Source organism: Streptoalloteichus tenebrarius (assembly GCF_024171885.1).
GTDB classification, from domain to species: domain Bacteria; phylum Actinomycetota; class Actinomycetes; order Mycobacteriales; family Pseudonocardiaceae; genus Streptoalloteichus; species Streptoalloteichus tenebrarius.
Genome location: NZ_JAMTCP010000054.1, coordinates 1 through 41517, shown reverse-complemented (window position 1 = coordinate 41517; position 41517 = coordinate 1). Strand labels below are relative to the sequence as shown.

45 protein-coding genes and 1 tRNA gene are annotated in these 41517 nt (G+C 68.4%); 26 read left to right on the top strand and 20 right to left on the bottom strand.

Going from position 1 to position 41517, the window contains the following annotated elements; translation table 11 throughout:
- Positions 1 to 586: 586 nt before the first annotated feature.
- Complete coding sequence (gene dndA / locus LX15_RS28840; protein WP_253673743.1) at positions 587 to 1729, bottom strand: cysteine desulfurase DndA; 1143 nt, start codon at positions 1727 to 1729, stop codon at positions 587 to 589.
- Between the two features lie 78 nt (positions 1730 to 1807).
- Here dndA and dndB point away from each other — a divergent pair, with 78 nt between their 5' ends.
- From dndB to LX15_RS28810, 6 genes are all read left to right on the top strand, one after another.
- Positions 1808 to 2938 carry a DNA sulfur modification protein DndB gene (gene dndB, locus LX15_RS28835; RefSeq protein WP_253673741.1) on the top strand — a complete coding sequence of 377 codons (1131 nt, stop codon included), beginning with the start codon at positions 1808 to 1810 and terminating at the stop codon, positions 2936 to 2938.
- Entirely contained in the window at positions 2935 to 4428 is a 1494-nt protein-coding gene (gene dndC, locus LX15_RS28830; protein ID WP_253673739.1) for a DNA phosphorothioation system sulfurtransferase DndC, read from the top strand. Before dndB ends, dndC begins: the two co-directional genes overlap by 4 nt.
- Positions 4415 to 6406 (top strand): DNA sulfur modification protein DndD, encoded by a 1992-nt coding sequence (gene dndD / locus LX15_RS28825; protein ID WP_253673737.1) that lies wholly within the window; start codon positions 4415 to 4417, stop codon positions 6404 to 6406. Before dndC ends, dndD begins: the two co-directional genes overlap by 14 nt.
- A complete protein-coding gene (dndE, locus tag LX15_RS28820; protein WP_253673735.1) occupies positions 6396 to 6776 on the top strand; it encodes a DNA sulfur modification protein DndE in 381 nt (126 codons plus the stop codon). Before dndD ends, dndE begins: the two co-directional genes overlap by 11 nt.
- 989 nt (positions 6777 to 7765) lie before the next feature.
- Positions 7766 to 9499 carry an ATP-binding protein gene (locus LX15_RS28815; RefSeq protein WP_253673733.1) on the top strand — a complete coding sequence of 578 codons (1734 nt, stop codon included), beginning with the start codon at positions 7766 to 7768 and terminating at the stop codon, positions 9497 to 9499.
- 132 nt (positions 9500 to 9631) lie between these two features.
- A complete protein-coding gene (locus tag LX15_RS28810; RefSeq protein WP_253673724.1) occupies positions 9632 to 11797 on the top strand; it encodes a DNA sulfur modification protein DndB in 2166 nt (721 codons plus the stop codon).
- A gap of 106 nt (positions 11798 to 11903) precedes the next feature.
- Here LX15_RS28810 and LX15_RS28805 read toward each other — a convergent pair whose 3' ends face one another.
- Complete coding sequence (locus LX15_RS28805; RefSeq protein WP_253673722.1) at positions 11904 to 12278, bottom strand: DoxX family protein; 375 nt, start codon at positions 12276 to 12278, stop codon at positions 11904 to 11906.
- A gap of 273 nt (positions 12279 to 12551) precedes the next feature.
- Positions 12552 to 12848 carry a hypothetical protein gene (locus LX15_RS28800; protein WP_253673720.1) on the bottom strand — a complete coding sequence of 99 codons (297 nt, stop codon included), beginning with the start codon at positions 12846 to 12848 and terminating at the stop codon, positions 12552 to 12554.
- Between LX15_RS28800 and LX15_RS33720 the strand changes: the two genes are divergently transcribed.
- Positions 12735 to 13187, top strand: coding sequence for a helix-turn-helix domain-containing protein (locus LX15_RS33720; RefSeq protein WP_372502808.1), 453 nt, complete (start codon positions 12735 to 12737; stop codon positions 13185 to 13187). The genes LX15_RS28800 and LX15_RS33720 overlap by 114 nt on opposite strands.
- A complete protein-coding gene (locus tag LX15_RS28795) occupies positions 13159 to 13494 on the top strand; it encodes a hypothetical protein (RefSeq protein WP_372502807.1) in 336 nt (111 codons plus the stop codon). Before LX15_RS33720 ends, LX15_RS28795 begins: the two co-directional genes overlap by 29 nt.
- 120 nt (positions 13495 to 13614) lie before the next feature.
- On the opposite strand, the gene LX15_RS28790 is transcribed toward LX15_RS28795, so the two are convergent.
- From LX15_RS28790 to LX15_RS28780, 3 genes are all read right to left on the bottom strand, one after another.
- A complete protein-coding gene (locus tag LX15_RS28790; protein ID WP_253673715.1) occupies positions 13615 to 13947 on the bottom strand; it encodes an FKBP-type peptidyl-prolyl cis-trans isomerase in 333 nt (110 codons plus the stop codon).
- Between the two features lie 31 nt (positions 13948 to 13978).
- Positions 13979 to 14725, bottom strand: coding sequence for an N-acetyltransferase (locus tag LX15_RS28785; protein ID WP_253673713.1), 747 nt, complete (start codon positions 14723 to 14725; stop codon positions 13979 to 13981).
- Positions 14726 to 14975: 250 nt separating this feature from the next.
- Complete coding sequence (locus LX15_RS28780; protein ID WP_253673711.1) at positions 14976 to 15611, bottom strand: LysE family translocator; 636 nt, start codon at positions 15609 to 15611, stop codon at positions 14976 to 14978.
- Positions 15612 to 15740: 129 nt separating this feature from the next.
- On the opposite strand from LX15_RS28780, the gene LX15_RS28775 reads away from it, so the two are divergent.
- Positions 15741 to 16355: a GNAT family N-acetyltransferase gene (locus tag LX15_RS28775; RefSeq protein ID WP_253673709.1), complete on the top strand. Its 615-nt coding sequence runs from the start codon at positions 15741 to 15743 to the stop codon at positions 16353 to 16355.
- Between the two features lie 62 nt (positions 16356 to 16417).
- Here LX15_RS28775 and LX15_RS28770 read toward each other — a convergent pair whose 3' ends face one another.
- From LX15_RS28770 to LX15_RS28755, 4 genes are all read right to left on the bottom strand, one after another.
- Positions 16418 to 17164, bottom strand: a complete 747-nt coding sequence (locus LX15_RS28770; protein ID WP_253673707.1) for an amino acid ABC transporter ATP-binding protein — start codon at positions 17162 to 17164, stop codon at positions 16418 to 16420.
- Complete coding sequence (locus LX15_RS28765) at positions 17161 to 18012, bottom strand: amino acid ABC transporter permease (protein ID WP_253673705.1); 852 nt, start codon at positions 18010 to 18012, stop codon at positions 17161 to 17163. Before LX15_RS28765 ends, LX15_RS28770 begins: the two co-directional genes overlap by 4 nt.
- Positions 18009 to 18872: an ABC transporter substrate-binding protein gene (locus LX15_RS28760; protein ID WP_253673703.1), complete on the bottom strand. Its 864-nt coding sequence runs from the start codon at positions 18870 to 18872 to the stop codon at positions 18009 to 18011. Before LX15_RS28760 ends, LX15_RS28765 begins: the two co-directional genes overlap by 4 nt.
- A 72-nt stretch (positions 18873 to 18944) precedes the next feature.
- The gene (locus LX15_RS28755) at positions 18945 to 19277 is read right to left on the bottom strand and encodes a YnfA family protein (RefSeq protein WP_253673701.1); all 333 of its coding nucleotides are present in this window, start codon (positions 19275 to 19277) and stop codon (positions 18945 to 18947) included.
- 494 nt (positions 19278 to 19771) lie between these two features.
- Between LX15_RS28755 and LX15_RS28750 the strand changes: the two genes are divergently transcribed.
- Both LX15_RS28750 and LX15_RS28745 read left to right on the top strand, forming a co-directional pair.
- Positions 19772 to 20137 (top strand): S41 family peptidase, encoded by a 366-nt coding sequence (locus LX15_RS28750; protein ID WP_253673699.1) that lies wholly within the window; start codon positions 19772 to 19774, stop codon positions 20135 to 20137.
- A gap of 42 nt (positions 20138 to 20179) precedes the next feature.
- Positions 20180 to 21505 (top strand): MFS transporter, encoded by a 1326-nt coding sequence (locus LX15_RS28745; RefSeq protein WP_253673697.1) that lies wholly within the window; start codon positions 20180 to 20182, stop codon positions 21503 to 21505.
- A gap of 34 nt (positions 21506 to 21539) precedes the next feature.
- On the opposite strand, the gene LX15_RS28740 is transcribed toward LX15_RS28745, so the two are convergent.
- Positions 21540 to 22175 (bottom strand): 2'-5' RNA ligase family protein, encoded by a 636-nt coding sequence (locus LX15_RS28740; RefSeq protein WP_253673695.1) that lies wholly within the window; start codon positions 22173 to 22175, stop codon positions 21540 to 21542.
- Positions 22176 to 22333: 158 nt separating this feature from the next.
- Between LX15_RS28740 and LX15_RS28735 the strand changes: the two genes are divergently transcribed.
- Complete coding sequence (locus LX15_RS28735; protein WP_253673693.1) at positions 22334 to 23272, top strand: DUF3995 domain-containing protein; 939 nt, start codon at positions 22334 to 22336, stop codon at positions 23270 to 23272.
- Between the two features lie 455 nt (positions 23273 to 23727).
- Here LX15_RS28735 and LX15_RS28730 read toward each other — a convergent pair.
- Positions 23728 to 23801, bottom strand: a tRNA-Gly gene (locus LX15_RS28730).
- A gap of 124 nt (positions 23802 to 23925) precedes the next feature.
- On the opposite strand from LX15_RS28730, the gene dcd reads away from it, so the two are divergent.
- Positions 23926 to 24507: a dCTP deaminase gene (gene dcd / locus LX15_RS28725; protein ID WP_253673683.1), complete on the top strand. Its 582-nt coding sequence runs from the start codon at positions 23926 to 23928 to the stop codon at positions 24505 to 24507.
- A gap of 33 nt (positions 24508 to 24540) precedes the next feature.
- On the opposite strand, the gene LX15_RS28720 is transcribed toward dcd, so the two are convergent.
- Together LX15_RS28720 and LX15_RS28715 are read right to left on the bottom strand one after the other, a co-directional pair.
- A complete protein-coding gene (locus LX15_RS28720) occupies positions 24541 to 25539 on the bottom strand; it encodes a cation diffusion facilitator family transporter (protein WP_253673672.1) in 999 nt (332 codons plus the stop codon).
- 72 nt (positions 25540 to 25611) lie between these two features.
- Positions 25612 to 26085 carry a hypothetical protein gene (locus LX15_RS28715; protein WP_253673670.1) on the bottom strand — a complete coding sequence of 158 codons (474 nt, stop codon included), beginning with the start codon at positions 26083 to 26085 and terminating at the stop codon, positions 25612 to 25614.
- A 60-nt stretch (positions 26086 to 26145) separates the two neighbouring features.
- Between LX15_RS28715 and LX15_RS28710 the strand changes: the two genes are divergently transcribed.
- Entirely contained in the window at positions 26146 to 26736 is a 591-nt protein-coding gene (locus tag LX15_RS28710) for a TetR/AcrR family transcriptional regulator (RefSeq protein WP_253673668.1), read from the top strand.
- Here the strand turns inward: LX15_RS28710 and LX15_RS28705 are convergent.
- Positions 26720 to 27145, bottom strand: coding sequence for a TetR/AcrR family transcriptional regulator C-terminal domain-containing protein (locus tag LX15_RS28705; protein WP_301305434.1), 426 nt, complete (start codon positions 27143 to 27145; stop codon positions 26720 to 26722). The two genes, LX15_RS28710 and LX15_RS28705, sit on opposite strands and share 17 nt — an antisense overlap.
- 40 nt (positions 27146 to 27185) lie before the next feature.
- Positions 27186 to 27416: a TetR family transcriptional regulator gene (locus tag LX15_RS28700; RefSeq protein ID WP_253673663.1), complete on the bottom strand. Its 231-nt coding sequence runs from the start codon at positions 27414 to 27416 to the stop codon at positions 27186 to 27188.
- A 344-nt stretch (positions 27417 to 27760) separates the two neighbouring features.
- On the opposite strand from LX15_RS28700, the gene LX15_RS28695 reads away from it, so the two are divergent.
- On the top strand, positions 27761 to 28585 hold the full coding sequence (locus LX15_RS28695; RefSeq protein WP_253673661.1) for a DUF4097 family beta strand repeat-containing protein: 825 nt from the start codon (positions 27761 to 27763) through the stop codon (positions 28583 to 28585).
- Between the two features lie 60 nt (positions 28586 to 28645).
- Here the strand turns inward: LX15_RS28695 and LX15_RS28690 are convergent, their stop codons facing one another.
- Positions 28646 to 29143 (bottom strand): DUF4396 domain-containing protein, encoded by a 498-nt coding sequence (locus LX15_RS28690; RefSeq protein ID WP_253673659.1) that lies wholly within the window; start codon positions 29141 to 29143, stop codon positions 28646 to 28648.
- A gap of 178 nt (positions 29144 to 29321) precedes the next feature.
- On the opposite strand from LX15_RS28690, the gene LX15_RS28685 reads away from it, so the two are divergent.
- Positions 29322 to 30959 carry an ABC-F family ATP-binding cassette domain-containing protein gene (locus LX15_RS28685; protein ID WP_253673657.1) on the top strand — a complete coding sequence of 546 codons (1638 nt, stop codon included), beginning with the start codon at positions 29322 to 29324 and terminating at the stop codon, positions 30957 to 30959.
- Positions 30960 to 31719: 760 nt separating this feature from the next.
- On the opposite strand, the gene LX15_RS28680 is transcribed toward LX15_RS28685, so the two are convergent.
- Positions 31720 to 31947, bottom strand: coding sequence for an RNA-binding S4 domain-containing protein (locus LX15_RS28680; protein WP_253673654.1), 228 nt, complete (start codon positions 31945 to 31947; stop codon positions 31720 to 31722).
- A gap of 47 nt (positions 31948 to 31994) precedes the next feature.
- Positions 31995 to 32867, bottom strand: a complete 873-nt coding sequence (locus tag LX15_RS28675; RefSeq protein ID WP_253673652.1) for a S1 family peptidase — start codon at positions 32865 to 32867, stop codon at positions 31995 to 31997.
- Positions 32868 to 33194: 327 nt separating this feature from the next.
- On the opposite strand from LX15_RS28675, the gene dnaK reads away from it, so the two are divergent.
- Genes dnaK through LX15_RS28655 form a run of 4 tightly spaced genes read left to right on the top strand, consistent with a single transcriptional unit; the run spans position 33195 to position 37448 of the window.
- Positions 33195 to 35051, top strand: a complete 1857-nt coding sequence (gene dnaK / locus LX15_RS28670) for a molecular chaperone DnaK (protein WP_253673643.1) — start codon at positions 33195 to 33197, stop codon at positions 35049 to 35051.
- Positions 35048 to 35770, top strand: a complete 723-nt coding sequence (gene grpE / locus LX15_RS28665) for a nucleotide exchange factor GrpE (RefSeq protein ID WP_253673633.1) — start codon at positions 35048 to 35050, stop codon at positions 35768 to 35770. The genes dnaK and grpE overlap by 4 nt, the downstream gene beginning before the upstream one ends.
- Positions 35771 to 35797: 27 nt before the next feature.
- Positions 35798 to 36967, top strand: a complete 1170-nt coding sequence (gene dnaJ / locus LX15_RS28660) for a molecular chaperone DnaJ (RefSeq protein ID WP_253673631.1) — start codon at positions 35798 to 35800, stop codon at positions 36965 to 36967.
- Positions 36968 to 36971: 4 nt separating this feature from the next.
- Entirely contained in the window at positions 36972 to 37448 is a 477-nt protein-coding gene (locus tag LX15_RS28655) for a heat shock protein transcriptional repressor HspR (protein ID WP_253673629.1), read from the top strand.
- A 43-nt stretch (positions 37449 to 37491) separates the two neighbouring features.
- On the opposite strand, the gene LX15_RS28650 is transcribed toward LX15_RS28655, so the two are convergent.
- The gene (locus LX15_RS28650) at positions 37492 to 37779 is read right to left on the bottom strand and encodes a hypothetical protein (protein ID WP_253673625.1); all 288 of its coding nucleotides are present in this window, start codon (positions 37777 to 37779) and stop codon (positions 37492 to 37494) included.
- 147 nt (positions 37780 to 37926) lie between these two features.
- On the opposite strand from LX15_RS28650, the gene LX15_RS28645 reads away from it, so the two are divergent.
- The 6 genes from LX15_RS28645 to LX15_RS28620 all read left to right on the top strand — a co-directional run bounded on the left by LX15_RS28645 (position 37927) and on the right by LX15_RS28620 (position 41483).
- The gene (locus tag LX15_RS28645) at positions 37927 to 38802 is read left to right on the top strand and encodes a helix-turn-helix domain-containing protein (RefSeq protein WP_253673623.1); all 876 of its coding nucleotides are present in this window, start codon (positions 37927 to 37929) and stop codon (positions 38800 to 38802) included.
- A 2-nt stretch (positions 38803 to 38804) separates the two neighbouring features.
- Entirely contained in the window at positions 38805 to 39104 is a 300-nt protein-coding gene (locus LX15_RS28640; protein WP_253673747.1) for a DUF397 domain-containing protein, read from the top strand.
- Positions 39105 to 39165: 61 nt separating this feature from the next.
- Positions 39166 to 39540, top strand: a complete 375-nt coding sequence (locus LX15_RS28635) for a DUF397 domain-containing protein (protein WP_308213534.1) — start codon at positions 39166 to 39168, stop codon at positions 39538 to 39540.
- Positions 39541 to 39615: 75 nt separating this feature from the next.
- A complete protein-coding gene (locus LX15_RS28630) occupies positions 39616 to 40371 on the top strand; it encodes an ESX secretion-associated protein EspG (RefSeq protein WP_253673621.1) in 756 nt (251 codons plus the stop codon).
- 85 nt (positions 40372 to 40456) lie between these two features.
- Complete coding sequence (locus tag LX15_RS28625) at positions 40457 to 40852, top strand: hypothetical protein (RefSeq protein WP_253673619.1); 396 nt, start codon at positions 40457 to 40459, stop codon at positions 40850 to 40852.
- On the top strand, positions 40827 to 41483 hold the full coding sequence (locus LX15_RS28620; RefSeq protein ID WP_253673617.1) for a DUF3558 domain-containing protein: 657 nt from the start codon (positions 40827 to 40829) through the stop codon (positions 41481 to 41483). Before LX15_RS28625 ends, LX15_RS28620 begins: the two co-directional genes overlap by 26 nt.
- Positions 41484 to 41517 lie beyond the last annotated feature (34 nt).

Below are 41517 nucleotides of genomic sequence, written 5' to 3'. Positions count from 1 at the left end.
CGAGGTCGACCGCCTGCCCTCCGGCGCGATCGGCGAAACCGGTGTGGCTCTGGCACTGCCGCACCGGCCTCACCCGTACCGAGGTCGACCTGGCCTGGCAGGCGTTCCCGCGCCGCTTCGACATCGAGCACACCTTCCGCATGCTCAAGCAAACCCTCGGCTCCGACCACGCCGAAACTCCGCTCACCCGACGCGGCCGACCGCTGGACCTGGTGCTGATCACCGCTTACACCCAGCTCCGCCTCGCCCGCGAGCTCGTGGGCGATCCGCGCCGCCCCCGGGGAGAAACCCCGCCCGGCCCACCGGCTGAGCCCGTCGCGGATCCGCCGAGGGTTTCAGAACCTGTGTCCACAACTGGCCCGTCCCGCCCGTGTCCCGAAACCCTCACGACCCGGACCAGGACGCCCCGCAGGACAACCCAACCATCAGCCCGCGACACGTCATGACGTCCACACCGTCACCAGCACGAACAAGCAGAAAGGCATACGCGGCAAGAAGACCAAGTCCAGCAACCCACGACCACGCCGAACGGGTTAAAACTCAAGCTAGTCCGCCCTCGAGATAGCACCGCACCTATCCAGGGGCTCTAGGAATAGGGCCGAAGCTTGGCGATGCTGCGAGCGAGCTCCTCGACGTCCAAATCAGTGGCTTGAGAGGGGAACCAGGAGAAACGCAGGCCGTTCGAGGCCGCCTCCTCCGGCAGCCCCATAGCGCGGAGCACATGGCTGGGGGTGTACGAGGCGCTCGTGCAGGCAGATCCAGTAGCGACAGCAACCACATCCTTGAGTGCGACGAGGAGCGCCTCAGCATCGATGTCCTCGAAGGACAGGTTGATGATGTGTGGGACAACGTGTTCTTGGTCACCGTTGATGCGAAAGCGCGTAGAGGCCAGCCCGGCGAGGAGCCTGGAGCGAAGGTCTCGCGCAGCCTTCTCCCACTGAACGCGCTCGGCGTCGAAAATCCTCGCAGCCTCTGCAAGTCCCATGATCAGCGGAACCGGGAGCGTGCCGGGCCGCAATTTCCGCTCTTGCCCACCTCCAAACATGATCGGCTCAAGGGGGGGGCGCTCGTCGTCCATAGCTTCCCGACGACGCGTGACCAGCGCCCCTACACCCTTCGGCGCCCCGATCTTGTGGCCGCTGATGCTGATCAAGTCGATCGGCGCGGTGAGGTCCTCGGGCACTTTGCCGTACCCCTGAGCAGCGTCAACATGAAGGTACGTACCAGTCGACTGCAGCTCCCGCGCCAATTCGGCCACCGGTTGGATCACCCCAGTCTCGTTGTTCACGTGCATCAACGAGACCAGCAGTGTGTCCGGACGTAGCCGCTCCATCACGGCCTCGACAGTGAGACGGCCTGAAGGTCCAGGACTGAGGAACTCAACCTCGTACCCACGACCAGCCAGGTGCTGCAACGGTTCCAGGACCGCCTTATGCTCGATCGCTGAGGTGATAATGTGCCGGCGCCCACTGCGCTCACCGTACGGCGCGAGCCCAAGTAGAGCGATGTTGTTACTCTCCGTAGCGCCGCTGGTGAAGATCAGCTCGTCTGGCTCGGCATCCACCGTGCTAGCCAGGTACTCCCGAGCCCGCTCTACGGCACGTTTGGCCCGCGAACCGTACTCGTGTCGGCTGCCCGCGTTGCCGAACTCCGCGGTCATCCAGTGCAGGACGACGTCGGCTACCCGCTGGTCCACGCGGGTCGTCGCCGCCGCGTCGAGGTACGTCACCATCGAACCCTAACCGCCTTCAAGCGCTATTTCGAACGTCACGTACGTGATGTGCTTGACGTACGATAGCGTGATGGTGTGGGATCCCCCGTAGCCTCCCAGCCTGCGGACCCGGCGACATCTGCCGGGTTTGAGTACGTTTTCCCGGCCATCCGTGGCATCCAGGCGGGGCGCGAGTTCTACGTGTCCATGTGCCCACTGCGGCTCATCCCGAAGATCTTCCTCTTCGACGAGGACGAGCTCGCTCCAGAGGTACGTGCACAGAGGATCTTGAACAAGGGACGGCTGCCGGCGCTGACGCGCTACATCGTCGACAACCCCCAGGACTACGTCTTCAGCGCCCTGACCGCCTCGGTCGACGGCGACATCCAGTTCGAGAGCATCACGGACAGTGGCGTCGGGATGCGTGCCGGGCAGATCCGGATCTCGATGACCGCCCGCTTCCTGATCAACGACGGTCAACACCGGCGTGCTGCGATCGAGCAGGCCTTGAAGGAGAACCCCGACCTCGGGGAGGAGACCATCGCGGTGGTCTTTTTCCACGACGCCGGTCTTGCCCGCTGTCAGCAGATGTTCGCCGATCTGAACCGACACGCTGTCCGCCCGCCACGCTCCATCGGCGTCCTGTACGACCACCGGGACCACCTCGCTACCACGGTGCGACTGTTGGCTATGAAGGCTCCGGTGTTCAAGGGGTACGTGGAAATGGAGAGCAGCACGCTATCCCAGCGTTCGCGCAAGCTGTTCACCTTGAGTTCCGTGTACTTCGCCACACAGGCACTATTGAACGGCTTGGAAATTACCATGGAACAGTCCCGGGAGCTGGCCGAAGCCTACTGGTCATCGATCGATTCGGTGATCCCAGAGTGGGGACTAGTACGACGCCGGGAACTATCGGCATCAGATGTGAGGCGTGATTACCTACACAGTCACGGGATTGCACTGCACGCGTTGGGTCGTGTAGGCAACACTTTGCTTCGCAAATCGCTTTCACCTCGTGCCTGGGCGTCAACCCTTAAGCGCCTATCGTTTGTGGACTGGTCGCGCTCCAATACTGACTGGGAAGGTCGCGCATTGGTCGGCGGACGAGTGTCCAAGAGTCGTCACAACTTGACTCTGACGACGAACTATTTGCGTCAACACCTGAAGCTCGAACTAAGCGACGAAGAGCGACGCGCAGAAGAAGCGTACTTGCGAGGAGACTCATGAGCACCCCAAAGGCGTCACTATTTCAAGACAGGCCTCTGGCGGAGGTCGTAGCAGAGTTGGCGGAGGAGATCCGCGAACTCTACACGGCCGACGAGGTGCCTTGGGTAGTTGGATACAGTGGAGGCAAGGACTCCACCGCCGTACTGCAGCTAGTATGGCTAGCACTTAAGGATCTGCCGGCTGTCCAGCGCACTAAGCCAGTGCACGTCATTAGCACCGACACCCTCGTCGAGAACCCTGTGGTATCGGCCTGGGTGAGCCAGTCGCTGGACCGGATGGGCATAGCCGCTCAGGAACAGGGCCTACCTATTGAGTCGCACAAGTTGATTCCAGACATTAAAGACACGTTTTGGGTCAACCTAATCGGTCGCGGATATCCGGCCCCTCGCCCTAAGTTCCGCTGGTGCACTGAGCGCCTCAAGATCAAGCCATCAAATTCATTCATTCGGCGCGTTGTCCGTCGACACGGCGAGGCGATCCTGGTTCTCGGCATCCGTAAGGCCGAAAGCCAGGCGAGAGCTCGGGCTATGGCTCGCCACGAGAAACGGCGTGTCCGCGACCGCCTTTCTCCCAACGGCAATCTACCCAACTCTCTCGTTTACAGCCCTATTGAGGCATGGTCAACCGAAGAGGTATGGGCCTTCTTGATGCAGTACCCCAATCCGTGGGGACACAAGAATAAAGACTTGCTGACAATGTACCAAGGCGCTTCCGACGACTCCGAATGTCCGTTGGTTGTCGACAACACCACTCCATCTTGTGGGGACAGCCGATTCGGCTGCTGGACGTGCACCCTGGTTGAGCAAGACAAGTCGATGACCGCCATGATCCGCAATGACGACGAGAAGCAGTGGATGCGGCCGCTCCTCAAGCTCCGAAACGAACTTGATGACGTGAGCAAGGAGAGCCAAACCCGAGACTTCCGTCGGATGAACGGAAATGTTCAACTGTTCGGCGACCGACCAATTCCCGGCCCGTACAAGCAATCGGCGCGTGAAGATTGGCTGCGCAAGCTGCTCAATGCACAGTCCCAGGTACGCAAAAAGGCGCCCGAGCACGTTCGAGACATCGAACTTATCTCGATGGCCGAACTGCACGAAATCCGTCGCATTTGGGTTTTTGAGAAGCACGAGGTCGAAGACTCTTTGCCGCAGATCTACGAGGAGACGACCGGCGAACAGTTCCCCGGCCCCGCGCTGGACGAGCAACTCGTTCTCGGAGCTGAGGAGATTGGACTGCTCAAAGAGGCGTGCGAGGATGACCCCATTCATTTTTCGATGACTCGTGAGCTCCTCGCGATCGAGCGCAAGTATCGCACGATGAGCCGGAGAGCTGGCCTGTTCGAGGCACTGGAAAAGGCGATCAAGAAGGGCTACTACGAGGACGCGGAAGACGCTCTGCAGTTCGCAAAGAAGCTGCAGTCGCTACGAGACAGCTCCCCCACACAATTGAAGCTGGACGAAGAGACCGCCACCAATGCACCTTCATAACCTGACGCTGCAGGACTTTGGCGCGTACCAGGGTACGCAAACCCTAGACCTACGGGTTAAGCCGAAGCGCCCGATCGTCTTGATCGGCGGCTTGAATGGCTGCGGAAAGACGACTCTGCTCGATGCTATTCAGCTTGCTTTGTACGGACCGAGAGCACGCTGCAGCGGACGGGGCAACCGTTCCTACGAAAGCTACTTGCGGGAGAGCATCAACCGAGCGGCCGATCCTGGCCGCGGCGCAGGCCTGCGGCTAGAGTTCTCGATTACCGCTGAAGGTAGCGCCCGTACTTACGAGGTGGCGCGTAACTGGCATGTAAACGGTAAACATGTACGCGAGAAGCTCGAAGTATATATAGACAGCAAGTATGACGAGACAATCAGTGAGACATGGGCTGAACATATTGAGGATATTCTCCCACTGGAGGTGGCCTCACTCTTTTTCTTCGACGGCGAGAAAGTTGAGCAGCTTGCCGACCCAGATCGCGCGGCTGGTGTCATTGAGGCCGCTGTTCAGTCTCTTCTCGGGGTAAGAGCAGTCGAGCAGCTGCGGACAGACCTGCTCGCTCTTCAGCGACGCCAGCGGCTATCGCAGGGGGACCAGGACGCCATCGAACAGATTCGCGTGCTAGAGGCAAAGGCACAGGCCGTTGCACAAGAGGTGGCCGAGCACACTCAGAACCATGAGCACGCCACCTCGCTCCTAGACGACGCCCGCGCTCGGCTTAGCAAGGCAGAGCGGCGCTTCCGGCGTGCGGGGGGCCGGCTCTACGAGCAGCGGCATGCTCTTGAGGCGACAAGACAGGCCGCCGCTAAGCGCTTGGAGGAAACGCAAAAAGCTCTTCGAGAGCTAGCTGTAGGAGCAATGCCACTCGCGCTGCTGCGCGAGCAGCTCATCGCATTGCGCAAGCAGGCAGTGCGGGAGCAGGAGGCGAGTGAGGCCCAGCAGGTCCTCAGCACACTCCAGACACGCGACGCGTGGTTGATCAGGCAATTGTCGGACAGCGTGCCCGCTGAGGTCCGTAGCGAGCTGAAGAAGAAGCTGGCTGCCGACCGGAAATCGCGTGGTTCCAAGGCCGAGCTGGACGTCGACCTCTCCTTGCCCCGCGACTTGGCACAGAAGCTGGCGACGTTGGAAGGGACGTTGTCAGCAGACACCATGCGCACAAAGGAGCTCCTCCAGGCTGCCCAAGAGGCTGCTCACGAACTCGAGCAGGCTGAGCGGCAGCTTGCGGCTGTTCCCGATGAGCAGCGCGTCAGAGCTCTAGTCGAAGAGCGCCAGCAGGCGATGGAAGCTGTCGCCGTAGCTCAGGATGCGGTTAACCGTCATGCAGGCCTGGTACAGGAGGCGGAGACTCGCCGCTCTCGTGCAGAGGTCGACCTCGAGCGAGTGCGACAAAGGTGGGCGAACACGCGTATTCGTGAGGAGGAGCTCCAGCGCGTCATCACCTACGCAGAAAAAGCTCGCGGCACCCTGGAACGGTTCGGCCACGCGCTCTTGCGGAAGCACATCAGCAGCCTCGAGGTGGCGGTGCTGCGTAGCTTCCAGGCACTGATGCGTAAGCGCGGATTGATCACCGACCTCCGAATCGACATCGACAAGTTCACTCTTGCGCTGACTAACCAAGACGGCGAGCCCATCGATCCCAGTCGGCTCAGTGCAGGCGAGCGGCAACTGCTGGCGATCTCACTGTTGTGGGGACTCGCCAAGGTCGCGGGTAACCGGGTGCCCACAGTGATCGATACCCCTCTGGGACGCCTAGATAGCCGGCACCGTCAGCACTTGGTGGACCGCTACTTCCCTCATGCTGGGCGGCAGGTCCTCCTCCTGTCGACCGACGAAGAGATCGACAAGCGCCTGCTAGAGCGGTTGAAGCCATCCATTGCTCACAGTTATGTCCTCACGCACGACGACACGACCTTCACCACACGTGTCGAGCCCGGATACTGGTGGACGGAGGGTGAACGTCATGCCGTCTGAGATCAGGGTGCGGCTGTCCCAGGCCGCCAAGGACCAGCTGGCTTGGCTCAAGCGCCATACAGGGCTGAAGCAGTGGAACGAGTTGTGCCGGTGGGCGCTTGCGATGTCCCTACGCGACCCCTCCACTCCGCTCGTTCGTGACATCAGTACCAACTCCAACGTAGAGATCGACTGGAAGACCTTCGCTGGCCCGTATGGCGATATCTACCTCTCTCTGCTCAAGCAAAGGTGTCTGGCTGATGGCGAGGAACTCACCGACGCGGCTGTGAGCAAGACGCTGCACATCCACCTACACCGCGGCATTGGCTTCCTCGCTGGACACCAGGACCTTCGCTCCATCCAGGACCTTCTCGCCACCGCAGTGGCGTAGGCCACCACACACTCAGCCACGGGCCCGTCCCCTCGTGCATCACGAGGAGGCGGGCCCTTCGAGTGCTTCGGGGCTGGGAGGGTGGGGAGAAGCACTGGGCAAGCTGCTTCCCGTGCTCGGCGCAACATCCTCGTGGCCCACCCGATCTTCATAGGTGAGGGCGCTGAGCGGATCGAGTCCTCTAGGCTGCTCCAGCGAAGCTCAGCGTGCTCGCTCGGTTCGACCTAGTACGCTGCGGCAACAACTCAATAGCCCCGCTTCACTTCGGACGTGTGCCACCGCATGGGGCACACCACCAGACACTCGGAGCGACATGATTAGTCCCATCGTCGTAGGGGCAGTCAAGGCCTTGCAGAAGCAGGCCTTGGCCACCCGCGACACGTACGAGCTTGACCGCATCGACCGCGCCCTTGACGAGCTTCTCCGCAACCCGTCCGACGCCTCTACCCCTGCGAGGTGCCGGATCCGGTCGGCGATGGGACATGCCTATGAGGCACTGGAGAACCGCCGGAAGATCGCTCCCTTTGTCTCACTAGACCACGAGCACGTGGATCCCGGACACACGGACGCGCACTATCTCGTCGTAGACATACTTGCATGGCTATGGAAAGAGCCCCAGCTGCCTGCTGGGGAGCGTGTCCTCCTCGCGGACCTTGCCTGCGGGCACGACGCCGCCTCCATGGCCGACCGACATGGAGTACCGCTACCTCGGATGCGTGAGCGCATCAGCCGCGCTCGCCGTCACGCAAGGTCGCTGTGGCGAGCTACAGAGATGGGCTCCTAAGGCGAGTGCCTCTGCCGCGCCCAATCTGCTTCAAGTGTGGTGCCTACATCAGTGGAGGCCTACTGCTCTGTGACAACAGACTGATCAACATAGCAAAGAAGCGAGGCCGCCAGTTTTTAGTGCTCACCACGCCCCTGTTTCATCACCATAAACCAACCCGTGCATTCCGCCTTCTCTCCATAACCTACTATCGAAGGACGCGATGATGGCAAACGCTCCTCTGTTCCTCTCGCCAGACGACCATCGGGCCGATCTCATCCAGGTGGACCGTGCTCTTGACTCCATGCGCGACGCGGGCTTCGACCTCACCGCAGCTATCGGTGAGCCGCTGGACAACTCCATCGAAGCTGATGCCACGCTAATGCGGGTACAACCCATCTTCGGGCGCGGAAAGAAAACAATCGACAGGATCATCATCGCCGACAACGGTGTTGGCATCGAACCTACCCAGATGCATCATGTACTCTCGATGGGCTACAGCAGCCGTTACGGGCAGCGCCAAGGGCTGGGGCGGTTTGGTGTTGGTCTCAAGCTCGCGGGCCTCAGCCTCGGCGAGCGCATCGAGATCTACAGCAAGCGCACTGGAGATCCAAAAATCTACTATAGCTACATCGACCTTCAGGAAATCCGTGAAGGTAACCAGCGTTTCATCACCACCACTGAGGCTAGCGATTGGCCAGGGGAAGCAGTAAAGCTGATGACTGGGCGGGACCGCCGTCCCTTCTCATCGGGAACGGTTGTAATATTCGGAAAGATCGACCGCCTGGCTAGTGGCGGTACTTACGGGACGTCACTAGAGCAGAAGATATCCGAACTCCGCAAGTTCATCGCTCGCGCCTACCGCACCTATATTGACACCGGTCGAGTGATTGAGCTTGACGGGAAGATTACGACCCTCCACGACCCTCTCTTCCTACGGGACAACCCGCGCATTATCTCGCGGTACAAGCCCCTCGACCCACGTGGCGAACTTATCGAGGAGACCGATCTCGAGATCGATGGCCACACCGTACATGTCACGGTTGCTATCGTCCCAAAGGAGTTTCGTCCATGGCGGCGCGCCGGCGGCGAGGTAGACTTCAAAGGTCAAGATATCAGCGAATTTCAGATCAACGCTGAAAACACAGCCAAAATTAGCATCTTGCGCAATGGGCGCGAAATTTATTACGACATCGTCCCGCGCCTCCTAGAAGGAGGTCGCAGCGACAAAGTTTTGCGCTACGTCGCCATCGAAGTCAGCTTTCCAGCAGAGCTAGACGAGTACTTCCAGGTTCGTAATGTTAAACGGGGTGCAGAACCAGTCAGCAAGCTACGATCCCAGCTTCGAGAATGGCTGAAGGCGCCCGTGAAGCAGGCACTGCGGCAGGTGCGCGCACTGTGGGAAGAGGAGGAAACCAAAAAGCGGTTCGAGAATGGTGAGCACAGCGAGAGCATGGATACCGCGTCCCGGGTTATGCCAGCGCTGCCCAATGGACCTGCAGGCCGAGGAGCGACCCCAGAATTGGAAGAGATGGTGGTCCAGCAGGCTGCCATGGACATGGGGCTCGACCCTGACACTGATGCTACCAAGATTGCGCACCTGCGTGAACAGATTAACTCCAAGCCAGTCACGTTGCTAGACGCGCAGTGGCCAGGCAAAGAATTTTTGGTTATTCACCATTTGAACGGAAAGTCCGTAATCAAGTTCAATCACCGCCATGCTTTTTTCCAAAAGGTGTACGCACCACTAAAGAAGGTTGCCGACGAAGGCGCGCAAGGTATGGAACCTGAAGAGCTTAGTGACCTCGCACGACGAGCAGAGGCTGCAATTGATCTACTGTTTATGGGTTATGCGCGGGCCGAAGGAATGTACGAGGACCCTGAGCAATTTGACAACCTCCGTACTTACTGGGGCATGTTCACAGAGGCTTTGCTGCGCGAAGAATTTAAGGACCAGTGACGCAGAAATATTTTTCCTCTCTAGCCGTAGAGACCGAATAGGGTGTCGCGCGATACAAGCTCTACTTGTACTCTATGCATCATGCAAGACAGTTAGAAGGGACACAAAGAGGTGTATGGTTCGGGCTCTAAGATGACGTTTCGCGACTACGTACAAGGCACGTGGGGAAGTTTCGACACCCCCGCTGGGAGGGTCGACTACATCATGACAAAGGCGAGGCTTGGAGGGGACGCCGACGCGCCTGAGCGCCAGCTCACCAAAAGCTTGGCTCCAGTCCGCGAGGTTATGGATTCTGGTGATCTCGACTTCAATCAACTGCTGCAACGTGATCTCGACGATCACCGCGTAGCGGTTAACCTGATCCCTTATCTACTCAAACCTCAAGCGACCGGGCCAGCATTTTTCCCTCCAATTATGGCAGTGCTTCTACCCTTTAAAAACAAGCGTCCCACCTCCTTCCCCATGTTGGATACGTCCAAGCAGGTGGAACACGACGACGCCCTGTGGCAGGAGGAGCGAGCTGGCAACGCCTTCCGTGTCCACCGACTCCTAGGCGTGGATGGGGAGCTTCACGGGGCCAACGTAGGAAAGTTGTGGTGGAACCAGTCGGAAGCGAGCCTGGTCGTCCTTGATGGGCAACACCGTGCGATGGCGCTACTGGCCGTTGAACGCACTCTTTCGCGTACTTGGCAAGGCAATGGGGAACAATTTCGCCCCTTCTATGAGCATCAGGTCGAACGTCTTCTTAATGAGTACCAGGTATCCGAAGTGGACCTGGCCAAAATTGAAGTGCCTGTGACTGTATGCTGGTTTCCATGTGAGACAGGAGAATCTTCACGGCCGCACGAGTCTGCGCGAAAGCTGTTTGTCGATGTCAATAAGGAGGCCCGACCGCCGAGCGAATCACGCATTATTCTCCTGTCGGATGGCGAGCTTGTCAACGTGCTGACTCGGAGCCTGCTCAGCGCTCTGCGTGGCCGTAACGGAGCTCACCTTCCCTTGTACGGGGTAGAGTACGACAACCCCGAGATCAACACGAGCAGGCCCGCCCGCTGGTCGGTTATGACCAATATCCATCTGCTCAAGATGGCCGTGAACCGTTGCATCTTTGGCCCTCCTAAATACCTCATCAATCTTGCCCAGCCTATTAGCGGAAGGGAGAAGGCAGAGGAACGCGATGAGTTCATGCGCACGCAGCTTGACCTCGCCAGCCTTTTGCCGGACTATCTGGACGATGCCGGCTATCCCTACGATCGAGATGCCATCGGAGACCGAAACTTTCCCTTGGGGCGCGCCGAGGCGATAGCCGGACGGTTTATGGAAACCTGGGGGCTGGCCATCCTTACCCTTTTGTCTCAAACCGCTCCTTATGCGGCGCACGCGGAGGGACTTGCGCGTTTCAAGGAAAGCTGGCACACCGCCAATACCCACGCCGCCCTCGCCCATGACGCCCTGTTTGGAGGGGTCGGCATCTACTGGACTCTTCGCGATAGCTACGACCATTATCAAGATGCCATCCGTAGACTGAACGGACCGAAGCCACCCAAGTCAGATGTAATTCGCGCTTGGGAAACTCTGAAAGAAAAGGAAAGTGAGTTCGATGAATATCGGGCCCACGCATACGTTGGCTCAACTCGCCGTGACGTCGTGAAGCGATGCAAGGCAGCCTTCGGTGTCTTTAACACTCATGCCTGCCAGCTCGGACTCATTATGACGCTGGCCTCACTATGGGAGATGCGTAAGAACCAACCTGGCGGTGCCGACATCAAGGACCTTCCTGCTTTCTCCGCGGCATTGGTCGCCGGGTGGAACACCTTCTTTAAGTCAGGCGGCAGTCGAGCGCGCGACCGCAGGTACGCCTTCACCAGAGACTGCAGCCATCCGATCAACCAGATCAGTAACATGGACACCCCTAACGCGGTGTACTTCCGTTACTTCTGGATGCAAGCCCTCGCCACATCCTCAGCCTGGCGGCACTTGGACTCATGGCTGCCGAACCGAGACGCCTTTGACGCTGGGCTCAGTGCGGCCCGACACATGTACCTCGACCTTTGCATCAAGCAGAAACTCAAGGCTCTGGAGAGCAGCGATCCTCTGCTAGGCCCTGAGCGTCGGATCGCGCGAGCAAAGAAGCTGGCGACCGCTGAACTTCAAAAGGCGCTTCACCATTGGTTTGATGTTCTTCCCCAGGAGTTCGAGGCCTGGCTGGCCAGCGAGGTTTCGAGGGGCAATCAGGTTGAACTGGACCTAGCCAACGAGGTGCCTGCGCCCGAGGCCACGGATGCCAGCAACCGCTGAAGTTCAGGCGGTCTGAGCCCAGGTTAGGCACGGCCCCTGGGCTCAGGCCGCGCTGCGGTCCGGGCGGCAGGCCGCCGACCTCGCCCGCCGGGTCGCAGTGGTGTGATCACGAGGTGGCGGTGAGGGCGACGGCGATCGCCCAGGCGAGGTAGCCGAGGTTGACCACGAGGCGGGCGGCGACGCCGGCCGGGCGGTCGAGGAGGCGGGGGCGGGACGGGTGAGCGTGCCGCAGGGCGTCCAGGTGCGACACCAGGTAGCTCGTGATCAGCGCGACGGCGGCCCAGCCGCCCCACGCGCGGGAGGACGGACAGGCGAGCAGGCCGGCGGTGACGATCTCGGCGACGCCGCTGGCGGCGACGAGCAGGCCCGGCGCCGGCAGCCAGGAGGGCACCAGCGTGCGGAAGTAGCCGGGAGCGAGGAAATGCGCGACGCCGACGACAGCCAGGAAGAACGCGAGCGCGAGAGCCGTGGCGGTGACCATGACGGGATCGTCTGGTCCGCGCGCGGCTGGTGTCTTGAACAGAACGATCGCCGTCTGACCCTGGCCGTCGGTCACGGCATGACCGTGTTCCGGGAGTCGGGGCCGGCGGAGGTGCCGGCACACAGCCACCCCGTGTGGAAGCTCGTGCTTCCCGAGCGCGGTCCCGGCCTGGTGGTCCCTCCGGGGCTGGTGCACTCGTGCGCGGCGGCGTCGGCCTTCACGGCGGTGTTCGTCGACCCGTGGCTGGTGACCAGGCGAGAAACCCCGAAGACATCACGTCTTGATCAGCGCGCCGTGCGCAGGCTGCTCGACGCCCTGGGGGAGGAGACGGACCTGGCGGCCCTGCGGGCCGAACTGGCTGGCGTCCTCGGCCCCGTCCCCGCGGTCGATGCACGCGTGGCACACGTCCTCGCGCGCTGCGCGCACGTCGACCGGTTGGACGCGCTCGCGGCGGAGGTGGCCCTCTCCCCGCCGAGGCTGCGCGCCCTGGTCCGCGAGGCGGCCGGCGCGCCGCTCAGCCGTCTGCGGCAGTGGCAACGCCTCCGGACGGCGGTCCGGGTGCTGCCGCACGGCTCCACAGCCGACGCGGCGACCACAGCGGGCTTCGCTGACCAGGCACATCTGACCCGGACGGCACGTCGCCTCGCCGGGCGCACCCCTGGCTCGCTGCGTTCACGACCAGTACGTACGCCCTCACCCCAAAGTGGTGCGCTCCCCACACCAGCAGTGCCAGGCTCGGCTCATGCAGGTCGTGGTCCAGAGAATCCAGACGACGTGGACCCGGCGATCGCGCGGCGGCAGCGAGGCAGCCGTCCGCGTCGCGGCGCCCACGGCGTTCGAGTTACCCCCGACCCCACCACCGTTCCTCCACGACATCATCATGCGGGAGGAGGACGACTTCACCCCTGAGTCGGTGGTCGGCGCCCTCGGCGACGCCGGCGTCCGCCTCAGGGAGAAGGACGGGAAACTCCTCGTCCAGGCGCTGATCCCACCCGTGTTCGCCGTTCCGCCCCGCCCCCGTCGCCCACCGGCCCTCCGTCTGGAACTCGGGCAGTGGCTCCGCTGGCAGCTCAACTACCGGACCAGCGACGAGAGGGAGACGGAGGGCTGGTCCTACCACCTCCACACCTTCAACGTCGCCTATGGGCCGGTCGCCGCCGACGTCTTCCTGGGCACCCCCACCCACCTCGTGGACGAGCGGGGACACCTGCGCTGAGCCGGAGCGGCGGACAGGTCCCCGACAGAGGACCCGGCGTCGCCAGGGGAGCGCCGGGAAGAAGCAAGGGCGGGCCCTCCCGTTCGGAAGGCCCGCCCCGCTGACGTGCGCCGACGCTGGTCAGGCCACGTCCAACAGCTCCACCTCGAACAGGAGGGTGGCGTTGGGCGGGATCACGCCGGGGAAGCCGCGCTCGCCGTAGGCCAGGTGGCCCGGGATCGTCAGCTTGCGGACCCCGCCGACCTTCATCCCGGCCACGCCGAGGTCCCAGCCCTGGATGACCATCCCGGCCCCGAGCGGGAACGAGAAGCCCTCACCGCGGTCACGCGAGGAGTCGAACTTGGTGCCGTCGGTGAGGGTGCCCACGTAGTGCACGGTGACGGTGTTGCCGGGCCGGGCCTCGGCGCCGCCGCCGACGCGGACGTCCTCGATCCCCAACTGCTGCTCAGTCATGATTTCCTACCTGGTTGGCGGTCGAACCACCTCAGGCTAGGCGATGGCGCAGCCACACGTTCGGCTCGACGTACACGGCGTGGTCGTGCTCGACCGAGACGTGCACCGGCGTCAGCGCCTCGGGGACCTCGACCTCCCCGCTGCGGTCGAAGGGCAGGCCGGTCCACTCCCGCCACTGCGCGAGGCTGCCGGCGATGGCCATGGACGCCGGGCAGACGCGGACGATCTCCGCGCCCAGCCGCACGTGCACCCGCAGCCACGGGTCGTGCGGCAGCCCGTCGGGACGGACCCGCCGGACGTACTCGGCCAGGGGGACCCGGGGTTCGAGGTGCTTGTGGTTGGGCCGCAGGGGCACGACCAGGTCGCTCAGCCCGAGCCGGGCGACGTTGTCGCGCAGCGCGGTGGCGACCAGCGAGGACAACCCCTTGCCCTGGTAGCGGGGGTCGAGCACGATCTCCAACGCCGAGGCGGCCGTCGGGGCGAGGCCCTCCTCGGCGTCGCCGAGGGCCGCGGCGAGGATCGCGTCCCACCCGCCGGGCGGCAGGCTGTCGGGGTCGCCGTCCCACGCGAACGGGACGGCGTGCCCGCGCCCGACGACCCGGTCCCCGCCCTCGGCGTCCCCCTCGACCAGGAGCACCTGGTACTCCGGGAAGCGGGCGACGAGCACGTCGAACAGCGTCGACATGGGGCCTTCCACCATGAACGGCGGCCAGCTTGTCTCCAGCTCCCACATGCCCTGTTCGAGGTCGGGTCGGTCGGCGAGCGTGACGAGGTCCACCGCGCCAGTCTCAACGCACACAACCAGGTGACCAAGGTGTTTTCTCACCGGAAAGAGTGGAACCTGATCAGGTGTGCCGGGATGGCCTATTCGCACCGTCCGCCATGACAAGCCACGAAAGCGCGGAAATTTCACTTCCCCATCAGTCACCCGGTGGGAGAAAGAAGTAGTTGGCGGAATCCCGGCCGCGGGCGGAACCGCCCTCCGGGACGCGGCCGGGCCCGGGACGTGGCCGGCACCCGGTCCCGGCTCAGGCCGCCGCCCGGCCCAGCGTGATCATCCGGACGCCCAGTCCCACCAGGAACAGGCCGCTGATCTGGTCGATCCTGGCCCGCACCACCGGTCGGGACAGGAACCGCCGCACCGCGGCCACCACGGTGACCAGCACGACGTACCACAGCGAGCTGATCGACATCTGGACCCCGGCCAGGATCGCGGTGGCGTGCAGGACGTTCTCCTGCGCGGGGATGAACTGCGGGAGCAGGGCCAGATACAGCGCCGCCGCCTTCGGGTTGGAGAGGTTGGCCAGGACGCCGGCGCGGTAGGCGGCGAGCCGGCCACCCGTGCGGGTCGGCGCCGTCGCCGGCAGGTCGCCCTCGTGCCGGCGGGACCTGCGCAGCGACTGGACGCCCAGCCAGCACAGGTACACCGCGCCGACCACCTTCAGCGCGACGAAGGCGATCTCGGAGGTCCTGAGCAGCGCCGTGAGGCCGAGCACGGACGCCACCGCCCAGAACAGCAGGCCCGTCGTGTTGCCGGCGATCGTGGCCAGCCCGGCCCCGCGCCCGGCGCGCAGCGACTGGTCGATGATCACCGCGACCGACGGACCAGGGACGACCGCGATCGCGAGACAGGTCAGCAGGAACGGGAGGGTCACCAGGTCCATCGGACCGTCCTATGTCGCCGTCCCCGCGCGGACCAGTCGTTTGTGGTGGAGGAGTCACCGCGCGCCCCGCCGGAGTCCGCCGGAATGCCGGAGTGACAATGGGCTTGTCGCGGGCCGTAGGTTGGGCGGGTGATCGATGCCCTCACCAACGTCCGTCGTGCCACCGCCGACGACCTCCCCGCGATCGCGGACACCCTGGCCGACGCCTTCGACGGGTACAACTGGACGGCCTGGACCGTGGCCGCCGACGACCACCGGCGACGGGTGCGCGCGATCCAACTGCTGTACGTCGAGAAACTCGGGCTCCCGTTCGGCAGGGTGTGGGTGGCGCAGGGCGGTTCGGCCGTCTCGGTGTGGATGCCGCCGGACGCCGAGGTGCCCGAGCACGTGTGGGCCGAGCTGGCCCCGAGGATCGAGGAGTTGCAGGGCGACCGGGCCTCGCACGCCGCCGCCGCGGACGTGCTGTGCGAGCCGTACAAGCCGAGCGAGCCGCACTGGTGGCTGGCGACCGTGGGCGTGCGTTCCGAGCTCCAGGGCAGGGGGCTGGGCGCGGCGGTGCTGCGCGCCGGCCTCGTCGAGGTGGACCGGAGCGGGAGCCCCGCGTTCCTGGAGACGTCCGACGAGCGCAACGTGCGCCTCTACCGCCGTCTCGGGTTCGAGGTGACCGCCGAACTCGACATCCCGGGCGGTGGGCCGCACACGTGGTTCATGCGTCGCGAGCCGGGGACCACGCACCGCGCCTGACCTCGCCCCGCCGGACCCGACCGCGTCCGTCCCCCCGCGGAGCGGGGGCGCCGCCGGACCGCTCAGAGCCGCCCGGCGGCGATGACGCGGCGCAGGAACGCCTGGGTGCGTGGGTGTTCCGGCGCGCCGAGCACCTGCTCGGGCGGGCCGGACTCCAGGATCACCCCGTCGGCGAGGAAGCAGACGCGGTCGGCCACCTGCCGGGCGAACCCCATCTCGTGGGTGGCCATCAGGATGGTGCGGCCCTGCGCCGCGAGGTCCCGCACGAGGGTCAGCACCTCGCCCACCAGTTCCGGGTCGAGCGCGCTGGTGATCTCGTCGAACAGCAGCAGCCGCGGCTCGTAGGCCAGCGCCCTGACGATGGCGACGCGTTGTTGCTGTCCGCCGGAGAGCTGGTCGGGGTAGGCGTCCGCGCGGTCACCGAGCCCCACCCGGTCGAGCAGGTCACGGGCCCGCTCCTCGGCGTCCGCCCGCTCCACGCCGTGCACGACCCGGGGCGCGAGGGTCACGTTGTCGAGCACCGACATGTGCGGGAAGAGGTTGTAGGACTGGAAGACGATGCCCATGCGTCGGCGCGCCGCGTCGGCGTCCGCCCTGGGGTCCGAGACGTCCACCCCGTCGAGGAACACCTGGCCGTCGTCCAACTCCTCCAGGAGGTTCACGCAGCGCAGCAGCGTCGACTTGCCGGACCCCGACGCCCCGATGAGCGCGACCACCTCGTGCTCGGCCACGTCGAGGTCGACGCCGCGCAGGACCGCGCCGCCGCCGTAGTCGCGGACCAGGCCACGCACCTGGAGAACGGGGGTCACGGCGCTCCTCCACGTCGACGCGTCGCCCGGGAGGCCGCCCAGTCCGCGAGGCGGGCCGAGGGCACGGCCATGGCGACGAACAACAGGCCGGCCAGGACGTACGGGGTGAAGTCGTACAGCCGGGCGGACTCGATCTGGGCGGCGCGGACCGCGTCCACCGCGCCGAGGACGGAGATCAGGCCGCAGTCCTTCTGGAGCGCGACGAAGTCGTTGAGCAGCGGCGGGAGGACGCGGCGGACCGCCTGCGGCAGGATCACGATGCGCATCGCCTGCCCGTGGGTCAGGCCGAGGGAGCGGGCCGCCGCGCGTTGCGAGGGGTGGACCGACTCGATGCCGGCGCGCAGGACCTCGGAGACGTAGGCGGAGTAGACGAGCACCAACGCGACGCAGCCGAGGACGACCGGGTCGGTGGGGACCCCGGTCAGCCGCAGGCCGGGCAGCCCGAAGCCCACCAGGTACAGGCAGATGATCAGCGGGAGCCCGCGGAACAGGTCGACGTACCCGGTCGCCAGGGCGCGCAGCGGGAACCACACCGGCCCTCGCAGCGAGCGCAGCGCCGCGAGGCCCAGCCCCAGCAGCAGGATCAGGACCTCGCAGACGACGAGGACGCGGAGGTTGAGCCACAGGCCGTCGAGCACGCCGGGCAACGCGCGGAGCGCGGCGTCGACGTCGAGGAAGGACTCGCGGACCCGGGGCCATCCCGGGGACGACGTGAGCGCGAGCCACGCCGCGACGGCGAAGACCACAGTGGACAGAAATGCGACCAGTGTGGACCGTCTCGCCCTCGACCGCCGGTAGGCGACGCGCTCCCGTTGGAGGGCGCTGGGCTGGTGGAGGTCGGCGCTCACGTCAGCTCGGGGGCCTTCGCCGCGTCGGCCAACCACTGACGCTCCAAAGTGGACAGTGTTCCGTCCGCGCGCAGCGCGTCGACGGCGGAGGAGACGCACCGGGTGAGCGGACTCCCCTTGTCCAGCACCATGCCGAACCGCTCCGGCCGGTCCCCGCTGGGCGGGAGCTGGCCGACGATCACCGTGTCCCTCAGCTCCGAGGAGGTGATGAACAACGCCGTGGGCAGGTCGACGACCAACGCCTGGATCTGGCCGTTGCCCAGGGCGAGCTTCGCCTCCTCGTTGGTGTTGTAGACCGAGGGCTGCGCGTTCGGGCGGATCTGGTCCTTGATCGCCTGGTAACTGGTGGTGCCGACCTGCGCGCCGAGCCGGAGCCGGGCGAGGTCGGACACCGACCGGGCCGAGGCCACCGGCGAGTCCTTCGGCGCGATGACCGCCTGACGCACGTCGTAGTAGGGGGAGGAGAAGTCGACCGCGCGCTGCCGTTCCTCCGTGACGGAGAACTGGTTGAGGTCGGCGTCGAACTGCTTCGGGCCGGGCTGGATCGCCGCCCCGAACGGCACCCTGGTCCAGCCGACCTCGCCGCGCTGGTAGCCGAGCTTCTCGGCCACCGCGTAGGCGACGGCCGCCTCGAAGCCGCGACCGTTCGTCGGGTCGTCGCCCTCGAACCAGGGCGCGTAGGCGGGCTGGTCGGTGGCGAAGGTGATCCTGCCCGGCTCCCTGGTCCGCAACCGGTCCTTGGCGCAGTCGCCGGCTCCGGCCACCGCCGGGCCGGACGGGGTGGGCTGGGCCTGGTCGGCCGGCGCGCACGCGGCGGCGAGCAGCGCCGTCGCGGCGAGGAGGAGGGCGGGGACGCGCATAGCGGCATCCTGACCGATCACCGCGTCGACTTCCCAGGTCCTGACGCCCTGCTCCCACCATGTGGGAGGACGTCAGCTCCGGGGCGCGTACATGATCAGGCCGACGCCAAGGAGGCAGACGGCCGCGCCGACCAGGTCCCACCGGTCGGGCCGGAAGCCGTCGACCAGCACTCCCCACAGCAGCGACCCGGCCACGAACACCCCGCCGTAGGCGGCGAGGACACGACCGAAGTTCGGGTCGGGCTGGAAGGTGGCGACGAAGCCGTACCCGGCGAGGGCGAGCACGCCGAGGCCGACCCACAGCAGCCCCCGGTGCTCGCGCACGCCCTGCCAGACCAGCCACGCGCCGCCGATCTCGGCGACGGCGGCCAACGCGAACAACAGCACGGAGCGGAGGACCGTCACGGGCCGAGGCTAATCCGGGGCGACGTGCGCGTCCGGTTCCCCGCGCCGAGACCCGAGGCCACACGGCTGCCGCCCCGGAGGACGTCATTCACCGAAAGCGGTGGTTGTCGCCCCAGCGGTCCCCAAGGCGCCGCCATGCCCGCCGCCGAACTCATCCCCGTGATCGCCGAGCACCTCACCGAGTCCCACGTCGTCCTACGGCTTCCCCGACACGACCGGCGCCGTGGTCCGCGACCTGCGCGCGCGACACGAGCGCGGTGAGCTGATCGGGGACGGCCCCGACCTCACGGCGGCGATCACCCGGCACATGCGGGCCGTGAGCGGCGACCAGCACCTCAGGTTGTCCCCAGCGCGACCGCTGCCGGAGACCGGGCGGTTGCCCGACGCGCTCAGCGCGCGGCAGGAGGTGGAGCTGGGCACCGGCGGGGTACGGCGCGTGGAGCGGCTGCCGGGCAACATCGGCTACCTCGACCTGCGGAACTTCTTCGCGCCCGGTGAGGGCGGGCCGTTCGTCGTCGCCGCGATGGCCCTGCTCGCGGACACCGACGCCCTGGTCATCGACCTCCGGCTCGACGGCGGCGGGCATCCCGGCACGGGTCGCGCTGCTGTCCAGCTTCCTCACCTTCTCCGCCACCGAGGAGTTCACCTACGACCGCCAGCGCAGGAAGCGGGCCGCGGTCGTCGGCGAACGCACACGCGGCGGGGCACCCACTCCCGACATCGAGGTCCCCGCGGACGAGGCGCTGGGCACCGCGTGCCGGCTGGCCTGGGAGCACGTCCTCACCCTCGCCACCCCTGACGCCGACGGCCCGCACGCGGCCCTGGCCGAGGAGGACCGGCAGGCGTTGCACCGGCCCTAAACCGTTCGACCGACGGGGCGACGCGCCGCACCATGTCTCGACGTGAGCGACGAGCGCCCCGCGCGACGGGGCTGGCTGGCCGGGCTCGCCCGGGTGCTGCCGGACCTGTCGGCGTGGCGGGCCTCCCGGGACTTCCGGCTGCTGGTCGCGTCCGGGAGCATCACGATGCTCGGCAGCTTCGTCACGCTCGTCGCGGTGCCGGTGCAGATCAAGCAGCTCACGGACTCGTTCGTGGCCGTCGGCCTGGTCGGCGCGGTCGAGGCCGTGCCCATGGTGCTGTGCGGGCTGTACGGCGGAGCGCTCGCCGACGCCGTCGACCGTCGTCGTCTGGTCGTGGCGTGTGAGTTCGGCCTGCTGTCGTGCAGCGCCACGCTGTTGGTGAACGCGCTGCTGCCGAGCCCGATGGTCTGGCCGTTGTACCTGGTCGCGGCGGTGGCCGCCGGGGTCGACAGCCTCCAGCGGCCCAGCCTGGAGGCGCTGATCCCCCGGTACGTGCCGCACGCGATGCTCCCCGGCGCCGCGTCGCTGAGCGCGCTGCGGTGGCAGGTGGGCGCGATCGCGGGTCCCGCGGTGGGTGGTGTCCTGGTGAGCGCGTGGGGTCCCGCAACGGCCTACGGGGTGGACGTCCTGTCGTTCGCGTTGTCGGCGCTGCTGCTGTTCCGGTTGCGCCCGGCGCCGGCCGCCGAGGACGCGGAGCCGGCCGGCCTTGCCTCGATCACGGCGGGGCTGCGCTACGCGGCCCGCCGGCCCGACCTGCTGGGCACCTACCTGGTGGACGTCGTCGCGATGCTGGTGGCGATGCCGCAGGCGTTGTTCCCGTTCCTGGCCGACCGGCTGGGGGCTCCGTGGGCGATGGGGATGCTGTACTCGGCGATCGCGGTCGGCTCCCTGCTCGGCTCGGTGACCTCGGGCTGGACGTCCCGGGTCCACCGGCACGGCATGGCGGTGGCCGTCGCGGCGGCCGGGTGGGGCGCGGGCATCGCGCTGGCGGGCGTGGTGGACAACCTGGGGCTGGTCCTGGTGTGCCTGATGGCCGCCGGCGCGGCCGACATGATCAGCGGCCTGTTCCGGAGCGTCATCTGGAACCAGTCGATCCCGGACCAGCTCCGGGGTCGGCTGGCCGGGATCGAGCTGCTCTCGTACATGATCGGCCCGATGGTGGGCAACGCCAGGGCCGGCCTGACGGCACAGCTCTTCGGGCTGCGGACGGCGATCGCCGGGGGCGGGCTCGCCTGCGTGGCGGCGGTCGCGGGTGTCACGGCCCTCCTGCCGTCGCTGCGGCGCTACGACGACCGGACGAACGAGCACGTGGTCGCGGAACGGGAGCGACGCGCGGCGCTCGCGGAGTCCGAGCGGTCGTCACCGTGACAGAACGCGCCGGATAGAGGCGGCCGGGAACCCGTCAGCTCCACGAAACCGTGGCGAGCTTCTGCCATTCGTACATCTGGTGGTCGCGATGGAGGACGAGCAGCGACACCGAGTCGACGGGCACCCTCAGCGGCGGCGTGTCGAGGTCCGACACCAACGCCCTGGCGAAGACCGGGTTCACGTCGGTGTTCGCGTAGGCCATGCTGACGTGCGGCGCGCCCTCCGGCGGCGTCGGCACCCGCTCAGCCCCCAGCACCTCGGCGACGGCGTCCCGCACGACGGCGCGCAGCGGGTCGAGGGCGTCGGCCGGTGACACCGGCAGCACGACGGCCTCCTCCGTGATCGCCACCCCGGACAGGGTGAACGTGACCGGGTCGGCCCCGGCCAGCGCCTGCCGCACGCGGTCGGCGACCTGGTTCGCCTCGTCCTCGCCGACCTCGTCGGTGAAACCCACGTCCTGCACGGTGAGGTGCAGGGACTCCAGGGGCACGAGGTCGAACCCCTCCAACGCGAACATCCCCGCCTGGTAGCGGCTCACCAGCCGGTGCACCTCGGGCCGTTCGGCGAAGGTGATGCGCCAGGTGTAGCAGCGGCGGCCGTAGGTCCAGCCCGGCCGCCACCACCAGTGGCTGCGGATCCTGTCGACGCGCCCGTCCCACTCGGTGGCCATGCCCCGATCGTGCCCGGCTTCCGGGGTGGCGTCACCTCTCCTGTGTCGGAGCCCAACCGGGACCTCGTCACAGGGAGGCGCTCTTCTCCCCCGTGCGGGGGAGTCGGATCGGCCGCGCGAGGGGCGATCACGAGGGTGAGGCCGCCAATACTCGGCTCATGTCGACGAGTCGCCGCCCCAGTTGGCCCGCCTACCTGGTCGCGGTCGACCTCCTGGTGTACGCGGGCGCGAAGGCGTACATGGCCGCCGAGGGGCGGCTGGGTCTGCCGGGAGGCCCCCGCGTCCCACCCGAGTCCTACCAGCAGTACGACCACGTGTGGGCCCGTCAGCTCGGCCTCGCCGGCATGGGGGTGCTCGCCGCCGTGCTGGCGCTGGCGACGGTCCGGCCGTGGGGTGCGCGCATCCCACGCTGGATGGTCATGGCGGCGCTCGGCGTGCAGTTCGTGTTCTCGGCGATGGGCGCCTCCGTGATCGTCCACAACGCCCTTCTCGGCCCGGAACCGCTGGACTGGTCCCAGGCCCTGGCGACCCTCCACTCGGTCGGCGGGCTCGCGCTCTGGATCGCGATGGTGTGGGCCTACCTCGGCCGGAGCCGGGCGGAGGACTTCGACCGGCCGCTCCCGTGGACCTGGCCCGCCTACGCCACGTGCGCCTTCACCGTCGTCTACGGGTCGCTGAAGTTCTACTGGGCGGTGGGCGGCACCGCGTTGCTCCGGGAGGCGCCACTGCCACCGGCGGCGATCCAGGCACTGCTCCACCGCGAGAGCTGGGCGGTGTGGGGCGGGCTCTGGGCGACCGTCGGCCTGGCCGTCGTGGGGGTGGTGGTCACCCTGGCGATGGCGCGCCCCTGGGGGCGACGGTTTCCGCGCTGGCTGCTGGCCACCCCAGCCTTCCTGGTGTGCGCCGCCATGGTGCTCCGCGGGGGTGTGACGGCCGTGGGCGACGTCCAGTGGCTGCTCAGCGTGGGTGAGGGAGTGCCGGCCAGGACCGCCCGTTGGGATCTCGCCGTCTGGGCTCCGTTCTTCCTCGTCTGGGGTGTGTTGTGGGGTCTGGCCGGATGGTTCGTCCTCACCCGCCGCCCCAGGGCGTCTCTCTGAGATTCCCTTCGGGTCCTCCCGCCCCTTCGACATCGTCTGTCGCTTGTGGACTCTGGCGCGGTTTGGCCCGCACCGCTCGTCGTGTTCTCCCGTCCCCATCAGGAGAAGCGGTCCTTTCTTGAACACTCGAAGACCCGTGCCTCGGTGCCGGATGGCCTCCACCTCGCGCTGGTGACGGGCAGCGCGCTTCCGGACCGTTGGGTGTTCGTCGTGTCCCTCGCTCCCGACCCGCGCCGAGTGGTCGCCGGTACCGCTGGGGCGCGGGGACGAAGGGAGGGACGGGAGAAGGACCGGACGCTCTGGTGAACTGGTCACGGGCCGAGATCGCCCGCGAGCGGCGAAGGCACTCTGATGACGAAGATCCAGGGACGACGAAGGCCCAGGGACGACGAAGCCCCAGGGACGACGAAGGCCCAGGTCGCCGGGGAACCGGTCTGACCTGGGCCTTCGCGTGATGGAGCGGGCGACGGGAATCGAACCCGCGTCTACAGCTTGGGAAGCTGTCGTTCTACCATTGAACTACGCCCGCAAGGCGTTGCCGAGCTTACAGGAGAAGCGGGGCGTCTGTGCAAGCCGGGGGTGCCCACGGCGTGTCGTGTCGCGCGTCACCTCGGCGGTCGGGAGCACTCCTCCCCGTGACCTACCCTGTTTTGGTGCTGCTCAGCGACACTGATCTCCGCAAGGAAGTCGAGGCCGGCCGGCTCGGCCTCGACCCGTTCGAGCCGTCGATGCTCCAGCCGTCGAGCATCGACGTGCGGCTCGACCGGTTCTTCCGGGTGTTCGACAACACCAAGTACACCCACATCGACCCGTCGCTCCAGCAGGACGAGCTGACGTCGATGGTCGAGAAGGAGGGCGACGAGCCCTTCGTGCTGCACCCTGGCGAGTTCGTGCTGGGCTCGACCTTCGAGGTCGTCACCCTGCCCGACGACCTGGCCGGCCGGCTGGAGGGCAAGTCCTCGCTGGGCCGCCTCGGCCTGCTCACGCACTCCACCGCCGGGTTCATCGACCCCGGCTTCTCCGGCCACATCACGCTGGAGCTGTCCAACGTCGCGAACCTGCCGATCACCCTCTGGCCGGGGATGAAGATCGGCCAGCTCTGCCTGTTCCGGCTCACCAGCCCGGCGGAACACCCGTACGGCTCGGAGGCCGCCGGCTCCCGCTACCAGCACCAGCGCGGCCCGACGCCGTCGCGGGCGTACCTGAACTTCCACCGCACCGACACGCGGCGCTGAACGCCGTCACGGCCGGCACGACCGCCGCGGTCGTCACGGCTGCCGCCGCGTGATCTCCCCGTAGCGGGCGAGCACCCTGGCCCTCAGGTGCGGGTCGGCGCGCGGCACGGGCTCCAGGAAGATCTCGTCCAGCTCGGCGAACTCGTCCCTGAGCGCGGTCGCGAGCCGCACGCAGGTCCGCTCCAGCTCCGCGACGCCGAGGGAGTCGTCGAAGTCCACCCGGGCACAGAGCAGCACCCGGTCGGTCCCGGTGACCATGGTCAGCAGGTCGACGACCGCCTCCACCTCGCGCTGGCGGGTCAACCAGTCGTACACCCGGCGCACCAGCCTCGGGTCGGCCTGGCGGCCGATGAGCAGGCCCTTGTTCGTCCGGCCGAGCGTGTAGGCGACCACGACGAGCAGGACGCCGATGGCCAGCGAGGCCACCCCGTCCCACACGGCGGAGCCGGTGAGGTCGTGCAGGCCGAGGCCGGCGAAGGCGAGCAGCAGGCCGACCAGCGCGGCGCTGTCCTCCAGCAGGACGGTCTTGACCGTGGGGTCGTCCGACAGCCGCAGGTAGTGCGGGACGCCGCGCTTCTCGGCCCGTGCCTCCCGCCGCACCTGGCGCACCGCCTGGGTCCACGACACCAGCTCCAGGGCGAAGGCCAACGCGAGGACGACGTAGCCGACGAGGGGCCGCACCTGCTCCTGTCCCTCGCCGGCGAGCGTGCGGACGCCCTCGACGAAGGCGAAGACCGCGCCCGAGGCGAAGATCGAGACGGCGGCCATGAGGGACCAGAAGTACCGCTCCTTGCCGTAGCCGAAGGGGTGGCGGCGGTCGGCGGGCCGCGCGGACCTGCGGAGCGCGGTGAGCAGCAGGCCCTCGGTGAACGTGTCGGCCACCGAGTGCGCGGCCTCGGCGAGCAGCGCGGCCGATCCGGTGATCGCGCCGGCCACCGCCTTCATCACGGCGATCCCCAGGTTGACCATCAGCGCGAGGACGACGGTGAGCGTGCTCTCGCCGCCCTCGTGCTGGTTCCGTCGCTCGGCCACCACTCGATCACCGTACGTCTGACGGCCGGCGCGGGCAGCCCGAGCGGAACCGGGTGCGCCGGCCGGCTCCGACTACAGCTCGACGTGGGAGACGTCGACGGCGACCGGCCGCCGCCAGCGGAGCACCGCCCACTCCGGCCGGGCGCTGAGCGAGTCGAACCACCCCGCCATGTCCCGCTCCTCCGCCCCGCCCCTGAACCACCACTCCTCGTGCTCGGGGAGGTCCGCGAGGTCGGGGGTGTCGGCGAACCAGAGGGTGCAGCGGAACTCGACGTGCCGCTCGGTGCCGCCGCCGGGCCGCCGCACCCCGAACCTGCGGGCCAGGACCAGCGCGACGGCCGGGTGGCCGGCGTGCTCCCCGCGCGCCACGGCGTAGCGGAGGCCGTCGCTGCTCGGGCTCACCGGCGACTCGAAGCGCACGTCGGCGAAGGTCTGGAACAGGCGCAACGCCGTGTCGGCCCTGAGCCGGTCGACGGTCAGCCCGCGCGCGGCGAGCAGGTGGTGGAAGGTCGTCGACGCGATGTGGAACGGCGGTTGGTCCGACACGTGACCATCGTGCCCAGAAACCGCGGGCGTGGCCCGGCGGTCGGCGACGGGGGTGGGACCATGGCGGGAGTGGGCGTGCGGAGCGAGCAGGGCCGGGTCGACGGCCGGAGGGCCAAGGGGGAACGCCGGCGGCGGGAGATCATCGAGGCCACGCTGCGGGTGATCGAGCGCGAGGGCGTGTCCGCGGTGACCCACCGGGTCGTGGCCAGGGAGGCCGGCGTGCCCACCACGGCCACCACCTACTACTTCGCGGGTCTGCACGATCTGCTCGTCGCCGCGCTCACCACCGCGGCGGAGGACTACGCGGCCCAGGTCAACGAGCTGGCGAGCACGACCCGGTTGACCAGGGAGAACGACGTGGAGGTGCTGGCCGGCCTGCTGGCGGAGGCGACGGGGCCGCGCAGGGAACGCACGATCGCCGAGTACGAGCTGCACCTGCTGGCGGCGCGCCGCCCGACGCTGCGGCCGGCGGCGCGTCGGTGGGTGGAGGTCATGGCGGAGATCTGCCGGGCGCTCCCCCTGAGCGAGGTCGCCTTCCGCGCGCTGGTGGCGGCGGTGGACGGCCTCCTGGTCCAGGCGTTGGTCGCCGACACGCCGCCCACGGCGGAGGACTTCCGGCCGGTGTTGGAGTACCTCATCCGCCCCGAGTGAGCTTCCCCTGGGACGCGGGCGGCGCGCTCGTCGCGGCGAGCCCGGCGACCAACGCGCGGAGCGCGAACTCGAAGCGGCGCTCGGCGTCGGCTCCGGCGCCCGCCCGGGTGGCCTCGGCGAGGTGCGGGAACTCGGCGGGATCGAGCCCACCGAGCCCACCAAGCCCACCAAGCCCGCCGAGCACGTCCGCCATGTCCGGCTCGTCCGCCTCCGCGCCCGGCGGTCGCCCCGCGTCGGCCAGCGCCTGGCCGACCACCGGACAGACGACGGCGTTGACGGCGCTCACCGCCGTCTTCAGGTCGAGGCCGGCCGCGCGGAGCACTCCCACGCCCCGCTCCACGGCACGCAGGGTGTCCACTGTGGACACCGGCCGGGTCGCGGTCATCGGAAGCAGCGCCGGGTGGGCCAGCAGGGTGCGCCGGCAGCCGCGGGCGAAGGCGGTGAGCCAGTCAGACCATCAGCCGTCCTCGCCCTCCCCCCGGCGGGACGCTGAGGTGGAGGACCCACTCGACCAGCCCGTCGAGCAGGGCGCTCCTGTTCAGGACGTGGTGATAGAGGGACATGCCCTCGACACCACGGCGTGCGCCCGGCCGCCGCATGCTGAGCACGTCGAGGCCGTGTTCGTCGACCAGTTCCAGCGCGGCCCGCAGGACGCACTGGGTGCCGATGCCGCCGTTCAACGACCTCGGGGACGAGCCGAGGGCGCTGAACGCCGGTCTCCAGATCGGCAGGACCGCGCTGGGCGCGGGCGCGCCGGCGGACTGGTCCCCCGCCCTCTGACTCGCCGCCGGGTATTACGCGCTGTGGACCGCCGGCCACCTGCCGTCGTGGTGGGTGCCCGACCTGCCGCACACGATCCTCGGCGTGATGTCCGTGATCGTCCTGTTTGTCACGTGGGGAGCGACGTCCGGATGAGAGGGGGATGGGGAATACCCCACCACTGACCTCGGGGTAGACCCTGATGTGCCAGCGCCGCGCGGTCTCTAACGTTGTGGGCCGAGCATGGGGTGACAGGGGGAGAGCGGTGCGGCGGACAGCCTTGTTCGTGGTCGTGGCGGCCGTGGGGGCGGGCCTGCTGTCTAGCTGCGGCTGGGAGCGGTTCGACAAGTTCGAGGACGACGCGCGGGTGACCGAGAAGATCACCCGCGTGCGCATCGAGGACGGCAGCGGCGAGGTCCGGCTCAGGGCCGGCGACACCACGTCGGTGCACCGGCGGGTGTCCCACCGCGAGAGCCAGGCCCGACCGGGCCCGACGCACCGCGTCGAGGGGGACACCCTCGTGCTCGGCCGGGACTGCGGCTCCTTCTGCGGCCTGGACTACGACGTGGTCGTGCCCAGGGACGTCACGGTGAGCGGCGGCGACGGCTCCGGGGACATCGAGATCGTCGGCCTGGCCGGGGCCACGATCGGGGTGGGCTCCGGGGACGTCACCGTCCGCGACGTGTCGGGGCCGGTGAGCGTGGACGCCAACTCGGGCGAGGTGGTCGTGGAACGCGCGGGCGCCTCGGTGCGGGTCAGGGGCGGTTCCGGTGACGTGCGCCTGGACGGCGTCGCGGGGTCGGTGGACGTGGACGCCGAATCCGGCAAGCTCGTCGGCCGGGGGTTGCGGGGGGAGACCACCGCCCGCATGGGCTCCGGCGACATCGACCTCACACTCTCCGAGCAGAAGACGGTGCACGCCAGGGCGAGCAGCGGCGCCGTGCGGATCAGGGTGCCGCAGGGCCGGTACCGGGTGAACACGACGACCAGCAGCGGCAGCCGCACGGTCACCGTCACCGAGGACCCGGCGTCGAACGTCACGCTGGAGGCCACCACCACCAGCGGAAACATCGAGATCACCTCGGTGTGACGGGGTGGGCGGCCCGCCGCCGGGGGACGACGGGCCGCCCACCTCCCGGTCTCCCGCCGCTCAGTGGTGCTGGTGGCCGGCGTGGTGGTACTGGTGCACCACGGCGTGGCCCCGGCCCCTGGCGATCAGCCAGCGGTTCACCGGCACGGTGAGCACGAAGGCGATCACCAGCGAGCCGGCGAGGCTCGCCCAGAACAGCCACCGCGTGAGCCCCGCGTCCATCGCGCCGGGGATCAGCAGCATGACCAGGTTGTCGACCACCTCCATGACCGCGATCGAGACCGTGTCGCTGGCCAGCGCGACCGGCAGGGCCGCGGCGAGGGTCAGGCCCGAGCGCAGGACGGGGCGCAGGGTCAGCGAGTAGCCGAAGACGAAGGCCAGGACGACCGACAGCACGATCGTCGCGAGGTTCGACAGGCCGAGCGCGGTGCCGACGACCATGCCCAGGACCTCGCCGATGGCGCATCCGGTGAGGCAGTGCAGCGTGGCCGCGACCGCGCCGCGGGTCAGGCCCCTCGGGTTCGGGGCCGAGGTGTGGTGGTGGTCGTGACTGGCCATCGTGTCGCCTCCTCCAGCGGTGTCGCTCGCCCACTACATACCCCCGGGGGGTACCTGGACAACGTGGCCTTCGTCATACCCCTCGGGGGTACCCGCGCGCGGGGCGGCCCACACCGGGCGGCGCGCGCCCGGCACCAGCGGAGGAGCCGGCCCCGGCGGCACTAGCATCGGATTCCTCATGAGCGCCACACTCGTCGCGAAGGACCTCGCCGCCGGGCACGGCGACCGCGTCCTGTTCTCCTCGCTGGACCTCGTCGTCGCGCCCGGGGACGTCATCGGCCTGGTCGGCGTCAACGGGGCGGGGAAGTCGACCCTGCTGCGCGTGCTCGCCGGCCTGGTGGCGCCCGAGCGGGGCAGCGTCCGCCTCAGTCCGCCGACCGCGACCGTCGGCCACCTCCCCCAGGAGCGGGAACGCCGGCAGGGCGAGACCGTGCGCCAGTTCCTCGCCCGCCGCACCGGCGTGGCCGCGGCGCAGGCCGACCTCGACGCCGCGACCGAGGCGCTGACCGAGGGACGCCCCGGCGCGGACGACGCCTACGCCGCCGCGCTGGACCGGTGGCTCGCGCTGGGCGGCGCGGACCTGGACGAGCGGGCCGAGGAGGTCCTCGCCGACCTCGGCCTCGCCGTGGACCCCCAGCAGCCGATGACCGCGTTGTCCGGCGGCCAGGCGGCGCGGGCGGGGATGGCCTCCCTGCTGCTCAGCCGCTACGACGTCTTCCTGCTCGACGAGCCGACCAACGACCTCGACCTCGACGGGCTGGAGCGCCTCGAACGGTTCGTCTCGGGGCTGCGCGCCGGCACCGTGCTGGTCAGCCACGACCGCGAGTTCCTCACCAGGACCGTGACCAGCGTGGTCGAGCTGGACCTCGCCCAGCAGCAGGTGCGCGCCTACGGCGGCGGGTACGAGGCGTACCTCCAGGAGCGCGAGGTGGCCCGGCGGCACGCCCGCGAGGAGTACGAGGAGTACGCCAACACCCGCGCGTCGCTGGAGGCGCGGGCCCGCGCCCAGCGCGCCTGGATGGAGAAGGGCGTCAAGAACGCGCGGCGCAAGGCCGGCGACAACGACAAGGCCGGGCGGAAGTTCCGCAGCGAGGCGACCGAGAAGCAGGCGGCCAAGGCCCGCCAGACCGAGCGGCTGATCGAACGCCTCGACGTCGTCGAGGAGCCCCGCAAGGAGTGGGAGCTGCGGATGCGGATCGCCTCGGCGCCCCGCTCCGGCGCGGTGGTCGCCGCGCTGCGCGGCGCGGTGGTCCGCCGGGGCGACTTCACCCTCGGCCCCGTCGACCTCCAGATCGACTGGGCCGACCGCGTGACGATCACCGGCGCGAACGGCTCCGGCAAGTCGACGCTGCTCGCGGCGCTGTTGGGCCGGGCCGAGCTGGACGAGGGGCACGCGTCGCTCGGCTCGGGCGTGCTCGTGGGCGAGGTGGACCAGGCGCGGGCGCTCTTCGTGGGTGACCGGCCGCTGCTGGAGGCCTTCGGCGCGGAGGTGCCCGAGTGGACGCCGGCCGACGTCCGCACCCTGTTGGCGAAGTTCGGGCTGGGCGCGGCCCACGTGCTGCGGCCGGCCGGCACGCTCTCGCCGGGCGAGCGGACGCGGGCGGCGCTGGCGTTGCTCCAGGCGCGCGGCGTGAACCTCCTCGTGCTGGACGAGCCGACCAACCACCTCGACCTGCCGGCGATCGAGCAGTTGGAATCCGCGCTCGACGCGTACACCGGCACGTTGCTGCTGGTCACGCACGACCGGCGGATGATGGAGGCGGTCAGGACGACCCGGAGGATCGAGGTCGACGCCGGGCGCGTGGCCGACCGCTGAACCGGCCGGCCCGGCACGGACGGGACGCCGTGCCCGCGCCCGACCCCAGGTAGGACTGGGTGGTCTTGTCGTATCGGCTGGCCAGGCTGCGCCACTGCTTGAAGCGGTTGGTGCGGCGTTGCATGGTGTCGGGGCGGCGCAGGTGTTCGCGGATCGCGCGGGTGTCGTGGGTCTTGTCGGCGAGCACCCGGTCTGGGCGGGTGTGGATGCGTCCAGACCGGGTGTGGCAGGGGGTCGGCCGTTAGATCGGTGAAGCGCGGCGCGGTGTCGGCCTGGCCCGGGGTGAGCACGAGGGGCAGTGGTCGGCCGTGTTCGTCGCGGGCCGGGTGCGCCTGGGTGCTCAGCCCTGACGCGGGGGCTGGCCGAGCGCTTCACGGGCCGACGCGAGGGCCGACGCAGCCCACCCTTTCGTCGTGCCGGTGGTGTGTTGGTGCGCCCGCACCACGGTGTCCACGCTGGTGGTCCGCTCCACCCTGCCGGTGGCGTTGTCGCGAACCCGCCGCGTGCTTCCGGTGACCGCGCTCAGCCTGCCGTCAGCTTGCCCACGTGGGAAGCGGTCGTCGACCGACTGTCATGGCCCCGAGTGTTCGGGCAGGTCCCGTCGCGGGGCGCTGGTCCGCAGCTTCCTGTTGATCGTCAGCCGGTGGTCCCGCCATGGGCGACCACGGCGTGAACCGCTGGGCGGCACGGCTCGATCCGTGCTCATGCTGTTCGGTCAGCTCACCACGACGCACCCAAGATCAATGACCAGGCACACGGCCTAGCCCGTGACGGGCGTGACGAGGCGGGCCTTCTCGCCGCCGACCGCCACCACGTCGCCGTTCTGGAGCTGCCGGCCCCTGCGGGTCTCCCCTCGCCCGTTGACGGTCACCTCCCCGGCCTCCAGCAGGGCCCTGGCGTGGCCGCCGTCCTCGGCGAGCCCGGAGAGCTTGAGGAACTGCCCGAGCCGGATGCTGTCGTCGGAGATCTCCACGTTCCGGATGTGCACGCGAGCATCGTCCCCGTCCGCCCCCGGCCGCGCCCAATCGCCGCCGCTCACCCCGTCCTGAGCCGGAGGCCGGCGAGGTCGGGCAGGACGTCGGTGGCCAGCGGCTCGGCGACCGCGAGGTCGGCGCCCCCGGTGCGTGACGGGCAGCGGCCGTCGGGGCCGGTGAGCCCGCCGTGGGTGATCCCGACCGCCCTGGTCCCGCTCAGGACCGGCCCGCCGCTGTCCCCTGGCTCGGTGCACGCGTCGTGGGCGAACACCCCGAGGACGCGGCCGGCCGCGCCGGGCGCCTGGCTGCGGACCCTGGTCCTGACGGCGGTGACGCGTCCGCAGGTCCACCCCGTCGTCCGGCCCGACTTGCACACGGGAGCGCCCACGACCGGCTCGGCGACGCCGTCCACCCGGACGACGCCTCCCCTGTGGTCCACGACGCCCGCACGGAACCCGGGGAGGTCGAGGAGGGGTCGCACGACCGCGTAGTCGTCGCCCTGACCGCCCCGGTCGAGGTCGTCCGTGACGACCCGCTCGAACTCGGCGACCGCGAGCCCCCCGGAGAACACCCGTTCCCCAGGTCGCCCGCAATGCCCGCTGGTGAGCAGGCGGGTGGTCCCGTCCCCCGCTACCAGCACGAAGCCGGCGGTGCACCGCCCAAGCTGGTCGTCACGGGCCGTCGCGATCGGCTCCCCGGCCCGCAGGAACGGGGGCACGAACGAGGGCACGGTCGGCTCACCCGCCCCGACGTCGGCGCCAGGCCTGCGACGTGCCCCGACCTCCGCCTGCGCCAGGTACTCCCCGAGGGAGAGGCCCAGGTCGCGACGCACCGCCTCGACCATGCCCGGGGGGAGCGCCGAGTCGGCCGGCGGGGGCGAGACCGTGGCGGCGAGGAGACACACCACGGGGACAAGCCAGGACCAGCGCACCACGTCCTCGCGAGGGCTTCCCAGGGTCGGGGTGCCGCCACGCTAGCGAGCGGTGGTCCTCACCTGGTCCAGCGACTCCGCCGTCCCGCTCGCCGGCCGCTCTGAGCAGGGCTCCGCCTCGGCGTCGACGAACTCGTGCCGAACTCGGCGGAGCTGCCGGGAACACGGGGCGCGACTCGCTCGTTGGGCAGTGCGAAAGGTTGAGCGCGGAAGACTCAAGTCGGGTTTGACGACGGGAGCCGGACGCGCCCAGACTTGAGCTGAAGCCACTCAAGGTCAGCACGAGGGCCACAGCTCACGTGCACCAACCGAGCAGTTGGAGGAAGATCCATGGCGCGAGCGGTCGGCATCGACCTGGGGACGACCAACTCCGTCGTCGCCGTCCTCGAGGGCGGTGAGCCGACGGTGATCGCCAACTCGGAGGGTTCGCGGACGACGCCCTCGATCGTCGCCTTCGCCAAGAACGGCGAGATCCTGGTGGGCCAGCCGGCCAAGAACCAGGCGGTGACCAACGTCGACCGCACCATCCGGTCGGTCAAGCGGCACATGGGCACCGACTGGAAGACCGAGATCGACGGCAAGAAGTACACGCCGCAGGAGATCAGCGCCCGGGTGCTGATGAAGCTCAAGCGGGACGCCGAGGCGTACCTGGGCGAGGAGATCACCGACGCGGTGATCACCGTGCCGGCGTACTTCGAGGACGCCCAGCGGCAGGCCACCAAGGAGGCCGGCCAGATCGCCGGCCTGAACGTGCTGCGCATCGTCAACGAGCCCACCTCCGCCGCCCTGGCCTACGGCCTGGACAAGGGCGAGAAGGAGCAGACCATCCTGGTCTTCGACCTCGGTGGCGGCACGTTCGACGTCTCCCTGCTGGAGCTGGGCGACGGCGTGGTCGAGGTGCGGGCCACCAGCGGTGACAACCACCTCGGCGGCGACGACTGGGACCAGCGGATCGTCGACTGGCTGGTCGAGAAGTTCAAGGGCTCGCACGGCATCGACCTGACCAGGGACAAGATGGCGATGCAGCGCATCCGCGAGGCCGCGGAGAAGGCGAAGATCGAGCTGTCCAGCTCGTCCACCGCCACCATCAACCTGCCCTACATCACGGTCGACGCGGACAAGAACCCGCTGTTCCTGGACGAGACCCTGTCCAGGGCCGAGTTCCAGCGGATCACCGCCGACCTGCTCGACCGGTGCCGCGCCCCGTTCCACAACGTGATCAAGGACGCCGGCATCAGCGTGGGCGACATCGACCACGTGGTGCTCGTCGGCGGCTCCACCCGGATGCCGGCCGTCAGCGACCTGGTGCGCGAGCTGACCGGCGGCAAGGAGCCCAACAAGGGCGTCAACCCGGACGAGGTCGTCGCCGTCGGCGCGGCGCTCCAGGCCGGCGTGCTCAAGGGCGAGGTCAAGGACGTCCTGCTGCTGGACGTCACCCCGCTGTCCCTCGGCATCGAGACCAAGGGCGGCGTGATGACCAAGCTCATCGAGCGCAACACCACGATCCCGACCAAGCGCTCGGAGATCTTCACGACGGCCGACGACAACCAGCCGTCCGTGCAGATCCAGGTCTACCAGGGCGAGCGCGAGATCGCGGCCTACAACAAGAAGCTCGGCATGTTCGAGCTGACCGGCATCCCGCCGGCCCCGCGCGGCGTGCCGCAGATCGAGGTCACCTTCGACATCGACGCCAACGGCATCGTGCACGTCTCCGCGAAGGACCTTGCCACCGGCAAGGAGCAGGGCATGCAGATCACCGGTGGTTCGGCGCTGTCCAAGGAGGACATCGACCGGATGATGAAGGACGCGGAGGCGCACGCCGAGGAGGACCGGCGCCGCCGCGAGGAGGCCGAGGTCCGCAACCAGGCCGAGTCCCTCGTCTACACCACCGAGAAGTTCGTCAAGGACAACGACGAGAAGCTGCCGGCCGACGTCAAGGACAAGGTCAAGGCCGCCCTCGACGGGGTCAACGAGGCGCTCAAGGGCACGGACATCAACGCCATCCGCACCGCGGTGGAGAAGCTGAACACCGAGGCGCAGGCGATGGGCCAGGCCATGTACGCGCAGGCCGGCGCGGCCGGTGAGGGCGCGGCGGCCGGCGCCGGTGCCGCCGGTGGTGCCGCCGGCGCCGGCAAGGACGACGTGGTGGACGCCGAGATCGTCGACGAGGACGAGAAGAAGAAGTGACGCAGCCACAGCACGAGGGACACGAGGGCGAGCCGCGCGTGGTGGTCAGGGACCGCAGGCGCATCGACCCGGAGACCGGTGCCGTGCGCGCCCCGGACGCCGGCGAGCAGCCGGCGCCCGGGGGCGCACCGGGCGACCAGCGTCCGGAGGCCGGGGAGCAGGCCCCGGCCGAGGCCCCCGCGGGTGCCTCCGCCGGAGCGGAGGTGGCCGACGCGGCCGTCGCGGACCTGCGGCGGCAGCTCGACGAGCGCACGGCCGACCTCCAGCGGGTGACGGCCGAGTACGCCAACTACCGCAAGCGGGTCGAGCGGGACCGGGAGCTGGTCGTCACGACCGCCAAGGCGCAGGTGGTGACCGAGCTGCTGTCCGTGCTGGACGACTTCGAGCGGGCTGAGCAGCACGGCGACCTGACCGGCGCGTTCAAGGCGGTCGCCGACAAGATCGTGAGCACCCTGCACAAGGCCGGGCTGGAGCCGTTCGGCGCCGAGGGCGACGAGTTCGACCCGTCGGTGCACGAGGCGGTGCAGCACAGCACCTCGCCGGAGGTCAGCGGGCCGACGGTGACGATGGTGCTCCGCCGGGGCTACCGCTTCGGCGAGCGCGTGCTGCGTCCGGCGCTGGTCGCGGTGACCGATCATGAGCCGGAGCCGTTCACGCCGGAGGCTCCGGTCGCGCCGGGTATCCCGGAGCGGCCGGACGGGGCGAACGGCGAGAACTGAGAGAACGAGCGGAGGGAGGGACGTCCGATGAGCGCGAGGGACTGGATCGAGAAGGACTTCTACGCGGAGTTGGGCGTCCCTCCCGACGCCTCGACCGACGAGATCAAGAAGGCGTACCGGAAGCTCGCGCGCGAGCTGCACCCGGACGCCAACCCGGGTGACGCGAAGGCCGAGGCCCGGTTCAAGGCCGTGTCCGAGGCCTACGGCGTGCTGTCCGACGCGGAGAAGCGCAAGCAGTACGACGAGGCCCGACGGCTGTTCGCCGGCGGGGCCTTCCGGCCGGGCGGCGGCGGGTTCGGCGGCTTCGGTACCGGCGGCGGGTTCGACTTCGGCGACCTGCTCGGCGGGGCCTCCGGCGGGTCCGGCGGGATCGGGGACCTCCTCGGCGGCCTGTTCGGCCGGCGGGGCGGCGCGGGCGCCGCGAACCGCCCCAAGCGGGGCGCGGACGTGGAGACCGAGGTCCACATCGACTTCCTCGACGCCGTCAGGGGGGCCACCGTGCCGTTGCGGCTGACCAGCCCGGCCTCCTGCGGCACCTGCGGCGGGACGGGCGCGCGGCCCGGCACCGCGCCGAGGGCGTGCCCCGGGTGCGGCGGCAGCGGCCTGGTCACCAGGAACCAGGGGGCGTTCGCGTTCAGCGAGCCCTGCCGGGACTGCCGGGGGACCGGGCAGATCATCGACGACCCGTGCCTGGAGTGCGCGGGCGAGGGCGTGAGCACGCGGACGCGCACCCTGACGGTCCGCATCCCGGCCGGTGTCGACGACGGGCAACGCATCCGCCTGGCCGGGCAGGGCGAGCCGGGGCGCAACGGGGCCCCGGCGGGCGACCTGTACGTGCGGGTCCACGTCGACCCGCACCACGTGTTCGGCCGGTCCGGGCACGACCTGACCATCACCGTGCCGGTGACCTTCCCCGAGCTGGTCATGGGAACCACGTTGACGGTGCCCACGCTGGACGGGAAGGTGTCGGTGCGGGTGCCCGCGGGCACGGCCAGCGGCCGGGTCCTGCGGGTGCGCGGACGAGGCGTCCCCCGACGCGGCGGCGGCAGCGGCGACCTCCTGGTGACGTTGCGCGTCGACGTGCCGAGGGATCTCGACGAGAAGGCCAAGGAGGCGCTGGAGGCCTACGCGGCGGCGACGAAGGACCACGACCCGCGGGCCGGCCTCGCTGCGCTGCTGGAGCACGGCAAGGGGTGAGGCCATGACCAGCCGACACGACGGGCCGGGCATTCCGTTCCCCCCGGGCGCCGACGAGGACACGCCGGTCTTCGTGATCTCGGTGGCCGCCCAGTTGGCTGGGCTGCACGCGCAGACCCTGCGCAGCTACGACCGGCTCGGCCTGGTGTCCCCCGGCCGGACCCCCGGCGGGGGTCGCCGGTACTCCGCCAGGGACATCGCGTTGCTGCGCGAGGTGCAGCGGCTCTCCCAGGAGGAGGGCGTGAACCTCGCGGGCGTGAAGCGGATCATCGAGCTGGCGCAGGAGACCGAGGCGCTGCGGGCGCGGGTCGCGGAGCTGACCGCGCGGCTGGCCGAGGCGGAGGAGGAGCTGGCCGCGGCGCACGCCGCCGCCGAGCAGGCCGCCGCGGCCGTGCACGCCTCCTACCGGCGGGAGCTGGTCCCGCTGCGCCCCCGGCAGCAGCAGACCGCCCTGATGATCTGGCGGCCGAACCCCCGCTGACCCTGGTCAGGTGTCCGACGCGACCGGCCGGCCGGCTTCCTGATCAGCCGGCCGGCACCAGCTCGCACCAGCCGGACCAGTAGATGTCCTCGCGGTCGTCGCAGTAGTAGGGGTCGACGTTGTCCATGTCGCGATCCACGAGCACGACGCAGTAGAGGCCGTAGCGGCGTTCCTGTTTGTCCAACACCTCGACGCCCCACGCGTGCATCCAGCGGTCCGCCCCCTCGCTGGGCACGTCGGCCGCGTCGACCTCCTTCTCGGCGACGGTCTGGTGCCAACACCCGAACCGGCCCGGGTTGTGTTCCTCCAGCAGCACGAGCTTGTACGTCATCACGCCTCCCCGCTCTGGTGATCACGGTCACATGAAGAGTAGGGAGTAAGCCTTACGGCGTGAAGCTCCCCGATAGGGTGACTTGCCACCGGACGTGAACGAACGGGCACACTCGGTCCCGCCCCGACCAACGCTGGAAGGACCGCCGTGGCCGAGTCACCCCCGGAAGCTCCCCCGCTGCTCAGCCCGACCGTCGGACGTCGTTGGCTCGCCCAGGAGTTCCGGCGTCTGCGCGAGGCCGCCGGCATGACGCAGGCCGACGTCGCGAAGCGGCTCCGGTGCGCCTCCACCAAGATCACGCACCTGGAGAGCATGCGGAACCCGTTCAACGCGGTGGATCTGGAGATCGCGCTGCCGTTCCTCGGCGTCCCACCGGACCAGGTCGAGTGGTACCTGCGCATCTGGGAGGCGTCCCGCGAGAAGGGCTGGTGGGACGGCAACCAGGCGATCCCGTCCTGGTTCTCGCTCTACGTCGGCCTGGAGTGGGGAGCCAGCGAGATCCACTCCTGGGATCTGGGACACGTGCAGGGTCTTCTACAGGCTCCCGGCTACGCGGAAGCAGTGATCAGAGATGGTGCAACCGTTGATGACGACACCATCAAGGAGCAGGTAGCTACTCGCCTCCGCCGGCAGGAAGCGATGCGCCGCCCAGAAGCACCACTCCGACTGCACGCGATCTTGGACGAGTCGGTGTTGCGCCGTCGGGTCGGCAGCCTGGACGTCATGCGGGAACAGCTACGGCACTTGGCCACCCTGGATGGTCACCCTACGATCACCCTTCAGGTGATGCCCTTCGAGCGAGGTGAGCACCGAGGACAGCTTGGATCCTTCACATGGCTTGGCTTCCCACAGGCAGACGACCCTGGCGTTGTGTATGTGGAAAACCAGAGCGGTGGACTCTACCTGGAGAAGCCCGAGCAACTCAGTGAATTCCGCGCAGACTTCGCCGAGCTGAGCCGGCGAGCGCTCTCGACGACAGCCTCGATCAACCTGATCAGAGCGATCCTGAAGGAGCTTGGGTGAGCATGGACGACGCCCCCACGATGCCCTCGCACACTGTGCGCTGGCGGAGAAGCAGTCACAGTGGCCAGGGTGGTGGGCAATGCGTCGAGGTCGCAAACCTCGCACCAGCCTGGCGGAAGAGCAGCCGGAGTGGCCCTAACGGTGGGGACTGTGTCGAGGTCGTGAGCCTCGCGGGGCCGGTCGGGGTGCGAGACTCCAAGAACCCCACCGGACCAGCACTGGTGTTCGCCGCCCATGAATGGGCGGCGTTCCTGTACAGCACCAAGTCTGGGCACCTCGACATCACCTCCGCCGAAGCCTGAGAGCCATCGGCAGCAGCAAAGACGTTGACCCACCGGCCCGCGAGGTTGGGAGGAAGTTGCGATGCAGACGGACGGTCTCTCCACAGCAACCCAACTCGGTGCGATGTGGCGGAAGAGCAGCCACAGTGGCCCCAACGGGGGAGCGTGTGTCGAGGTCGCGAGCCTGGTTCCAGTCTGGCGGAAGAGCAGCCGGAGTGGTTCGGGTGGCGGTCAGTGCTTGGAGGTGGCCAACCTGAGTGCCATATGGCGGAAAAGTAGCCACAGCGGCCCCAACGGGGGAGAGTGTGTGGAAATCGCGAGCCTCGCGGGGCCGGTCGGGGTGCGAGACTCCAAGAACCCCACCGGTCCTGCCCTCGTGTTCGACACCGCCGCTTGGGCGTCCTTCGTGAGGAGCACCAGGAGCGGCCGACTCGACCTCCCGGGCGCTCAGGTCTGACCGCGTTGATCATTCCCCCCACCTGACCACGGCCCGATCACATATCGTCACTCCTGGTTCAACAAGGGGGACGGTATGTGGACGGAGTTGACTCCGGCCGAGTTCAACGCGCTCTGGCGTCGTCTGGACCTCGGCCGCAAACCACCGGCGCTTCGTGTGCCCGAGCAGGGCGCGACCAACGACGAAGCCCGCGAGATCTACCGGCAGGCGTGGCAGTCGTTGCGACACCGGCAGATCGCCACACCCGACGACGACGTCCAGCCGGAGATCGCCGGGAACCTGGCGCTCCTCGCCCGGCCCGCCCTCACCCTCGACCTGCGTTGGTCACCGGGGCCGAACGCGGAACTCCGTGCCGTGGCGGCGGTCCGTGGCGACTGGGGCACGCTCGGGGTCTGGGCCGACGACAGGGTCTGGCTCGACGGCGTGCGTTCCACCGCCATCGCGACCGCACTCGTGTCGCTGCTCGGCCACGCCCAAGCCGGGCCAGGCCGCTCCCTCAACATCCCGGCCGACGCACTGAGCCAGGCCGGACAGGCGCAGGGCTACGCCTTCGAGTCCGCACTCGCCGACGGCGGCGTCCACCCTCAGGACGCCCGCACCCTCCGGACGATGCTCGACGCGGACCGCCTGCGACTGGGCCTGTTCTCGGCAGCCACCCGAGACCAGTGGGGCCAGACCACTCGTGCCCCATGGGTGCTGAACGTTCTCGACACCCGTCAGGGCAGATACGCCTATTTCCAACGCGACGGCTACCTGACCGTCCTCCCCGCCGACAATCGGCGGATCACTGGCCTGCTCCAGGAACTACTCCAGGCGATGGAACGTCGCTGACCCTGCCGCGAAACCCACACCAGCTCAGAACCGGTCCGGCAAACTCGATCTCACGACAACGTCGAGGGGGGAAGACAGTCACACCATGAGCGACTGGCTCAACATCACCGCGCCCAGCACCGGCGCCGCCCTGGTTGGCGGCCTCGCCGGCGCCGGAGCCCCGGCGAGCGCCACAGGCGGCTCCTTCCGCGTCAACCGCGACCAGGCCCCAGCCCTCAAAGCCAAGTTCCAAGAAGCCATCGAAGAGCTGAAGCAGGCACGAATCAAGGTAGCGAACATGGACAGGGTCGAGCCGCCCGCAGGAGACCGATCCAGCGAGAAACTCGCCAACGCACTCCGCGACAAAGCCGTCGGCTCTTCAGGCTCCGCCCTGCGCTCAATCGACAGTGCCATCGCGGTCTACGAGAGCGTCATCGACCAGATCGACAAAGCCATGGGCACCTACCGACATGCCGATGAAAACCACACTTTTAAGGGGTAACAAACGGATGCGAATGCGGCACCTCCGAGTGGTTGTTGCGCTCACGGCGACCGGGTTTGCGATGGCGGGCTGCGCCACCAGCACCCCTGGAACGCCCACCGCCGCCGACCACGCAACCAACTCACCCACCACCACAAGTGGCCCCACCAACCGCTCCTCATCTGCCAACGCTGGCCCATCCTTGGCACCTCGGGTTGCCAACCCCAAGAACCTCCGAGGACAAGACGCATGCCAGCTACTCACCCCACAACAACAAACACAACTCACCTTCACTCAACCCGGAAAGAAGGGAACTTCCATCTTCGGCGAACCAGAGTGTGACTGGTCGAACGGCAACCTGCGAATCTACCTCGCCCTTGACACCAAGCGTCGCGGACTAGAGGAGACATACCTCCGCAAGGAACGCTTCCCGGACTTCACACCATCAACCGTCGCCGGCTACCCGGCGGTTCGAACAGGACTGAATGACAAGATCAAGTCATGCCGCGTCGACCTCGGCGTCGCCGACGACCAGGTCCTCTACATCAACTTCGACCGCAATTCCCGCACCAATCCAGAGTATGAGGACCCCTGTGGATTCGCGGAGAAAGTCGGGAAGATGGTACTGGACAACCTGCCACCCGCAGGCTGAACCAAAGCGCATGACAGGTCGCAAAGAATGAGCA

Coding starts and splice junctions, on each gene's coding strand:
- dndC (WP_253673739.1), top strand. CDS start 2,935: ATGAGCACCCCAAAGGCGTCACTATTTCAAGACAGGCCTCTGGCGGAG.
- dndD (WP_253673737.1), top strand. CDS start 4,415: ATGCACCTTCATAACCTGACGCTGCAGGACTTTGGCGCGTACCAGGGT.
- dndE (WP_253673735.1), top strand. CDS start 6,396: ATGCCGTCTGAGATCAGGGTGCGGCTGTCCCAGGCCGCCAAGGACCAG.
- LX15_RS28815 (WP_253673733.1), top strand. CDS start 7,766: ATGGCAAACGCTCCTCTGTTCCTCTCGCCAGACGACCATCGGGCCGAT.
- LX15_RS28810 (WP_253673724.1), top strand. CDS start 9,632: ATGACGTTTCGCGACTACGTACAAGGCACGTGGGGAAGTTTCGACACC.
- LX15_RS28805 (WP_253673722.1), bottom strand. CDS start 12,278: ATGGTCACCGCCACGGCTCTCGCGCTCGCGTTCTTCCTGGCTGTCGTC.
- LX15_RS28795 (WP_372502807.1), top strand. CDS start 13,159: ATGCGGGAGGAGGACGACTTCACCCCTGAGTCGGTGGTCGGCGCCCTC.
- LX15_RS28790 (WP_253673715.1), bottom strand. CDS start 13,947: ATGACTGAGCAGCAGTTGGGGATCGAGGACGTCCGCGTCGGCGGCGGC.
- LX15_RS28780 (WP_253673711.1), bottom strand. CDS start 15,611: ATGGACCTGGTGACCCTCCCGTTCCTGCTGACCTGTCTCGCGATCGCG.
- LX15_RS28760 (WP_253673703.1), bottom strand. CDS start 18,872: ATGCGCGTCCCCGCCCTCCTCCTCGCCGCGACGGCGCTGCTCGCCGCC.
- LX15_RS28740 (WP_253673695.1), bottom strand. CDS start 22,175: ATGGCCACCGAGTGGGACGGGCGCGTCGACAGGATCCGCAGCCACTGG.
- LX15_RS28735 (WP_253673693.1), top strand. CDS start 22,334: ATGTCGACGAGTCGCCGCCCCAGTTGGCCCGCCTACCTGGTCGCGGTC.
- LX15_RS28710 (WP_253673668.1), top strand. CDS start 26,146: ATGGCGGGAGTGGGCGTGCGGAGCGAGCAGGGCCGGGTCGACGGCCGG.
- LX15_RS28690 (WP_253673659.1), bottom strand. CDS start 29,143: ATGGCCAGTCACGACCACCACCACACCTCGGCCCCGAACCCGAGGGGC.
- LX15_RS28685 (WP_253673657.1), top strand. CDS start 29,322: ATGAGCGCCACACTCGTCGCGAAGGACCTCGCCGCCGGGCACGGCGAC.
- dnaK (WP_253673643.1), top strand. CDS start 33,195: ATGGCGCGAGCGGTCGGCATCGACCTGGGGACGACCAACTCCGTCGTC.
- dnaJ (WP_253673631.1), top strand. CDS start 35,798: ATGAGCGCGAGGGACTGGATCGAGAAGGACTTCTACGCGGAGTTGGGC.
- LX15_RS28655 (WP_253673629.1), top strand. CDS start 36,972: ATGACCAGCCGACACGACGGGCCGGGCATTCCGTTCCCCCCGGGCGCC.
- LX15_RS28650 (WP_253673625.1), bottom strand. CDS start 37,779: ATGACGTACAAGCTCGTGCTGCTGGAGGAACACAACCCGGGCCGGTTC.
- LX15_RS28640 (WP_253673747.1), top strand. CDS start 38,805: ATGGACGACGCCCCCACGATGCCCTCGCACACTGTGCGCTGGCGGAGA.
- LX15_RS28635 (WP_308213534.1), top strand. CDS start 39,166: ATGCAGACGGACGGTCTCTCCACAGCAACCCAACTCGGTGCGATGTGG.
- LX15_RS28630 (WP_253673621.1), top strand. CDS start 39,616: ATGTGGACGGAGTTGACTCCGGCCGAGTTCAACGCGCTCTGGCGTCGT.
- LX15_RS28625 (WP_253673619.1), top strand. CDS start 40,457: ATGAGCGACTGGCTCAACATCACCGCGCCCAGCACCGGCGCCGCCCTG.
- LX15_RS28620 (WP_253673617.1), top strand. CDS start 40,827: ATGAAAACCACACTTTTAAGGGGTAACAAACGGATGCGAATGCGGCAC.